General features: G+C 50.5%; 57 protein-coding genes (2 of these 57 cut by a window edge). 21 read left to right on the plus strand and 36 right to left on the minus strand.

Annotated features, from left to right (window positions below; genetic code table 11):
- Positions 1-41: the final stretch of a nickel/cobalt transporter gene (locus AC3QL0_RS15400; RefSeq protein ID WP_493009259.1), read on the plus strand. The gene continues 940 nt to the left of window position 1, outside the view; the window shows 41 of its 981 coding nt (coding positions 941-981); the start codon falls outside the window, past its left edge; the stop codon is at positions 39-41.
- A gap of 27 nt (positions 42-68) precedes the next feature.
- Here AC3QL0_RS15400 and AC3QL0_RS15405 read toward each other — a convergent pair whose 3' ends face one another.
- The 6 genes from AC3QL0_RS15405 to AC3QL0_RS15430 form a co-directional block, all read right to left on the minus strand.
- Positions 69-386, minus strand: a complete 318-nt coding sequence (locus tag AC3QL0_RS15405) for a DUF1007 family protein (protein WP_493009260.1) — start codon at positions 384-386, stop codon at positions 69-71.
- Positions 361-618 carry a DUF1007 family protein gene (locus AC3QL0_RS15410; protein ID WP_493009261.1) on the minus strand — a complete coding sequence of 86 codons (258 nt, stop codon included), beginning with the start codon at positions 616-618 and terminating at the stop codon, positions 361-363. Before AC3QL0_RS15410 ends, AC3QL0_RS15405 begins: the two co-directional genes overlap by 26 nt.
- Before the next feature lie 55 nt (positions 619-673).
- Positions 674-1,423: a class I SAM-dependent methyltransferase gene (locus AC3QL0_RS15415; RefSeq protein ID WP_493009262.1), complete on the minus strand. Its 750-nt coding sequence runs from the start codon at positions 1,421-1,423 to the stop codon at positions 674-676.
- A 252-nt stretch (positions 1,424-1,675) separates the two neighbouring features.
- Positions 1,676-1,912 (minus strand): YbdD/YjiX family protein, encoded by a 237-nt coding sequence (locus AC3QL0_RS15420; RefSeq protein WP_430221183.1) that lies wholly within the window; start codon positions 1,910-1,912, stop codon positions 1,676-1,678.
- A 2-nt stretch (positions 1,913-1,914) separates the two neighbouring features.
- Positions 1,915-4,005, minus strand: a complete 2,091-nt coding sequence (locus AC3QL0_RS15425) for a carbon starvation CstA family protein (RefSeq protein WP_493009263.1) — start codon at positions 4,003-4,005, stop codon at positions 1,915-1,917.
- A 355-nt stretch (positions 4,006-4,360) separates the two neighbouring features.
- Complete coding sequence (locus AC3QL0_RS15430) at positions 4,361-5,029, minus strand: hypothetical protein (RefSeq protein ID WP_493009264.1); 669 nt, start codon at positions 5,027-5,029, stop codon at positions 4,361-4,363.
- 301 nt (positions 5,030-5,330) lie between these two features.
- On the opposite strand from AC3QL0_RS15430, the gene AC3QL0_RS15435 reads away from it, so the two are divergent.
- From AC3QL0_RS15435 to cuyB, 5 genes are read left to right on the plus strand one after another with little or no spacing between them, the layout of a single operon-like run.
- Positions 5,331-6,368 (plus strand): taurine ABC transporter substrate-binding protein, encoded by a 1,038-nt coding sequence (locus AC3QL0_RS15435; protein WP_493009265.1) that lies wholly within the window; start codon positions 5,331-5,333, stop codon positions 6,366-6,368.
- Entirely contained in the window at positions 6,369-7,181 is an 813-nt protein-coding gene (locus AC3QL0_RS15440) for an ABC transporter permease (protein WP_493009266.1), read from the plus strand.
- Complete coding sequence (locus tag AC3QL0_RS15445; protein WP_493009267.1) at positions 7,181-7,978, plus strand: ABC transporter ATP-binding protein; 798 nt, start codon at positions 7,181-7,183, stop codon at positions 7,976-7,978. The genes AC3QL0_RS15440 and AC3QL0_RS15445 overlap by 1 nt, the downstream gene beginning before the upstream one ends.
- Entirely contained in the window at positions 7,975-8,994 is a 1,020-nt protein-coding gene (gene cuyA / locus AC3QL0_RS15450) for a D-cysteate sulfo-lyase (RefSeq protein ID WP_493009268.1), read from the plus strand. The genes AC3QL0_RS15445 and cuyA overlap by 4 nt, the downstream gene beginning before the upstream one ends.
- Positions 8,984-9,718, plus strand: a complete 735-nt coding sequence (gene cuyB, locus AC3QL0_RS15455; protein WP_493009269.1) for a cysteate racemase — start codon at positions 8,984-8,986, stop codon at positions 9,716-9,718. The genes cuyA and cuyB overlap by 11 nt, the downstream gene beginning before the upstream one ends.
- A 73-nt stretch (positions 9,719-9,791) precedes the next feature.
- On the opposite strand, the gene AC3QL0_RS15460 is transcribed toward cuyB, so the two are convergent.
- From AC3QL0_RS15460 to AC3QL0_RS15530, 15 genes are all read right to left on the minus strand, one after another.
- Positions 9,792-11,078 (minus strand): TRAP transporter large permease, encoded by a 1,287-nt coding sequence (locus tag AC3QL0_RS15460; RefSeq protein WP_493009270.1) that lies wholly within the window; start codon positions 11,076-11,078, stop codon positions 9,792-9,794.
- An 18-nt stretch (positions 11,079-11,096) separates the two neighbouring features.
- Positions 11,097-11,627, minus strand: coding sequence for a TRAP transporter small permease (locus AC3QL0_RS15465; protein WP_493009271.1), 531 nt, complete (start codon positions 11,625-11,627; stop codon positions 11,097-11,099).
- Between the two features lie 54 nt (positions 11,628-11,681).
- Positions 11,682-12,659, minus strand: coding sequence for a TRAP transporter substrate-binding protein (locus AC3QL0_RS15470; protein ID WP_493009272.1), 978 nt, complete (start codon positions 12,657-12,659; stop codon positions 11,682-11,684).
- A 37-nt stretch (positions 12,660-12,696) separates the two neighbouring features.
- Complete coding sequence (locus AC3QL0_RS15475) at positions 12,697-13,233, minus strand: type II 3-dehydroquinate dehydratase (RefSeq protein WP_493009273.1); 537 nt, start codon at positions 13,231-13,233, stop codon at positions 12,697-12,699.
- Positions 13,234-13,256: 23 nt separating this feature from the next.
- Positions 13,257-14,012, minus strand: coding sequence for an SDR family NAD(P)-dependent oxidoreductase (locus AC3QL0_RS15480; protein WP_493009274.1), 756 nt, complete (start codon positions 14,010-14,012; stop codon positions 13,257-13,259).
- Between the two features lie 24 nt (positions 14,013-14,036).
- The gene (locus AC3QL0_RS15485; protein ID WP_493009275.1) at positions 14,037-14,792 is read right to left on the minus strand and encodes an SDR family NAD(P)-dependent oxidoreductase; all 756 of its coding nucleotides are present in this window, start codon (positions 14,790-14,792) and stop codon (positions 14,037-14,039) included.
- Positions 14,793-14,800: 8 nt separating this feature from the next.
- Positions 14,801-15,634 (minus strand): alpha/beta fold hydrolase, encoded by an 834-nt coding sequence (locus tag AC3QL0_RS15490; RefSeq protein WP_493009276.1) that lies wholly within the window; start codon positions 15,632-15,634, stop codon positions 14,801-14,803.
- Positions 15,631-16,857, minus strand: a complete 1,227-nt coding sequence (locus AC3QL0_RS15495) for a CaiB/BaiF CoA transferase family protein (RefSeq protein WP_493009277.1) — start codon at positions 16,855-16,857, stop codon at positions 15,631-15,633. Before AC3QL0_RS15495 ends, AC3QL0_RS15490 begins: the two co-directional genes overlap by 4 nt.
- Entirely contained in the window at positions 16,854-17,660 is an 807-nt protein-coding gene (locus AC3QL0_RS15500; RefSeq protein WP_493009278.1) for an IclR family transcriptional regulator, read from the minus strand. The genes AC3QL0_RS15495 and AC3QL0_RS15500 overlap by 4 nt, the downstream gene beginning before the upstream one ends.
- Positions 17,657-18,802, minus strand: a complete 1,146-nt coding sequence (locus AC3QL0_RS15505) for a thiolase family protein (protein ID WP_493009279.1) — start codon at positions 18,800-18,802, stop codon at positions 17,657-17,659. The genes AC3QL0_RS15500 and AC3QL0_RS15505 overlap by 4 nt, the downstream gene beginning before the upstream one ends.
- Position 18,803: 1 nt before the next feature.
- Positions 18,804-19,241 (minus strand): Zn-ribbon domain-containing OB-fold protein, encoded by a 438-nt coding sequence (locus AC3QL0_RS15510; RefSeq protein ID WP_493009280.1) that lies wholly within the window; start codon positions 19,239-19,241, stop codon positions 18,804-18,806.
- Between the two features lie 18 nt (positions 19,242-19,259).
- The gene (locus tag AC3QL0_RS15515; RefSeq protein WP_493009281.1) at positions 19,260-20,090 is read right to left on the minus strand and encodes an alpha/beta fold hydrolase; all 831 of its coding nucleotides are present in this window, start codon (positions 20,088-20,090) and stop codon (positions 19,260-19,262) included.
- 254 nt (positions 20,091-20,344) lie between these two features.
- Positions 20,345-21,112, minus strand: a complete 768-nt coding sequence (locus AC3QL0_RS15520) for a class I SAM-dependent methyltransferase (RefSeq protein WP_493009282.1) — start codon at positions 21,110-21,112, stop codon at positions 20,345-20,347.
- 2 nt (positions 21,113-21,114) lie between these two features.
- A complete protein-coding gene (locus tag AC3QL0_RS15525) occupies positions 21,115-23,208 on the minus strand; it encodes a TonB-dependent receptor domain-containing protein (protein ID WP_493009283.1) in 2,094 nt (697 codons plus the stop codon).
- A 197-nt stretch (positions 23,209-23,405) separates the two neighbouring features.
- Positions 23,406-24,110 carry an SDR family oxidoreductase gene (locus AC3QL0_RS15530; protein WP_493009284.1) on the minus strand — a complete coding sequence of 235 codons (705 nt, stop codon included), beginning with the start codon at positions 24,108-24,110 and terminating at the stop codon, positions 23,406-23,408.
- A gap of 104 nt (positions 24,111-24,214) precedes the next feature.
- On the opposite strand from AC3QL0_RS15530, the gene AC3QL0_RS15535 reads away from it, so the two are divergent.
- Positions 24,215-25,087: a LysR substrate-binding domain-containing protein gene (locus tag AC3QL0_RS15535; protein WP_493009285.1), complete on the plus strand. Its 873-nt coding sequence runs from the start codon at positions 24,215-24,217 to the stop codon at positions 25,085-25,087.
- A gap of 156 nt (positions 25,088-25,243) precedes the next feature.
- The gene (locus tag AC3QL0_RS15540) at positions 25,244-26,134 is read left to right on the plus strand and encodes an AAA family ATPase (RefSeq protein ID WP_493009286.1); all 891 of its coding nucleotides are present in this window, start codon (positions 25,244-25,246) and stop codon (positions 26,132-26,134) included.
- 15 nt (positions 26,135-26,149) lie between these two features.
- Here AC3QL0_RS15540 and AC3QL0_RS15545 read toward each other — a convergent pair whose 3' ends face one another.
- On the minus strand, positions 26,150-26,863 hold the full coding sequence (locus tag AC3QL0_RS15545; RefSeq protein ID WP_493009287.1) for a FadR/GntR family transcriptional regulator: 714 nt from the start codon (positions 26,861-26,863) through the stop codon (positions 26,150-26,152).
- 74 nt (positions 26,864-26,937) lie between these two features.
- Positions 26,938-27,675 (minus strand): SDR family NAD(P)-dependent oxidoreductase, encoded by a 738-nt coding sequence (locus AC3QL0_RS15550; RefSeq protein ID WP_493009288.1) that lies wholly within the window; start codon positions 27,673-27,675, stop codon positions 26,938-26,940.
- A 269-nt stretch (positions 27,676-27,944) separates the two neighbouring features.
- Here AC3QL0_RS15550 and AC3QL0_RS15555 point away from each other — a divergent pair, with 269 nt between their 5' ends.
- The 9 genes from AC3QL0_RS15555 to lpdA all read left to right on the plus strand — a co-directional run bounded on the left by AC3QL0_RS15555 (position 27,945) and on the right by lpdA (position 38,434).
- Positions 27,945-29,186 carry a branched-chain amino acid ABC transporter substrate-binding protein gene (locus AC3QL0_RS15555; protein WP_493009289.1) on the plus strand — a complete coding sequence of 414 codons (1,242 nt, stop codon included), beginning with the start codon at positions 27,945-27,947 and terminating at the stop codon, positions 29,184-29,186.
- A gap of 132 nt (positions 29,187-29,318) precedes the next feature.
- On the plus strand, positions 29,319-30,260 hold the full coding sequence (locus tag AC3QL0_RS15560; RefSeq protein ID WP_430221198.1) for a branched-chain amino acid ABC transporter permease: 942 nt from the start codon (positions 29,319-29,321) through the stop codon (positions 30,258-30,260).
- Between the two features lie 4 nt (positions 30,261-30,264).
- The gene (locus AC3QL0_RS15565; protein ID WP_493009290.1) at positions 30,265-31,482 is read left to right on the plus strand and encodes a branched-chain amino acid ABC transporter permease; all 1,218 of its coding nucleotides are present in this window, start codon (positions 30,265-30,267) and stop codon (positions 31,480-31,482) included.
- A 2-nt stretch (positions 31,483-31,484) separates the two neighbouring features.
- Positions 31,485-32,252, plus strand: coding sequence for an ABC transporter ATP-binding protein (locus AC3QL0_RS15570; protein WP_493009291.1), 768 nt, complete (start codon positions 31,485-31,487; stop codon positions 32,250-32,252).
- A complete protein-coding gene (locus tag AC3QL0_RS15575) occupies positions 32,249-32,971 on the plus strand; it encodes an ABC transporter ATP-binding protein (protein WP_135863298.1) in 723 nt (240 codons plus the stop codon). Before AC3QL0_RS15570 ends, AC3QL0_RS15575 begins: the two co-directional genes overlap by 4 nt.
- Before the next feature lie 91 nt (positions 32,972-33,062).
- The gene (locus AC3QL0_RS15580) at positions 33,063-35,252 is read left to right on the plus strand and encodes an alpha-ketoacid dehydrogenase subunit alpha/beta (RefSeq protein WP_493009292.1); all 2,190 of its coding nucleotides are present in this window, start codon (positions 33,063-33,065) and stop codon (positions 35,250-35,252) included.
- 9 nt (positions 35,253-35,261) lie between these two features.
- Complete coding sequence (locus tag AC3QL0_RS15585; protein WP_493009293.1) at positions 35,262-35,747, plus strand: VOC family protein; 486 nt, start codon at positions 35,262-35,264, stop codon at positions 35,745-35,747.
- 3 nt (positions 35,748-35,750) lie between these two features.
- On the plus strand, positions 35,751-37,016 hold the full coding sequence (locus tag AC3QL0_RS15590) for a pyruvate dehydrogenase complex dihydrolipoamide acetyltransferase (RefSeq protein ID WP_493009294.1): 1,266 nt from the start codon (positions 35,751-35,753) through the stop codon (positions 37,014-37,016).
- 8 nt (positions 37,017-37,024) lie between these two features.
- Positions 37,025-38,434 (plus strand): dihydrolipoyl dehydrogenase, encoded by a 1,410-nt coding sequence (gene lpdA / locus AC3QL0_RS15595; RefSeq protein ID WP_493009295.1) that lies wholly within the window; start codon positions 37,025-37,027, stop codon positions 38,432-38,434.
- Here the strand turns inward: lpdA and AC3QL0_RS15600 are convergent.
- A complete protein-coding gene (locus tag AC3QL0_RS15600; protein WP_493009296.1) occupies positions 38,431-40,149 on the minus strand; it encodes an FUSC family protein in 1,719 nt (572 codons plus the stop codon). The two genes, lpdA and AC3QL0_RS15600, sit on opposite strands and share 4 nt — an antisense overlap.
- Positions 40,146-40,610 carry a MarR family winged helix-turn-helix transcriptional regulator gene (locus tag AC3QL0_RS15605; RefSeq protein ID WP_493009297.1) on the minus strand — a complete coding sequence of 155 codons (465 nt, stop codon included), beginning with the start codon at positions 40,608-40,610 and terminating at the stop codon, positions 40,146-40,148. The genes AC3QL0_RS15600 and AC3QL0_RS15605 overlap by 4 nt, the downstream gene beginning before the upstream one ends.
- Positions 40,611-40,733: 123 nt before the next feature.
- Here AC3QL0_RS15605 and AC3QL0_RS15610 point away from each other — a divergent pair, with 123 nt between their 5' ends.
- Positions 40,734-41,078 (plus strand): DMT family protein, encoded by a 345-nt coding sequence (locus tag AC3QL0_RS15610; RefSeq protein WP_493009298.1) that lies wholly within the window; start codon positions 40,734-40,736, stop codon positions 41,076-41,078.
- A gap of 6 nt (positions 41,079-41,084) precedes the next feature.
- Here the strand turns inward: AC3QL0_RS15610 and AC3QL0_RS15615 are convergent, their stop codons facing one another.
- From AC3QL0_RS15615 to AC3QL0_RS15635, 5 genes are all read right to left on the minus strand, one after another.
- On the minus strand, positions 41,085-41,615 hold the full coding sequence (locus AC3QL0_RS15615; RefSeq protein WP_493009299.1) for a chromate transporter: 531 nt from the start codon (positions 41,613-41,615) through the stop codon (positions 41,085-41,087).
- 2 nt (positions 41,616-41,617) lie between these two features.
- Positions 41,618-42,184: a chromate transporter gene (locus AC3QL0_RS15620; RefSeq protein ID WP_493009300.1), complete on the minus strand. Its 567-nt coding sequence runs from the start codon at positions 42,182-42,184 to the stop codon at positions 41,618-41,620.
- Positions 42,168-43,397, minus strand: coding sequence for an MFS transporter (locus tag AC3QL0_RS15625; protein WP_493009301.1), 1,230 nt, complete (start codon positions 43,395-43,397; stop codon positions 42,168-42,170). Before AC3QL0_RS15625 ends, AC3QL0_RS15620 begins: the two co-directional genes overlap by 17 nt.
- Positions 43,398-43,422: 25 nt before the next feature.
- Positions 43,423-44,649, minus strand: a complete 1,227-nt coding sequence (locus AC3QL0_RS15630) for a TIGR03862 family flavoprotein (RefSeq protein ID WP_493009302.1) — start codon at positions 44,647-44,649, stop codon at positions 43,423-43,425.
- Between the two features lie 83 nt (positions 44,650-44,732).
- The gene (locus AC3QL0_RS15635; RefSeq protein WP_493009303.1) at positions 44,733-45,809 is read right to left on the minus strand and encodes a saccharopine dehydrogenase family protein; all 1,077 of its coding nucleotides are present in this window, start codon (positions 45,807-45,809) and stop codon (positions 44,733-44,735) included.
- Between the two features lie 129 nt (positions 45,810-45,938).
- Between AC3QL0_RS15635 and AC3QL0_RS15640 the strand changes: the two genes are divergently transcribed.
- Positions 45,939-46,403: an Lrp/AsnC family transcriptional regulator gene (locus AC3QL0_RS15640; RefSeq protein ID WP_493009304.1), complete on the plus strand. Its 465-nt coding sequence runs from the start codon at positions 45,939-45,941 to the stop codon at positions 46,401-46,403.
- A gap of 3 nt (positions 46,404-46,406) precedes the next feature.
- Here the strand turns inward: AC3QL0_RS15640 and AC3QL0_RS15645 are convergent, their stop codons facing one another.
- The 5 genes from AC3QL0_RS15645 to pap form a co-directional block, all read right to left on the minus strand.
- On the minus strand, positions 46,407-48,602 hold the full coding sequence (locus tag AC3QL0_RS15645; protein ID WP_493009305.1) for a 3'-5' exonuclease: 2,196 nt from the start codon (positions 48,600-48,602) through the stop codon (positions 46,407-46,409).
- A gap of 5 nt (positions 48,603-48,607) precedes the next feature.
- Entirely contained in the window at positions 48,608-49,333 is a 726-nt protein-coding gene (locus AC3QL0_RS15650; RefSeq protein ID WP_493009306.1) for a SapC family protein, read from the minus strand.
- A gap of 134 nt (positions 49,334-49,467) precedes the next feature.
- Positions 49,468-50,724, minus strand: a complete 1,257-nt coding sequence (locus tag AC3QL0_RS15655; RefSeq protein WP_493009307.1) for a Wzz/FepE/Etk N-terminal domain-containing protein — start codon at positions 50,722-50,724, stop codon at positions 49,468-49,470.
- Between the two features lie 345 nt (positions 50,725-51,069).
- A complete protein-coding gene (locus tag AC3QL0_RS15660) occupies positions 51,070-52,347 on the minus strand; it encodes a Wzz/FepE/Etk N-terminal domain-containing protein (RefSeq protein ID WP_493009308.1) in 1,278 nt (425 codons plus the stop codon).
- Positions 52,348-52,455: 108 nt separating this feature from the next.
- Positions 52,456-53,979: a polyphosphate:AMP phosphotransferase gene (pap, locus tag AC3QL0_RS15665; RefSeq protein ID WP_493009309.1), complete on the minus strand. Its 1,524-nt coding sequence runs from the start codon at positions 53,977-53,979 to the stop codon at positions 52,456-52,458.
- A 62-nt stretch (positions 53,980-54,041) separates the two neighbouring features.
- Here pap and epsC point away from each other — a divergent pair, with 62 nt between their 5' ends.
- Positions 54,042-54,971 (plus strand): serine O-acetyltransferase EpsC, encoded by a 930-nt coding sequence (gene epsC, locus AC3QL0_RS15670; RefSeq protein WP_493009310.1) that lies wholly within the window; start codon positions 54,042-54,044, stop codon positions 54,969-54,971.
- A 226-nt stretch (positions 54,972-55,197) separates the two neighbouring features.
- Positions 55,198-56,364 carry a 5-demethoxyubiquinol-8 5-hydroxylase UbiM gene (gene ubiM, locus AC3QL0_RS15675; RefSeq protein ID WP_493009311.1) on the plus strand — a complete coding sequence of 389 codons (1,167 nt, stop codon included), beginning with the start codon at positions 55,198-55,200 and terminating at the stop codon, positions 56,362-56,364.
- Positions 56,365-56,471: 107 nt separating this feature from the next.
- Here the strand turns inward: ubiM and AC3QL0_RS15680 are convergent, their stop codons facing one another.
- A protein-coding gene (locus AC3QL0_RS15680) for a nucleobase:cation symporter-2 family protein (RefSeq protein WP_493009312.1) crosses the window boundary here: on the minus strand, positions 56,472-57,671 show its 3' portion. 174 nt of this gene lie beyond the right edge of the window; only the last 1,200 of its 1,374 coding nucleotides appear in the window; the start codon falls outside the window, past its right edge; its stop codon occupies positions 56,472-56,474.

Genomic DNA, 57,671 nt, shown 5'->3' on the forward strand with positions numbered 1-57,671 from the left:
TGCAGCAAGGGCTACGTAGCACCCCAAACCCGCTGTTCTAGAACACGGCACCTACGGCCACTGTTTCGTTATTTGCAGTGTACGTGAACGGTCTCGGCAAACAGTGCACCAAATTGTGGGCCTACCTCTAGCCCACTATCAATAGCAGCCGCTTTTAAGAAGTCTTCAGTAGTGGGTTCTGGGTATTGCAGCCGCACCTCACACTCAAGCGCCGAGTCGCCCTGCATACGTGGAGGCGTTTCTGGGTGCTGCAGTATTTCAATATAAAAAGACGGGTCAAAAACCGCTAACTCAAGGTCTGAATCAGCCATTTTAATAGGCTGCTGTAACAGCACCGTGAAGCGTAAGTGCAGCTCATCATCACGAAGATCGCCCGAAAACTGCACCACATCCCCTAAGGCTAAAGCTAAAGTTGTCGTAATTCCAGTGCTGCTCTATCCCAGTGACATACCCATCAGCAAACATCAAAAACGAGGTTTCTACGTAAATCCACGCATGCGGGTGTGACTGTACGGTGAAAGGCAACATACTCAATACGACGCACATCAGCCCTTTCCTACATAGGCAGGCGCTCAGCCTCTTGCCCCAGTTCTGTACCCTCTGCAAAACACCCTGCATTACTCTACATACCCCTGTGTTCTTACCTATGCACCATGGTGGCGGATGTGATCAACTATACGCTTTCAAACACAGACTCTATCTCACCATCCGCAAAAATCAGCGTGACCATATGTGAGGTGTTGTCGGCGTCTTGTATGTGTAGCTCTAGGCTATCGCCCTGTAATAGCGCACAGCTCAGTGTTACCTGATGATCACCTATCCATGCCGTACCGGTGACCTCTTGGAATGTTTGTTGCAATTCCACGTAATAGGTCTTGCCGTCTAAACCTTCCCACTCCCATGCCCCCTCTACCTGAGCAGGCACTATCCACTTGTAGATGCTAATGCCACTAAGCTCTAGCTCTTCGTCTGCCTTCCAATCCCCCATGCTGAACGCATGAGAAATAATGCGTGCACCAGGACGTAATTCGCTGAGCAAACGAGGCCGTAAATCCAAGTTAACAGACTCTAGCAGGTATAAGGTCACCACCGTGGCATCACTGATGTCAGCCGTAAAAATGCTCTCTTCCAGGAAATCCACCAGATGTTCTACTCGGGCATGCGCTGCATTTTCCATGGCATCAGCAACACGCAATGGATCCATTTCTATGCCTATGCCCTGCGTGCCATAAGCTCTAGCAGCGGCAATCACAATACGACCATCGCCACAACCTAAGTCGTACAGCACATCTTTGGCATTGACCCGTGCCAGGCCCAGCATTTTCTTGATGACGCTGTCATCAGTAGGCACGAATGGCACATCTAGCAGAATTTCTGGTCCTGCAGACATGTCATCCAAATCATCAATCAAGTCTCTAAACACGGGCAACCCCCTATAACAGTGAGGCTCTTAAGACAAAAAGCATACGTACATACTAACCCCATTCGCCAAAGACACTATGCATCGTGCTATCGCGCAACGCCTATACCTATAGTATGACCGCTTTACACCAAACCCGTCTGCGCCTATCCATATAGTATGTCTTCATCAAAAAAGCACCCCGCGGCTAGAAACTAGCCTAGGAGTGCTTTTATGACTTCAAACGCCACAACGCATTGGTTATGGCGCTATGCATTAGCAGCACATAATTCTGCCCTTACCGCCGTAACGTGCTGCCTGCCTTTCTTTAAAAAAAGTAGCGTAGTCCATAGGCTCCTGATCTGGATGTGTAGTTTGCATATGCTTCACATACACATCGTAATCCGGCACCCCTACCATCAGGCGTAACGTACGCCCTAGGTAACGACCTGTTTGAGCGCCCGTTTGTGTGGCTGAACGGGCAAAGCTGCTGAATAATCCAGTGGTTTTCATGGTTACTCTGCTCCTGCCAAGGCCTGTGGAGGCAATGGCTCAAAAGGTGTTTCAGCCGTTGTATTCTGTGGGTTACGACGAGCTTTCTGGATAGCTCGTATACCAAAGAACACCATGCTAATCACCACGAAGATAAACAATGCGCACAGTATGGAGTTTACGTAGTCATTGATGATGACCTGACGCATTTGTTCCAAGGATTTAGCCGGTGCCATGATGGTACCTTCCGCCAAACCAGCACTATAGATTTCAGCGTGAGACAAGAAGCCAATTTTTGGATTTGGGTGGAATATTTTCTGGAAACCTGCCGTTAGTGTGCAGATCAACAGCCACACCGTAGGTGCTGCTGTCACCCACGCGTAGCGGTCTTTTTTCATTTTGAACAGCACCACTGTACCCAAGGTTAGCGCTACCGCCGCCAGCATCTGGTTAGCAATACCGAACAATGGCCACAAGGTGTTGATGCCACCCAATGGATCCACAACCCCCTGATACAAGAAATAACCCCATGCACCCACACATAACAACGTCGCCGTAAGGTTGGCCACCAGCGAATCAGTTGCACGCATGCTGGGAGCAAATGTCCCCAACAAGTCTTGCAGCATAAAACGACCTGCTCGCGTACCCGCATCCACCGCCGTCAGAATGAACAGAGCTTCAAACAAGATGGCGAAGTGATACCAGAAAGCCATCATGCTAGGCCCACCAAACATATAGTGCAGAATGTAGGCCATACCCACCGCTAAGGTAGGAGCGCCGCCCGCACGCGAGATGATTGTGTTCTCGCCTACCGCTGCAGCCATGGAGGTCAGTTGCTCAGGCTGAATCACAAAACCCCAGCTAGACACCACCTGCGCCACTTGCTCTGGTGTGGTTCCTATCAGTGCAGCCGGACTGTTCATGGCGTAGTAAATACCCGGCTCGATCACGCATGCAGCGATCAACGCCATGATGGCCACAAAGGATTCCATCAACATCGCGCCATAACCGATGTAACGCGCTTGGGTTTCGTTTTCGATCATCTTAGGTGTAGTGCCCGACGAAATCAGTGCATGGAACCCCGATACCGCGCCACACGCAATGGTGATGAACAAGAAGGGGAACAAACCACCCGCCCACACTGGCCCCGTACCATCAATAAACTGCGTGACTGCAGGCATTTTCAATGGCGGTGCTACAAAGATAATACCTATGGCCAAGCCAACGATCGTGCCGATTTTTAGGAAAGTAGACAGGTAATCACGCGGTGCCAACAGCAACCACACAGGCAATACGGCAGCGATAAAACCGTAGATAATCAACGCCCATGTCAGTTCTTCGCCATCCAAATTGAAGAACTCACCCCAGTAAGGGTGTTGTGCCACATCCTGACCGTAAATGATGGACGCCAACAGCAATACCAAACCAATGACAGATACCTCACCGATTTTGCCTGGACGCAGATAGCGCAGGTAAATCCCCATGAAGATCGCTAAAGGAATGGTGGCTGCAACAGTAAAGGTGCCCCACGGAGATCCAATCAGCGCTTTCACCACAATCAAGGCCAACACCGCCAGAATGATGACCATGATCATGAAGGCCCCAAACAGCGCAATCACGCCTGCCACTGGCCCTAATTCTGCCTTGATCAAATCACCCAGCGAACGCCCATCACGGCGACTAGAAATAAACAGTACTGTGAAATCTTGCACGGCACCGGCAAACACCACACCCGCCAGAATCCATAACATGCCGGGCAAATACCCCATTTGCGCTGCCAACACAGGCCCAACCAACGGCCCTGCCCCCGCAATCGCTGCAAAGTGGTGTCCAAATAAAATGTGTTTATTGGTAGGAACGTAGTCCAAACCATCGTTGTGTTTCCAAGCTGGAGTCATGCGATTCGCATTCAGCTCAAACACTTTATTAGCAATAAATTTGCTGTAGTAACGGTATGCGATTAAATACACGCACACTGCCGCGATGACTACCCACAGGGCGCTCACGGTTTCTCCACGAGTCAGGGCTACCGTTCCCAATGCGAAAGCACCTAGTAAGGCGACCGCTATCCATATCACTATGGATAAACCTTTATTCTTTTCTGCTACATGCATAGACGTGTTCTCCAAAATAGTTTTTTAAAGTTAACCACCTCTCTACCACGACGCATTAAAGCATGAATGCTCCAAACTACTCCTTATATAAATCGCAACAAAAAAATTAAAAAATTCAATCACTTATAATTTTATGAAATATAGAATTGATGTTTTAAGTCTTTCGCAAGATGCCATTATGTTCAATACAAAAAAACCCTACTTCACTAGTAAAAAGCACTCTTTCGGCACTTATATCACTAGAAAGTAGGGTTTTAGGCAAATCGCTAGGAGGGTAGCAACAGTAATGTGTCTGATCTACAAAACACAGCTACAGTTTGATGCTAACCTGAGATCACATATACACCGTGTAGCCTTAACGGTTATAGGGGCCACTTAAGGTAAAGGTATCACTGTAATAGCTATGATCAATGAGCAGCCAACCATCGAAGTAGCTCAGGGGTGTTAACTTAAACCCTCCACCAAATCGAGTAGAGAGCTCAGAGGACAAAAATTCAAATGTGGCGGTAGTGTTATCTTCATAAAAGAGTTTCACATTAAACGCCGAAACCGGCTTGGTTCGTAGCACTAAGCTAGTTCTATCATTGTTGCTCATCGCCATATGCGGCGACTGAAACGCAATGCCCGTAATCTTCCCTCGATAAGCATATTTATATCCAATCACAGGCTTATATTCGATGTTATAGCGGGCATAGTCTTTTTCTGAATTTAAACCCAACTGATACAGATGCGTGCTATAGCCCGCCATGAAAAAGGTCTCATCTTCCACCCTCGCCACCAACCTTATACCGCGCGTTTCCTTGGTAGGCGGATTATCCATAATCTGATCAAACTCTTCTTGCGTGGCAGGCTCTTCTGTCTTGGCAGTGTAGTCTTTCTCGTACTTAATGCCGTAAATATCATTGGCAACGTCTTCCACGAGCTCGGACGAAGGCGCGGGATGGCTCCATCTAACGTTAGCACAGCCTGAGACTACCGAAACACACAATAAAACCAACAACCATCTTAAGAAGATGTGACTCATACCAGTCTCTTTATAGGTAGAAATAGAATTTTTAACGTATCAAACGCCGCATCAGATCTCAGAGGCTTCCAGCAAGCGTAGTAACGTCCCTTGACTCGCTTATGGCTGTATTACAGTACAGTGGTAGGGACTACCCCTCTAAGAACACCAAAGTCTCCATTTTATTCTTGGTAATACCTTAATTACTCATTGCGACATGTAAACATTCATCACTCGCTTATAAAGAAAGATGAATTGTGTATTTTTGCAAAGCAAATGGTCTTCCTAAACTGTGTTTTATCACTCTATCAGGAAGACTGTCATGTCCATCTTAAAAAAACTCATTGTTACTTTGCTGCTCACTGTCAGCGTGGTACCTACCAGCTCAGCACTTGCCCAAGAGTCCCTTGATGAAGTGCGGTTTGCTTGGGCTGGAGGCCCGCGCACATGGGTATTAGGACAAATAGACAGGTCTTTCGACCACGCATTTAACGTACCAGTGAAATGGGTCGCCTTTAACTCGGGTGCTGATGTACTAGCACTTTTTGCCGCTAAAGAAATCGATATTGCCCGTTTTGGCTCCAGCCCTGCCGCCGCTGGTATTGCTCGCGGCCTACCTATTGAAGTCATTGGGGTACAAGAGATCATCGCTACCAGTGAACGCTTGATTGCTAAACCGGGCATCAACTCTCTCAAAGACTTAGAAGGCAAACGAGTTGCCTATCCCGCTAACTCCACTGCACAGTTTGCTTTTGAACAAGCTATACAGTTGGCCAGTGATGGTGCCGATCGTTCCAAAATACGCACAGTCGCCTTGAAACCAGCAGAAATCGTCTCGGCATGGCAACGTGGTGATATTGATGCTGCTTACGTCTGGGGACCCTTTAGCCAACAACTGGAGGCCGAGCAAGGCAAAGAGCTTTTTGCGACTCAAGATTTGGCAAAATATGGTGTGCTAGTTTTCAACAATTACGTTGTACGCAAAGAGTTTGCAGATCAACACCCAGAGTTAATCGTGAAATTTCTGGAAGTTGCACAGGAAAAAGCCAACGAATACTTAGCTGACCCTGACGCTGCATCACAAAAAATAGCCCAGCACCTGAACATCCCCGTGGAAAACGTAAGTGCCACGCTGGCCGGCCTAACATACCCTTCGATCACCGAGCAACTGACCGTGGACTATATAGGCGACAGTAACAGCAAAACAGACTCCCGCATCACCCGCTCCTACAAAAGCGCAGCTGATTTCTTGGCCAATATTGGTGAGTTACGCCAATCCGATGTACCTGCCAGCTACGCTGGAGCGATTAACACACGTTATTTGGAGCAGGCCGCCCACAACGCCGCCGCCAAGCCATAAATGTCAGCTCCTGCTTCACGATCCGCTGCAACTACGGGTGCAGCACCCTGGAAATATGCGTTCATCAGCGTGATGGCCGTTTTGGTGTTTTTACTACTGTGGCAATTATCAGGTACCTTTGGATGGGTAAACCCATTATTACTGCCGTCTCTGGGCGAGGTTTTTAACACTGCACTAGATTTAGCAGAAAACGGTTATCGTCAGTCGTCTCTCTGGCAACACATCAGTATCAGCGTAGCACGTGCCGGTTTTGCCTTTCTAATGGCTATTGTCATTGGAGTCCCAGTAGGACTGCTGATGGGGCGTTCCAAATGGCTATCCGCCTTGCTGGACCCCTTTGTACAGTTCTTGCGCCCTCTGCCTAAAATCGCCCTGATTCCATTGGTGATTTTATGGTTCGGTATTGATGAAGGCGCGAAATTTTTTCTGATCTTCATTTCTACGCTACTCAGCATCTTGGTAGGTTCTGCCGCCGCTGTATTAAATGTCAGCCAAAACCGCTTGCGCGCAGCCGCTACCTTAGGAGCTAACCGTCGCCAGATTTTCTGGCATGTCATCCTACCCAATGCACTACCTGAAATTTTTACCACTATCAGGCTTGCGATAGGCATAGGCTGGACATCATTGATTGCTGCTGAAATGGTAGCTGCTGACTCTGGCTTAGGTTGGATGGTGATCAACGCAGGCACCTACTTGCGTACCGATATAGTCATGCTAGGTATTTTCTTACTCGGCTTACTAGGCTATCTGTTTGATGCTGTGCTGGTTATTTTGCAGCGCAAACTGGTGCCGTGGGCAGGAAAGGAGGCGTAATGAGCTCTGCCAAACTTCAACTACACGCCGTCAGCAAAACGTTCTCGCACGGTACACAACCACCACACATCGTACTAGATAATATTCATCTGGATGTGCACCAAGGTGAGTTTCTCTGCTTATTAGGCCCTTCTGGCTGCGGTAAATCCACCTTGCTAAACCTATTGGCAGGCTTTGACCACCCTGACCAAGGGCACCTCTTACTGGATGGCCAACCCATCACTGCCCCAGATCCCAGCCGTGGTATGGTGTTTCAGCAGCCCAACCTCTTTCCGTGGCTCACCGTGCTAGACAACATCACGTTCGGCCCACGCATGAAAGGCCTACCCGAGCATCGTTACCTGCCCCAAGCACGGCATTATTTACGTCAGATTGGCTTAGAGCGCTATGCAGACCATTACCCATGGCAGCTTTCAGGCGGCATGCGCCAACGTGTTGCACTTGCCCGCGCCTGGTTGCCAGGGCCTGAAGTTCTGCTGATGGATGAGCCTTTTGGCGCCTTAGATGCCCAGACCCGACTCATCATGCAAGAGCTACTAAATCGCATTTGGTCAGACACCGGCACCACCATTGTTTTTGTGACACATGATGTAGACGAAGCGCTATTTCTAGCCGACCGAATCGTTATGCTCGCCGCTCACCCCGGCAAAGTTAGGGAAATCATTACAGTCCCTTTCGCTAGGCCACGCACACCTGATGCCCTGCTCCTGAACCCCGACTACTCCATCGCGAAACGTCAGATTTTGCAGATTTTGCGCGAAGAGAGCACCCACTTATTTGACGAGACACCATCGTGAAACTATCCCATTTTCCCCGCGTAGTACTGACGCAAGCCCCTACCCCTTTACAGCACCTACCTCGCCTAAGCCGTTTGCTGGGAGGCCCAGATATTTATATCAAACGCGATGACAATACAGGCTTGGCCTTAGGTGGCAATAAAACCCGCAAGCTAGAGTTCCTGTTAGGCGATGCCTTAGCAAAAGGCGCTACTCACATCGTGACACAAGGTGCGCGACAATCTAACCATGTACGCCAAACCGTTGCAGCGGCTTCAGCACTAGGACTACGCACCACCGTACTTCTGGAAGAACGTATCCCCAACACAGATGAGGACTACGACCATAACGGCAACGTATTGTTGGACCGTATTTTTGGTGCTGTCATAGAGGCACGACCCAGTGGCCTAGACATGAACCACGAATTGGTAGCGATTGGAGAACGCCTACAAGCTGCTGGTGAAGTCCCCTACCTGATCCCAGGTGGTGGTTCTAATGCCATTGGTGCCTTAGGTTATGTGGAGTCTGCCCAAGAGTTACTACAGCAAATCAATGATCAACAACTGGATGTACACCACGTCGTACATGCCACTGGCAGCACGGGTACACAAGCGGGACTAGTCGTCGGCCTACAAGGTAACAACAGTCATATTCCTGTGCTTGGCATTAGTGTGAGAGCACCACGCGAACGTCAAATTGAAAATGTCACCAAGCTCGCCCGTCAAACATGGGAGTTGCTGAAAATACGTGGCGAATTTCCTGCTGACACCATAGAGGTCAACGCGGATTACGTAGGTGAAGGCTATGGTATCCCTACACCTGCCACACTAGAAGCGCTATTCCTACTTGCTCGTACAGAAGGTATTTTGTTAGACCCTGTGTATAGCGCCAAGGGCTTTGCTGGTTTGTTGGATTACATACGCAAAGGCATCTTCAAAGCGGGTCAAAACATTGTGTTTATCCACACAGGTGGCGCAGCTGCTTTGCCTGGATACCGTAATATCTTAGAACGTTATGCTGCTGTGTATGAAAACTGATGCTCAGCCCTTTTTGCTGGGTGTACTGGGCGGTATGGGGCCATTAGCAACCGTGGATTTTCTACACAAATTGGTTGCCGCCACACCGGCTCAACGCGATCAAGAGCACGTCCCCACTGTAGTGTGGAACGTGCCACAAATTCCTGATCGTCAACAGGCTATAGCCGGTACAGGCCCATCACCTTTGCCTCAACTATTAGAGGCAGTGGAACAGCTAAATCGTGCTGGTGCCACATTACTGGTCATGCCCTGCAATACTGCCCATCACTGGATAGACCAGCTACAACCCGCCAGCCATGCGCCTTTTCTGAATATAGTAACTGCAACACTGGAAGCTTTACAGCATACGAGTCGCCCTACACCACTCAAGCGTGTAGGGTTAGTAGCTACTCGTGGTGCGCTACGTACTTGCCTCTACCAAGACACATTGCAGCAATATGGATTAGAAGTGCTAGAAAACACCGAAGCCGAACTAGACACTCTATTCATGCGAGGTTGCTATGCCATCAAACGCCATGCACTGGATGAAGGCTCTCCCATGATTGAGGCTGCTGCTCAAGCATTAATAGATAGAGGAGCCCAACACCTTATCTTGGCTTGCACTGAAGTTCCCTTGGCATTAGCTCACGCACGCTCTCATTTATTGCACCACAGTACAGACCCGAATCAAGCTCTGGCTGAGGCGGTGGTGCAAAGATGGTTAGCAGTGAGAGGAAACGAATAACGCTAAAACAAAATAGCCTCTCAGACCGAAGTTGGTCTGAGAGGCTACCGTATATAAACTAGATGAGTAGTCTCTAAGAGCCTGCCACCAAATTAGGTAGCCACACAGACACTTGTGGGAACAGCGTCAAAATAGTGAGTACAACCAGCGCAGTAATGAGGAATGGTGCAATGCCTACCACACCGCGCTCTAGCGAAATACGTGCCAACAATGACGAAATATTCAAACACAAACCAGCCGGTGGTGTGATCAACCCAATACACAGGTTCACTACAGCGACCACTGTGAAGTGCGTAGGATCAATACCCAGCTTCATGGCGATGGGGTATAGCACAGGAATCAGCATCACTAAGGCTGCATTGGTTTCCAAGAACATCCCTACTATCAGCAGCAAGATATTCACGAACAACAAGAACAACAATGGGTTGCTGATGTTCTCCAATACAAATGCTGCAATGGCTTCTGGAATACTCACGTAGGCCAACAGCCAACTAAATACCCTAGCTGCTGCCACAATAATCATAATTACCGCTGTCGTGTGAGCAGCACTGACCAAGCTCTCTACAAAGATCTTCCATGTGATTTGGCGGTAGATGACCGTACCCACAATCAGGGCATAAATCACGGCCATGATGGCTGCTTCGGTAATGTTAAAAATACCGCTGCGAATCCCACCCAAAATAAACACTGGCAGCAGTAAGGCAAACGACGACTTTTTAAAGGTATCCCAGATTTCTCTGCCTGACGCTTTACCTTGTGTAGGAAAGTTATTGCGACGGCTAATCCACCAGCTCATCACCAACATAGACAACATGTACAACACACCTGGCACTACACCTGCCAAGAACAGAGTGGTAATGGACTGCCCCGTTAGCACGGCAACCACGATGAACGGGATAGACGGAGGAATAATAGGTGCTACCACGTTCGCTGCCGCAATCACGCCACCCGCAAAACCAGGGGGATAACCAGAGCGAATCATGGCTGGAATCATAATACGGCCCAAGGCACTGGTATCCGCCACAGCCGAGCCAGAAATACCGGCAAACATACCTGACGCCAGTACACCACTCATGGCCAAACCACCTTTGAAGCGGCCCAACAACGCATTGGCGAAGTCTAACAAACGACTGGTTAAACCGCCTGATGTCATCAAGCTACCAGCCAATACAAAGAAAGGAATAGCCAACAACGAAAAGCTGTCTAATCCGCTGAATAATTGCTGGGGAACCGCCATCAGGCTGATACCACCCAGAGCCACCAACGCGGCCAATACGCCTGCTGTGATAGCAAAGCCAATGGGCATGCCTATCAGCATCAACACAAGCGTCAGAAGGGTAATTAAGGTTACGGTGATCATAAAGGGTATTTTCCGTACTTAGGGGTGTTCATCGGTACTGCTAGCTGTCCAGTCAGGGGTCGTGCCCAAACGGATTAACAGCAACACCACTACGCATAACCCCATCCCTAGCCACAATGAGGCATACACCCATGACATGGGGATATCCATCGCGGCCGATAGCTGGACTGCGTTGATTTGTGCAAATTCCCAACCGTAATAGGTGATGCTCACCAAGGTAGCCAGCATTAACAGATCGCGAATAATTAAGACGCGCTGTTTAAGTTTGGTGGAAATGTGATCCAACAAAATGGTGACGGTCACATGACCACCACGACGTAATACTGCCGCACTACCTAATAGTGAAATCCACACCATCAAGAAGCGAGCAACCTCCTCACTCCACGACGACATATCTTTCAGCACATAGCGCGAGAAAATTTGCCATGCAATAACCGCACACATTACAAACATCATGCTGCCGATAATCCAGTCCAGCGTTTTCTCAATCACAGACGCGGTTTTATCTGCCCAGTTTTCTGTTTTGGTAGGTACGTTGTTAGTTGTCATAACTTTTACCAGTGGGGTCGGAGCATGACCGTAGTTCATGCCCCGACTTTTTCATTATTGAACGGCGCGGATTTTATCCAACCACACCTGCAGCTCAGGGAACTCGGCATCCATGGCTTGAATTTTGGTCGCAAAGGCCTCACGGTCTACCGTATTGAACTCCATGCCTTTTTCGATCAAGAACTGCTTCATGTTTTGCTCTTCCACAATCATGCGATCAGTAGCATCACTCATGACGCGCTCACCCTCTTCTTGCAGAATTTGTCGTGTTTCTTCTGGCAAATTCTGGAAAAAAGGATCTGAGTAAATCAGGGTCATCGCGCCGATGGTGTGCTGAGTTTCAGCAACATTTTTCTGCACCTCAAACAAGTTCACGTTTTTGATCACTTCCAAGGGGTTCTCTTGACCATCAATCATGCCGTGCTGCAGTGACGTGAAGAGCTCAGCCATACCCATAGGCACAGGGCTTGCACCCAATGTCGTCCACGTACTGCGGTACATACGCAGTGGCGGCACGCGCATTTTCAAACCGTGCAAGTCGTCTGGGTTTTGGATCAATCGATTGGAGGTCAGGTAGCGTGCGCCACGGTAAGCTGCACCCACCAGTTTGAAGCCGCTTTCCTTAGCGATTTGGTCGTACAGCTCTTGACCAACGGGGCCGTTATACACAGCACGGTAGTGATCCATATCGCGAATCAAGTAAGGGTAGGCTTCTACACCTGCAGACTTGGCGTAGCGATCTAACGCACCCACACTTTGCAGCACGATGTGGTTAGTACCCATGCGCAAACCTTCGATGGATTGCGGCCAATCACCGGTTAAACCGTTTGCATCAATGTTGATTTTGATTTTGCCGTCAGAGCGTTTTTCAACCGCTTCTTTAAAGCGCTCTGCTGTTTGCCCCCAATGGTCTTGAGTAGCATAGATGTGTGCCAATTTCAGCGTAACAGGCTTAACTTCAGCCTGAACAACCGCGCTGCTGAACAGGCCAACGGCGGCAAATACTGTAGTGAGTAGTGAAAACTTTTTCATGTCTTCCTCCGTATTAATCGTTATATAAGAAGAGGGATTACTGTTGGTCCGAAGGGCCACCAAGGAAACTCTGATCATCCAGCGCCAAGGTCAATGCCGTGAGCGCAGCCAAGTAGCTGTAATGACGCATACCCATGCAAATACCCGTCGCGGTATGTGTGAAGCTGGACTGAATACTGCCGCCACCCAACCCACGCGAGGAACCTGCACTCGCTGCGATATTTGAGAAGTGCACTTCCATCACTGGTAGCTCGGTATCTTCCAGTGCGTGACGTACGCCTTCACCAATGGTGGTTAAGCCAGCGGGATTGATGATGTACGCATCGACCCTGTGTGCAGACTCATGTATGTATTCCAAAATATCGCCCATGTGATTGGACGAGAAATTTTCTACTTCTACACCCAACTGTGCACCAAAGCCGCGTACACATTCTTTAAGCTCATCCAACGATTGGATATTTCCATAGACTTTTTTGCTGCGCTTACCCAGGCTCGACATATTCGGGCCATCAATAACTGCGATCAGGTGTTTACGATTTGAAGAGCGGGTGACGGTAAAGTTATGTGCACTCATGCTTGGAGGCCCTCAGTATTGGATTAGTTGAAACGCAGACCAGCATCCACGTTTAGTGTTTGGCCAGTGATGTATTTGCTGTCGTCAGACGCCAGGAACATGGTGGCACCGATCATGTCGCTCACATCGCCTTTGCGTTTCAGCGTTTGTGCAGCAATGATGGCATCCCATTGTTCTGGACGAATGGTGTCGCGTGGCACTTCAGTCACGATGCCGTGTGGGCTAATCGCATTCACGTTGATGCAGTACTCACCCAACTCCGTCGCCAAGGCACGAGTCAGCGCTACCACAGCACCCTTAGATGCCACGTAGTGTGCGTAGTTAGCACGACCTGTTACCACCACGCTGGAAGAAATGTTGATGATCTTGCCGCTTTGCTGTTTTTTCATAGTGGGTGATACCGCTTTAACGCAGTTAAATACCCCACGAGCATTAACGCCCATCACGAAATCCCACTCTGCGGCGTCGATTTCTTCAAACGGCTTCATTTTCAATGTAGAGAAAACCGCTGCATTGTTGATCAGCACATCGACTGAGCCAAATGCTTTTACGGCTTCTGCCACCATATCTGCAGCACTTTTTTCGTCGGAAACATCCACTTTCACAGCCAGCGCTTTACCGCTTTCAGCCTGAATTTCAGCCGCTACAGCTTGTGCTTTTTCAATGTTCAAATCAGCAATCACAACAGCAGCACCCGCTTTGGCAAACTCATGCGCATACGCACGACCAATACCTTGACCAGCACCAGTAATAATTACGGTTTTATTTTCAAATCTCACGATAGTTCCTTGTTTGTATGAGTATTAATGTGTTGAGTGAGGCATACGTAACGTAGCCATGCCGCCATCAATATTGATGATGGTGCCGGTGTAGGAGTGAGCTTCAGGGTTCGCGACGTGCGCAACCAAACGGGCAACCTCTTCTGGCTGCACCATTTGCCCTGTAGGCTGGCGTCTATGGAATTCATTGCGCTTAGCAGCAGGGTCGCTTGTGCGATTCGCCAACTCGGTCATGAATGGGGTATCTACCGTTGCTGGTGCAATACCCACTACGCGTATATGTTCAGCAATCAAATCTGCCGACATCGCCAGCGTCATAGACTGAATGGCCCCTTTGCTGGCTGAATACAAAGCACGTTCTGGCAAACCATTAATTGCCGTGCATGACGACATATTCACGATCACCGCACTTTGCGACTTGCGCAGATATGGCAGACACGCACGCGTGCTGCGCATGTAGCCCAAAACATTGATATTGAAAATACGTAGCCAATCTTCTTCGCTACCATCTTCAATAGTGCCCACAAAACTCACTCCGGCATTGTTAATCAACACATCAATACGACCATGAGTGTTGGCAAAGCTGGCAACTGCCTGATTCAAGGATTCTTGATCGGTCACATCCGCAATAAGCGGTGTTACCCCGTGAGGGATGCCGTCGGATTGGCGATCAACACCACCCACAATGGCACCCAGCGCTATCAGATGCTGGCATACAGCTTGGCCTATGCCTGCTGCTGCACCCGTCACGATAGCGATTCGACCTGTAAAGTCTGACATAGCGATTCCTAGCGAAAGTTTGTGGCTCCAGACCCTTTGAAATGCGACATCAAAAGATGAATCAAAGTGTCCGATGGGGTGAGTGGCAACATGTGACCTCCCCCTTCAATAATTTGTAGTTGTGTTTGTGTCTTGCCTGCGTGATGCAGTGCCTCCACGATGGGTTGCATCGCAGCAGCAGGTGTAGAAAGGTCCCGGTTTCCGGTGATAAGTAATGTGGCAGGTAGTTGCTCCCCTAAGGTGCTATACCCAGAAAACTGAGCCAGACTTTGCCAGCTGCTAACTAGCGCACCTACGGGAATAACGCTCAACTGTTGCTGTGCATACTGCATAGCGTCAGAAAGAGCGGGTGTTACGTCCAAACCGCCAAACCATCGTTGTATCGTCGTTTCTACGATGCTTTGGCTGCTTTCGTTTTGCATAGCCTGAGCACGCTCGGCAAATACAGCCAATCCTGTCGGTGGGCTAGCGATAATGCTCAGACTTTGTATGTGATGTGTTGCACTCTTTGCCAACTTCGCCGCGGCCAACGCTGCAATCACACCGCCTATGGAGTGCCCTACTAAATGGACTTTCCTAAAGCGGCATGACTCCACAACCTTGACGGCATCTTCTACCAATACGCTCAGGTCAAACTGCTGCAATGCGGCAGCTGTACCGTGGCCGCGTAAATCGTAGCTAAGGCACGGATACTCAGCGCCTAGATGACTAAACAACGCAGAAAAAGACTGCGCATCTACGCCTATAGAGTGCAGGGCGATCACGCACTCATCCGCAGTAGTGCCGTTATCTACAGTGAATAACGAGCCTTGATAGTGAAGGGTGGCGAGTGGCGCTGTCATGCTTGGCTACACGTACTATTCAATAAGATGCCTTTACTCTGTAAAGACGTCACTACATCGGCGGGCAGACTTAACCAGTCATTGAGCACGCGTACATCATCAGCCCCTTTTTTAGGCGGGAAGCTAGAAGACACAGGCTCTGCACCCACAAATTTGATGGGATTACCTACAACTTCTATGCTGTGATCTTCATTCTGTAAGGCAAGAATCATGCTACGTTCTGACTCACGCGCATGCATTAAGGCCTCGGGAACAGAATGGATCAACGCTACCGGCACGCTGTTCTCTTCTAGCAAAGGAACCCAATGTGCAGCGGGCTGTTCTGCAAAAGCGTTCTCCAATTGCTCCCACAACACCTGTTTGTTTTCCAGGCGACTAGAACCATTTTGGAAACGCTCGTCATGAATAAGATGCTCCAAACCCAACACGCGGCATAACCCCTGCCACATTCTGTCGGTATTGGCCGTTACCACTAGTTCACGGCCATCGCCTCCGCGGAAGGATCGGTAAGTAGGAATGGAGTCATGTTTAGCGCCCTGCGGAGCGGGTGTGACATCCGCAATCAAGGCATATGCACTTTGATAGGACAACATGGCTAACTGGCAATCCAGCATCGCTACATCAATGATGCGACCTTTACCAGTACGCTCTCTATCAGCTAACGCCGCATTAATCGCAATCGTGGCATACAGACCAGCAACCGTGTCGCCAGCAGGAATACCTAACCGTACGGCGGGTCTGCCTTCCTCACCAGTCAAGCTCATTACGCCCGACAACGCCTGCACAATCATGTCATACGCAGGCTTGTCTTTATCTGGGCCTGTTTGCCCAAAACCGCTGATAGATGCCCACACTAAGCCTGGCCGTTCTTCGCACAACTGCTGTGGGTCCAACCCCAAACGCGCAGCTACACCGGGTCTATAGTTTTCCACAACCACATCCGCTTTCAAGATGAGTTGTCTTACTAAATCCAGCCCCTCAGCTGTTTTTAAGTTCACCGCCAAACTGCTTTTGTTGCGATTAATGCTGAGGTAGTAAGCACTGTCTTCGCCCACAAAGTGCGGTGGGATACTGCGACTAGAGTCACCTTCTGGTGCCTCAATTTTGACCACTTCAGCACCCAAATCCCCAAGCACTTGTGTGCAAAAAGGACCAGACAAAAACGTGGTGAGGTCTATGACCTTGTAGCCTGCCAACGGCTGAGCGGTAGCGGTATTACTCATAATTTGGTTTTTCTATGTCGGTATCCGAACATCTCGGAAAGTTTTTCGGCATGATGAATAACGGCTTCGGTGATTGCACTCAAACCAGCACTGGGTACACGGGTAGTAGGCATGGTCAAACAAATGCAGCCCACAATGCCGTGGTTATCAAATACAGGCGCAGCAACCCCACGTGCATCGGGTAGTTTTTCGCTCATGCTGTGTGCGTAGCCGTTTTGACGTACTTCAGCCAATTCCGCCAACAACACATCCAATTTGGGCAACGGCGCATCATGGGCAGGTGAGGTTTCAGCCTTGGCATACAGACGCTCTATAGTGTCGTTATCCAAGTACGCCAGAATGGCTTTGCCTGATGCTCCCCACACCAATGACATGGGCTTATGTAAATCGATTTGGTATTGCAGCTTGTGTTCGCCTCTGGCGATGGCCGCAAAACTCATTGCCGACTCGCTAGCGGCATACATACCAAACAGCACCGTTTCATTGAACTCAGAAGCGATTTCATCCAACGATTTTTGTGCCAACGCTGGTCTGGACTCGGCACTCATCACCTGCGCCGCAACGCGATAAAATTCAGGCCCAATGCTGTACAAACCACTTCCACCACTCGCCACAGACACAAAATCTTCTTTACGCAGTAAATTCAGCAACCGGTGCGCTGTTGATGGTGCCAACCCCATTTGTTCAGACACCTGTTTCACTGTTACTGGGCCATTTGACTCGGCCAACACAGCCAAAAGCTGCAAAGCACGGCTCACGGTTCCAGTAGAACTATTGGGGGTAGAAGTGTTTTGTGTGGTCATACCTGGGCTTCAAAAATATGGATTGCACATGCACCATGATCAAGCGCTGCAATACCACCACCCGTGACGTGCGTCATGGCGTAGCGTGCATTAGGCACCTGACGTTCTCCGGCTTGATGTGTAAGTTGCCAGTACATTTCCACGGCTTGGGCTACACCACTGGCTCCTACTGGGTGACCTTTTGCCAGCAAACCACCACTTGGGTTCACCACCACGTCACCGCCGTACGTACTACGGCCATCCAATAAGAACTGAGCAGACTGCCCTACTTCACACAAACCTAGTGCTTCGTAATAAACAAGTTCGGCGATTGTAAACGCGTCGTGCAACTCTACTGCATCCAAATCCTGCGCTGTGATGCCTGCCATCTTGTACGCATCACGAGCAGACTCAAATGAAATCTCTGGTCTAGTCATATCGCGAAAACCGCTGGTAGCCTGACCTGAATGCAGCACAGAAGCGGCCACTCGCATGGCTGGTTTCTGTAACCGTTTCAGTGCGCGCTCGGACACCATGATCAATGCCGCAGCACCATCCCCTGTAGGGCAGCACTGTAGTAATGTCAGCGGATCACAAATTGGGCGCGATGCTAATACTTGCTCTACCGTTAGTGGATCGCGAAACTGTGCATAAGGGTTGTGCTTACTGTGGGTACGCGCCTTAATGCTCACTTGTGCCAAAACCTCTGGCCCCAAGTTACGTTCATGCAAATAGCGCTTGGCACGCATGCCATATACCGCTGGCATGACCAACCCTTGTTGCACTTCAGGGTCTTCTTGCACCAATGGCAACGTACCGCCACCAAACTGGGTCAACTTATCCACACCAATCACCAACACGATGTCGTGTTTACCGGCTTGAATATCTTTCCATGCCAAGTGAATGGCCGTAGCGCCACCAGAGCATGCGTTGTCGCAATTGACGACTGGAACAGTACCTATCCCAATTTCTTTTACCAAACGCTGACCCGTCAGCATGCCGCCAAACGCATGACCGCACACTACTGCATCAATGTCATCAGCCTGCACACCTGCACTGGCCATCGCATTCAAAATCGCTGGTAAGGCCAATCCGGTATAACTGGATTCTTTATGACGTGCCATAGGGATCATGGCCGCGCCAACTACATATGCTTCACTCACGTTATTTCTCCGCCGAGGTAGGAGTTACAAACCAGTCAGTGCCATCGGTTGCTGTGCTGACAGGCATATCGCAATACAAGGCACTCACATCGTCACAACGCACATGAGCAAGCACACGTACTCCATTGGGGAAATCCACATACCCCAAGGTGTATGGAGTGGCTCGTGAGGCGGAAACATGAATAGTAGAAAAACTGTACAACGTCCCTACTGGGCCGAAAAACATCTCTTCCATGTCGCGTGCTCCGGTTTCCATACACACCTCACGTACCGGAAAAGCCTTGCTACCACTGGAGCGACTCTCGCTACCACGCAACAACACTGCACCATCTTTCACCACAAATTGACTGGGCTGGTCAGACGCAATATCCAATATAGGCTGTGCATTCTTGCCGAAGGACATCGCTGTCGGCAGCACAATAGCTTCATTAGCTTGCATGAATTAATCCTTGCATCATTAATTAACTTGATTCCAAAAACGCTCAATCTGGCGTGCGAACTCAACAGGTGCTTCTACGGGAGGGGTATGACCTGACTGCTCAAACACGCTATGTGTGCTGTTTGGAAGATGCTTCTGCATGTGTTCCATATCAGCTGGTTTTTTTGCTCTATCCAATGCGCCACTGATCAACAGATGGGGAATAGTGTTCGTGGCCAAGTGCTGCTGGTAGTCAGGACGGGAAAACACACCGTTCACTGAGTTCGCAATGCTGGTTGGCAACTGTGTAAAGTAGTCACGCCATGCCTCACGCTGCGCTACCGCCGTCGCTTCTGTGCTATTCAAAAATGCATCGCCAAACATGGTTTGCAGCAAAGTCGACACATACGGTGCACCGCCATCTAGGCGCAATTGCGCTTCCAGTTGATCGAAACGTTGTTTTTGCTGTTCAGCTTGAGAGGTACAGCAGGACAATACGGTTGAACGTACGAGTTGCGGAGCACATTGCATCAGTTCTTGGGCTACATACCCGCCCATCGAACTACCCACTACGTGTAGCGAGGGGAGCTGCAATGTTTGGGCCAGAAACACATAATCCTCTGCCAACTGACGCATCGTTGCTGGTTTTTGACCAGCGGTACTAAAACCTTGATTGCGATGATCCGTACAAATGATGTGCCACTCGTCTTGCAATGACTCAATCACTGGCGCAAACATAGCGCCATTGAAAAATAACGAGTGCAACATCAACACGGAAGGACGTGACGCACACGGCTGCCCAATTTCTACGTAATGTAGTTCGGCTCCATCAGGAAGCAGCAGGTGCTGTGTAGTGTCTCGTTCCATCATTTTCGTACCTATATTCCGCTAAACGGAATGATGTTCTAATATATGGAATAATGATAAAAGCGATGAGACAGACATGCCTATCAGTAAGAACCCTAATACGCACAAAAACGACTACACACATTCGGAGCGAACACACGACAATCAGGCCTTAAAAAAGGCCTGGCTAAAACTGAGTAAGGGGAGATGCGGTACGCCAACCACAGTGAGAAACACCTGCTGCATAGCAGCAGGGTGTTGTTATAGGCGCAAAGCCACTAGCATGTCGTGGCCTGAATCACATAATCAAAACCATGCCGTAACCCGCCCTCTTGCGCCACGTAGTTAAGGGCTCGTTGGCGTAGGTCGGCGATGTGTTCGTTCATGGCTAAGGCTAGGCCTCGGTCTTTGAATCGCCGGGTACGTGCAGCGCACATATCCAACTGCCCATTCACGAAGTTCGCCCCATAGCGTATGGCAAACTGCTGTACCTCTACGGGTTTGAAATTGGCATGGCGCAACTGACGCAACACCCATTCCAACGGGTATTCGCGGTAAGGTCGTTCATCTGCCAGCAATAAGCAGGCATCACGTAAACGCCCTATTTCGGTGACCAGCTTTCCTGCATCGTGATCGGCGTCATACGGCACATAAGGGCTTAGGCCGATGACGTACAAGTTGCCTCTGGCTAGTTGTCGCAAACGTGGAAATAGCTGATCTTGCCAGTAGGGTGCAAAGCCCTCAATCGCCCCCAGCAAGTAGTCTGCCAATACCGTGTCAAACTGCTCGTTGGCCAGTAGTTCTGCATTCATCCAGTTATCCACCACTAAGCGATCCTGCTCTCTGGCGTGGAAAATGGGTGACTGCCGAATCTGACGTGCCATGCCTTCGGCACCGGTAATGGCAGTCCAACTGCTGCTGTCTATGGACTGCAACCACCGCATAGAACCTAGCCCTGTGCCAGCATCCAGCACGTTTCCCCATGGGGTTTGTGCCTGCAGTTCGGTGACTTTTTTGTAGAGTAAACCAATACTGGGGGTAGTCATGCTTAGAACTCCATCCGTACGCCAGCGATCACGTTACGCCCCGCCAAAGGCGCTGCTCTGGAGATGAAGGAGGTGTGGTTGTAGCCAAGTCTGTTGAACAAGTTAGTACCTTTTACGTAGAACTCGTAGGTGTTGCCCGCCAGTTTGGTTTTGTAGTTCACACCCGCGCCGAACATCGCATAGCCAGCCGTACGGCTTTCATAGTCGGCAATACGATTCTGGCTGAAATGTTGAGTGTAGTTCAAATAAGCCTGCCAGTTATTCCACGTAAAGTCAGTACGTACACCTACCCTCGCCGCAGGAATACGCGCTAACGAACCACCATTGTGACGCAGGCTACCACGCACATAATCCCCATATAAGGTTGCCTTCACAATAGGATTGAACTGGTAGGAAGCCTCTGCCTCTAGCCCCGTGAAACGCGCATCATTTTGAGTGTACTGAATCAGTCGGAAGTCTTCATATTGATCCAGGGTTTTAGCGTAGATATAGTTTTTAATATCGCTGTGGAAAAGGTTGATGGCAAACTGTGCTGCGCCTTCTGTTTTGCGTAATCCCAAATCAATGCTGTGACTGGTTTCCTTTTTAAGGTCCTGATTACCCAGCTCGTAGGTCAACGTCGCAAAGTGTACCCCTCTTGCATAGAGCTCTTGAGCATTAGGCATACGTTGTGAACGCGAGAGCGACAATGACGCCACATAGTCTGGAGCAAAAGCCCATGACACACCCGCCGAGAATGACGCTGCCTGATCGCTATAGCGATTCAGCGGGCGACTGACTGACTGTGTCTCTGGCTTAATCGTCTGCCACTCATAGCGCCCGCCCAACTCAAACCGCAGCGCATCCCATTCATAGCTTTCCACCATGAACAACCCCGTGCTGTGGGTTTTGCTAGGAGGAATAAAGTTCTCGCTGCCCCCTACTGATTTGAAATTCGACTTGGATGCCTGTACACCCATTACGCCCGTTAACCCCATCCACGGCTTATGCTGCAATTCTAGACGGCCATCGTAGCCACGGTTAGTAAAACGTGTGCCTGTTACACCGTCATCGCGTTCGTCATGTCGGTAATCGGTATAACCCGCTCTGAATCGCACACTTTGAAACCCTGGTAAGGGGTTATCTAACTCGCCGCGCAGATCAAAACGATCACTGCGCAATACCGCATTAGTTTGATGATCGTGCTCATGGTCGTGACCGTGATCGTGTCCGCCGTGGTCATGATCATGCCCGTGATCATGCCCGTGCCCCCCGCAATGTAGCGATGAACCATGTGGGTGGCAATCTTCGTACTCATGCGTGTGACCCGGCAAACCATACTTGTCGTAGCGATAAGAATACGCTGCACCGATATAGCCCCTATCACCAATGAATGACACCCCTACACTCATGTTGTCGCGTAAGGTGTTGGAGTTTTCAACGCGCCTGTCTTTCCAGTGCGGTACACGGTAGTCTTTGCCCTCACTGTGATTGGCATTCAACTGCACCACCACAGAACCCGTACTGCCGGTTAGCGAGATAGCTTCAGCATTACCTTTGTCGACAGTGCTGCCTTGCAGTTGAATACGCCCAGAAAAGGCTTTTTCGGGAATGGCTGTGGGGATCTTGTTATCCACAATATTCACCACGCCACCAATCGCCCCTCCACCGTATAACAAGGCAGATGGCCCACGCAGTACCTCTATACGTTCTGCAGAAAAAATATCAGCGGGAATCGCATGGTCTGGCGATACCGCTGACGCATCCATGAACTCCACCCCATCACTCAATACTTTCACACGCGGTGCTGTTTGACCGCGGATTACAGGGCGGCCCGCTCCAGCACCAAAGGTATCGCTGTGAATACCCGGTGATTGCGCCAACACATCACCTAACGTATCGGCCGCATTCACCGACAACAAATCATGGGTTTCTACGACGGTAACTGCACCAACTGCCTGATTGAGTTCGGTGTTCAAGGGCAACGCAGAAATGCGTATGGCGCTTAGCGTAGGGACGCTTGCATGCGCCACGTCGCCATCATGAGCCAAGGCCAACTGGGCACTGCCCACACTCAGCACTAAGCTGAGGCTAAGAGGTTTGAGAGGGAATTTCATAAGCCACATGTAAAGGTAAGGTCTGAAATGAAGTGTTATGTTATAACATAACAAACAATAACAATTACTATTCCAATACAAGCCGTACTGATTTGTGGGTGGCCGCACACCTCTAGCACCCTCTTCCTCCTACTGCGTAAGGCGCTAAAAACAAACAAGGCACCATGTGGTGCCTTGTTTGTTCATGCTGTCATGACTCAAATAGATCGGGTGATTCCGCCGTCTACCCTAATATTTTGGCCAGTGATGTAGCCTGCATCATCCGATAACAAGAACGAAATAGTGCCTGCAATTTCTTCTGCTTTGCCATAACGCTGCATGGGTACGCTGTCACGTCTAGCATCGGTAGCAGGCAAGCTGTCTATCCATCCTGGCAACACGTTATTCATGCGTATATTTTGCGCCGCATAGGTATCGGTAAAGATTTTGGTAAAACTGGCCAGGCCTGCACGCATCACCGCAGAGGTAGGGAACATGTCCGAGGGTTCAAAGGCCCAGGCAGTAGAAATATTCACAATCGCCCCTTTACCCTGCTTTTGCATGATAGGCACAACTAAACGCGTAGCGCGCACGGCATTCAGAAAATACACTTCCATGCCTTTATGCCAATCTTCGTCGCTCAGATCCAAAATGGGAGCACGCGGACCATGACCTGCGGAGTTCACCAACGCATCAATACGCCCCCAACGCTGCATGGCCACGTCCACCAAACGGTGTAAATCATCCTGCGACTGGTTAGAACCCGTTACCCCGATGCCGCCTAATTCTTTGGCTAGCGCCTCACCTTTTCCCGAAGAAGACAAAATCGCTACGGCATACCCATCGCTTGCTAAACGCCTAGCAGTGGCTGCGCCCATACCTGAACCACCGGCGGTAATCAGTGCTACTTTTTCTATCGACATGATCTACTCCTAAAGACAGTGTATGGAGTTATTATCAATTGGTAGCGACTAATGTTCTAACGATAAATACACGCACTATCCTGCAGAAAAACTACTGCCTTATCATGTCTACCAACCGACGTAAACTCCCCCCACTAAATGCACTACGCGCGTTTGAAGTTGCAGGCCGACGTCTAAACTTTAGAGCGGCCGCTGATGAGTTGGGTGTGACACAAGGCGCAGTCGCGCAACAAGTGCGTGCCTTAGAAGCTCATGTAGGCGCAAGCCTGTTTCAACGCTTGCCGCGAGGCTTAGCATTAACCTCAGCAGGCGCCAACTATTTAAGCGACATTAGTCATGCTTTTGACACGCTCGCGCAAGCCACGGAAAAGCTCACCCATCGCCCAGACAGAGTCACTATCAGCGTGACCCCCACCATTGCGGCCAAACTATTGATCCCCCGCCTGGCACATCTTTATACGGCTTTGCCGCAGGTAGAGCTACACACCATTGCCACCGATGCGCTCTCGGATTTTGATAGAGACCAAGTGGACATTGCCATACGCTTAACGCCACGGGCTATTCCCGCCGCGCTTGAAGCAGAACTGTTATTTCATCAAGAGCTGATTGCCGTTGCTAGCCCTCAGTTAGCTCTGCCGCAACCACCACCCTTATCTGCCGAACAATTGGCTAGTCTGCCTTTATTGCATGACGCACATGATCGCTGGCCTACCTTTCTGAACATGAGCAGCCGCCTACCAGGCACTGTCTTCAACCAAACCGCGTTAGCCATCGACGCTGCGCTAGGAGCTCAAGGTGTGACCCTCACCAGTAAAGCTTTTGTCGCTGACGATTTGAAAATAGGCCGTTTAATCCCCTTAAGCGAACACCGCATTACCCTGCCTGCCTCGTACTACTTATTGCGCAAACGGTCATCAGCACGCCCTAAAGCAGTAGAAGCGGTGTGGAACTGGTGCCTACAACAATTTCAGCAATAAATCCTTTGCATATGTGAGTTCATGTAGCAACGTGAAAACCTCTTTGCACAACCTTCTGAAGCTTCTTATACTGGATTTCATGACAATGACTGCCCGCCAGCTAGGCGGGTTTTTTTATCCCTACAAGGATTGGATTTTCATCAAGGAAACAGCACTATGACTTCTGCTAAAAAATCATCCGCCCCCTCCCGCGCGATGCTGCATTTCATTTGCGGAAAAATCGGCTCTGGTAAGTCTACGCTTGCTACCCAGCTAGCTGCTGCTCCTCACTCTATTTTGCTGAACGAAGATCAATGGCTCTCAACGCTCTACCCCAACAGCATCAAAACCATTACTGACTATGCTCGCTGTGCAGGGTTATTGCGTACCGCGATCACACCACACATTCAGCAACTGCTTGCAGCAGGCATTTCCATTGTGCTGGATTTTCCTGCCAACACCTTGGCGAGCCGCGCCTGGATGAAGTCGCTGTGTGACACCACCTCTGCTCCACACATACTGCACTTTTTGGATCTACCCGACGACATCTGTAAAGCACGACTACATCAACGTAATGTCTCTGGCACGCACCCGTACCAAACCTCGGACGCTGAGTTTGATGCCATCAGCAGCTATTTCGTGGCCCCTACCGAGGAAGAAGGGTTTTCAGTACAGCACTACAACGCCAACAGCGGAACTGGCTTCCCACATGTACACCGCGTAATCGCTAACCATCACAGCAAATTCCCTGACCCTATCTCGTTTACCAAAGGCACGGCTCTCACAGTAGGGGCAAAGTACGCTGGCCCTGAGGGGTGGGATAACTGGTTTTTCTGCACACTGCCTACTCACTGTGGTGGTTGGGTACCGAGTCAGATTATTGACAGAAAAGAGAACTCCCCCTCTGAAGGCGTCGCGCTAGAAGACTACACATCCCAAGAGCTAAACGTCAAAATCGGGGAAATTGTCACGGTGCTCAAAGAGCTGAATGGTTGGATGTGGTGCAAAAGCATGCACAGTCAGCAAAGCGGCTGGGTGCCCGCCTCTTCGCTTGCCGCCATTATGTAATGGTGCACAAAGGCGTTACGCCTTGATGTAAGTACGTAACCGCTCTGCCGCATTGCGTAGGTGACGCTCTGCAGCGGCAGCGGCAGCGTCTGGATCTCGCTGCTCTATGGCCTGAATGATGGCCTGATGTTCAGCCTGCACATCTTCGATCAAATCTTGATGGTATTGCGCTGTGTGGCTACGCGCTTGACGTATTAATCGTCGCACATGCTGCTCTAAATACTCATTGAGCGTGATGAAATGCGGATTATGCGTAGCATCCACAATAGCTTGGTGAAACGCGTAGTCTTCCTCGTCCCCCAACTGATCGCACGCAATGGCATATTCCATGCCTATTAATGCTTTGCGTATCTTTTTTAGGTCAGCTGCGGTATGCCGCTCAGCCGCATGTTTGGCAGCTGCCACCTCAATCGCTACCAACAGCTCTATCACGTGATCCAAGCTAGTGATATTACCCAGCGTGGCACCAGACATGTCCAAACTGAACATGCGACGTTCACCACGCGCATTCACAAACACACCCTTACCTTGTTGCGAATGCACTAAGCCTTCCGACTTTAGCTGTGACAATGCCTCACGCACGACGGAACGACTTACCCCGAAGCGCTCTTGCAACTGCGCTTCACTGGGTAATTTTTGATCGGCAACAAAATGGCCAGCTTCTATTTCCTGCCGTATCCACGTCACGATTGGCGTGGAATATGCAATGCTTTGTTTATGCCCTGCCATAGTGGTCAAACAATCCTGATCTGTGTAGGTAATGTATGAAACTCCGCCAGTATAACGAGACTGGCGGCCCAGCGTTACACCATGTACAACCCACCGTTCACATGAATGGTTTCACCCGTCACAAACGACGCCAAGTCAGAACACAAAAACAGAATGACATCGGCCACTTCTTGCGCTGTACCAAAGCGTTTCAAGGGCGTAGAAGCCAACAAGGCTTGACCTTTCTCTTGCAGCAAATCACGCGTCATGGCGGTTTCAATAATACCGGGAGCGACACAATTCACACGTGTGCGTGGTGCCAACTCTAAGGCTAAGCTTTTACTGAAGCTGGTTACAGCGCCTTTAGAGGCTGAGTAATGCGCGTGTGCATAGCTACCACGATGACCCGCCATAGAAGACAAGTTCACAATATTGCTGTGCTCTGACAAGTACGGCATCACGGCCTGACACATATAAAAGGTGCCATCCAGATTAATCTGCATCAATTGACGCCATTGTTCTGCACTCATCTCGGCGACTTTAGATTCGGGATAAATACCCGCTGAATGCACCAAGGAATCAATACGGCCAAATTGCGCCGCCACAGCTTTCGCTAACTCCTGGCAAGACTGCTGCGAACTCACATCTGCCGCATAACGTGCTGCCACACCACCTTGTTCGCGTATTTCTTGCTCTAGTTTCTCCAGTGCAGATGCATCGCGATCACATAGCGCAACCTGTGCGCCAGCTTGTGCCAAACGCAAGGCTAAGGCACGGCCAATTCCCCCTGCAGCACCGGTAATTAACACCGCTTTTTTCTCTAGTCCCAGCATAGATCCTCCTCGTATTCGGGTTTATACCTATAAGAGCAACATATTGATTTAAAAAGAACTAATCAGGATTACTACGTTTCGTGATCAATGCTCGTTGACACTCTTTTTGTTGCTGATATAGTATTTTTCAATCGTCTGACAAGCATATCAAACTTATCAGACAAGTTACATAAAAATTATCCTTTGTGACGGATATTCCTAAACCAATATCTTTCCCACACGAAGGCCGCGCCACATGCGAATTCTTTTCGGAGAATGGAGAGCAAACGATGAAACTGAAACACCTGACACTAACGCTGGCTGTAACTGGTTTGAGTAGCTTGGCTTCTGCACAAGCCGCACCACTCAAAATTGCTTTAGTGGAAACACTGTCCGGCCCTCAAGCGTCTACCGGTCTGCTGTACCGTACCGCGGTGAAATACGAGTTGGACAAAATCAACCAAGCGGGTGGCTGGAACGGTGAAGCCATCGAGATCATGGAATACGACAACCAAGGCGGTCCTGCTGGTGCGTCGGACAAAGTGAAAGCAGCGATTGCTGATGGCGCTGACATCATCATCCAAGGCTCTTCCTCTGCCGTTTCCGGTCAAATCACCGAAGACATCCGCAAACACAACATCCGTAACCGCGGCAAAGAAGTGCTGTACCTGAACATGGGCGGCGAAGCGCTAGAGCTAACAGCCGACAAATGTCACTTCTACCACTTCCGCTTCACTACCAACGCCCCTATCCGTGTGAAAACACTGGTTAACGCTATGCAAGAAGACGGCGTTCTGGGCACCAAAGTGTATGCCATGAACCAAAACTACTCTTGGGGTAGTGACATGGAATACGCAACGGAACAGCAAGCAGCCGCCAACAACTACACAGTCGTAGAAAAAACGCTGCATGATGTAAACCGCATTCAAGACTTCGCCCCCTACGCTAACCGCATCAAAAATAGCGGCGCTGAGACTGTGATTACCGGCAACTGGTCTAACGACTTGTTGCTGCTGATGAAAGCCACACGTGATGCTGGCCTGAAAGTGCGTTTCGGCACGGTGTTCTTGGATCAGCCAGGTAACATCGCCAACGCGGGTGATTTGGCTCTGGGCCACTATATCTCCCACGCATTCAACATCGAAGCCAATGATGCAGCTAAAACATTTGCTGAGGACTACAAAGCAGTAACGGGTCACTATCCTACATACGTAGAGCCACAAACCGTATTTGGCATCCAAATGTTGGGCGAAGCACTGCGTAACACCTCTGCGAATGCTGACGGCAAAATGGACGCCACGCAACTGGCTCTGAACTTGGAAAACGTCACACTGGCAGGCCCATTGGGTGAAATCGCTATCCGTGCTGACGATCACCAAGTCATGTTGCCTATCGTGGTATCTCAAGTATCGCGTGACGCCGAATACAAAGTAGACGGCACCGACATGGGCTTTAGTGTGGTCAAACTCTTTACGGGTGCAGAAGCGGTTAACCCCGTAGAACAAACCTGCTCCATGAAGCGTCCTTCCTAATCGCTGTTCCTATACGCCAGCCATACGTTAAGGGCTGGCGTCTTCACCTCTATAGTCTCTAGCCCCTGAATAGCTCTACCTATTGCGCTTGGCAGAGCCTATACATATAACCTAGGCAAAAAAGGCATACGCATGGAGTTTTTTGTTGTGTCCCTGCTGAACGGTAGCATCTACGGATTGCTATTGTTCATGGTCTCCGCCGGCCTGACCCTTATTTTCGGCATGATGGGCGTTCTGAACTTCGCCCATACCTCTTTCTACATGGTTGGTGCCTACTTGGCCTACACCTTGCAGAAATACATAGGCTACTGGCCTGCAATCGTGATTGCCCCCATTCTGGTTGGGCTAATTGGTGCGTTTGTTGAGCGCTATATGCTGCGTCGCGTGCACCAATACGGGCATGGTCACCAGTTGCTGCTGACTTTTGGTGTGTCATTCATCATTACCGAAGTCATCAAACTGTTTTACGGTAACTACCCGGTAGATTACCGCGTACCTGAAGCGTTGAACTTCTCTGCGTTCAGCATTTTCGGTACGAACTACCCCTTCTACCGCTTGCTGATTGGTGCGACATCCTTGCTGATGTTTGCTCTGATCTATCTGCTATTGACCCGCACCCGCGTTGGGATTGTGGTGCGTTCCGCCATCTACAAACCACGCATGGGCGAGGCTTTGGGCCACAACGTGCCTATGGTGTTCATGGGCGTATTCGCCGTGGGTGCTGGTTTGGCTGGTCTGGCTGGTGCCGTGGCTGGTGCGTTCTACACTACGAACCCAAACATGGCGCTAGAACTAGGCGTACTGGTGTTTGTGGTGGTGGTTGTAGGGGGGTTGGGTTCTCTAGGCGGCGCCATGCTGTCTTCCCTCATCATCGGTTTGGTGTCCTCTTTTGCCGTGGGCATAGATTGGAGCCTGGCCGACCTATTTAACCTGGTTGGTCTGGGTGAATGGGCTCGTGCTACCGGTGGCCTACTCACACTGAAAGTTTCTTCCATGGCAGCCACGATTCCCTTCTTGCTCATGCTACTGGTGTTATTGATCCGTCCGTCGGGTCTGATGGGAAATAGGGAGTAATACGGTGAAACGCGTTTTTCTGTTTTTAGTGCTGATCGTCGCGCTTGCGCTAGCACCTTCTTACCTAACTCCTGCCCTGTTAAATGCTGCCATTCAAATGCTGATCGCTGTGTTGTTTGCGACGGCCTTTAACGTGTTGGCAGGCCAAGGCGGCATGCTGTCATTTGGTCACGCTGCCTACTTCGCTATCGGTACTTTCGCCACCATTCACGCCATGAATGCGGTAGATGGTATGGGCTTGCTGCCCACCCCGTTGCTTCCATTACTGGGCGCACTAGCAGGCTGTTTGCTTGGCATTGTGGCGGGTTGGTTCTCTACCCAGCGTAGTGGTGTGTACTTCTCTATGATCACGCTGGCGCTGGCTGAACTGCTGCATGCCCTTGCTCCCCATCTTAAAGGCGTATTTGGTGGTGAGGGTGGTGTATCCGCTATGCGTATGCCTGCTTGGGGCTTTGACTTTGGTACCTCTACCGAGGTGTATTACCTCACCCTGATCTGGGCGCTGATTGCTATCGCTCTGCTGTTCTACTTCACTCGCACACCATTAGGGCGCTTGTGTAACGGCTTGCGCGAAAACACCAATCGTCTGCGCTTCTTGGGCTACAACGTGCACCGTCTGCGTGTGATGGTATTCACCATCTCTGCCACCTTTGCTGGTCTGGCTGGTGGGTTGCAAGCCATGCACAACGAAGCAGCCAACTACGTGCTGTTCGACATGACACTGTCCACCCAAGCCGTACTGTTCTCGTACATCGGTGGTATTGCCAGTTTCTTTGGCCCAGCCCTAGGCGCTGCCGTCATGAGCTTCTTCGGTTATGCCGTCTCTGACCTGACTCGTTCATGGTTGCTGTACCAAGGCATCATCTTCGTATTGGTCATGATGTTCTTGCCTGCAGGTTTGTTTAGCATCCTGCAATGGTGGCAACGCAGCAGCCTGCGTCACAACATATTCGTACTCATCGGTGCGTTACTGGTGTGGACACTAGGTGTAGTCGCTGGTGGTGCCGGTATTGTGCTCATCGTTGAGCTACTAGGCCGCATTCTCAGTCCTGACTACCACGTCGCTGCCAATATGGACTGGCCCGCTATCCAGTTGTTTGGACAAGCGTGGGTACCTAATGCCGTCATGACATGGGTATGGCCTGTATTGCTGGTCATCCTTGGCGTCATCATCACCACGACCATGACACGTAAATGGCAAGCCATGAACGAGGAACAATAGCCATGACGTCTACTGCCCATTCCCCTATTCTGACGATCAAGGATTTGCATAAATCCTTTGGCGAGTCACACATCATGCGCGGCGTTAACCTGACGCTGGAAAAAGGCGAACGCCACGCGATTATTGGTCCTAACGGTGCGGGTAAGTCCACACTGTTTCACCTGATCTCGGGGTTGTTGCGCCCTAGTAGCGGCACCATACATTTGGACTCCCGCCCTATTCAAGGCATGGACCCACAACGTATTAACCGCTTGGGGTTAGCACGCTCTTTTCAGATCACTAACGTGTTTCCGGGCCTCAGCGTGTTTGAAAACCTACGTTTAGGTGTGATGCGCCGTCACAAGTTGGACTACAACTTCTGGCGTCCAGCCTCACGTGCTAAAGCGGTGACGGCTGAAGTCGATGTACTGCTTGAAAACGTGCGCCTAAGCGCCCACCGCGACACACTGGCTGGCGAGCTGAGCTATTCCGAACAACGTTCGTTGGAAATCGGTATTGCTCTAACGTCTGACCCTAGCGTGCTGCTGTTGGATGAGCCTATGGCCGGTATGTCCCGCGAGGAAACCGACTACACCACAGGCCTCATTAAAGAGCTTAGCCAAGGTCGTAGCCTCATGATCGTAGAACACGACATGGATGTGGTGTTCTCATTAAGCGACCGCATCAGTGTGCTGGTGTACGGGCAAATTATTGCCACCGGCACGCCCGAAGAAATACGCAACAACAAACTCGTACAAGAAGCCTATCTGGGTACGGAGGTACAGGCATGAGTACAGCCCAATCCCCTCTATTGCGTGTGCAAGACTTGCACGCCCACTACGGCAAAAGCCACATCCTTCATGGCGTGAGCTTTGAAGTGCAACAAGGTGAAGTGCTTAGCCTGCTAGGCCGTAACGGTACAGGTCGTTCCACCACACTCAAAGCCATCATGGGCATGTTGACGCCCACTTCTGGCAACGTGGTGTTGGATGGCCAAGAACTGGCAGGCAAGCCTGCTTACCAAATCGCCCGCGCAGGTATCGCTTATGTACCTGAAGAACGCGACATTTTTGCCAACCTGACCGTAGACGAAAACCTACTGATGGGCATACAGCCCAAGCGCGCCAACGCACCGGTGTGGAATGTAGAGCAAATGTTTGACTACTTTCCTCGTCTTAAAGAGCGTCGCAACACACTGGCCGGCAACTTGTCTGGCGGTGAACAGCAAATGCTCACTATTTGTAGATCGTTGTTGGGTAACCCTCGCCTGATCTTGGTGGATGAACCCACCGAAGGCTTAGCACCCAAGATCGTAGAAGTAGTGGGCGAAGCGCTTGCCGACATTAACAAACGTGGCGTCTCCATTATTTTGGTAGAGCAAAAGCTCACCATCGCAATGAAGATTTCATCCAGCGTCTGCGTATTGGGTCACGGTGCCGTGGTGTTCCGTGGCACACCAGACGCCTTGCTAGGCGATGCCCAGCTCTTGAAAAACTGGTTGGCCGTATGAGCGATCTACAGGCCATCCGTTGTAACGCATTCACTTCCCAGCCTGTGCTGGACGCCAGTGTAGAACCTAATTTTCCCATGTGAGTTTCACTATGCCAGACATTACCCCTTTGCAGTCCCAGGCTCCCTGGGTTGAATTCCAGATTACCGACAGTGATTGGAAAAACGCAGACCCAGCGGTACTGGGTACGCTGCTCACGCATGTACACCTGATTCGTGCTTTTGAAGAAACCGTTGTTGGCCTTGCCATGGAAGGCTTGGTACACGGCCCAGCACACTCCAGCGTAGGTCAGGAAGGCGGCGCGGCAGGTTCATTGGCATTCCTGCGCACGACTGACCAAATCAACGGCTCACACCGTGGTCACCACCAGTTCCTGAGCAAAGCACTGGCTCACATCCACCCTAACGGCATGTCTCCTACCGCCGAGTTGGGCGCTAATACCACTGCACTGTTGCAACGTACATTGGCGGAAATTTTGGGCTTATCACAAGGTTTCTGCCAAGGCCGTGGCGGCTCCATGCACTTGCGCTGGGACGAAGCTGGCGTACTGGGTACTAACGCGATTGTGGGCGGTGGTATTCCGTTGGCAGCCGGCGCTGCATGGGCACACAAGCACGCGGGTACTAGTGATGTAGCAATCACCTACTTTGGTGACGGCGCGGTGAATATTGGTTCTGCGCTAGAAACCATGAACTTGGCTGCGGCATGGAAACTACCACTGTGTTTCTTCATTGAAAACAACCGCTACGCTGTTTCTACATCCGTAGAAGAAGCCACTGCCGAGCCTCGTCTGTCTGCGCGTGGCCAAGCCTTCAACATTCCTAGCTGGAAAGTAGATGGCATGAACCCGCTGGCTGTGCACTTGGCGATGGAGCAAGCATTAGAGCACATGCGCACAGGCCGCGGCCCAACCATTATTGAAGCTGACCTATACCGCTTCTACCACCAGAACGGTGGCTTTGCCGGTAGCGCCTTTGGTTACCGCAGCAAAGAAGAAGAACAGCAATGGCGCGAACGTGATCCAGTCACTCTGATGAACACCAAAATGGTGGAACTGGGGCTGATCACTGCCGAAGACATTGAGCAATTACAAAACCGCATCCAGCAAGCCATGAAAAATGCTGCTGAAGCGCTGGTAGAGGCTGATCCTGATGGCAAAGCAGGCAAACGCCGTATCCGTCCTGAACTGTGGCCTGCTCCACACTTCCGTGACGTAGGGTTGCGTGGCGACCTGAGCGAAATGAATGGCGTCGCAACGGTAGAACAAGACAACTTCACCTCATCCCTAGAAAATCGCAAATTCATCGACGTGGTCGCTGATGTGATGGGCCGACGCATGGAAACCGACCCCGGCGTGGTCATCATGGGTGAAGACGTACACCGTCTGAAAGGAGGTACTAACGGTGCGACTCGTGGTTTGTCTGATCGTTTCCCTGATCGCGTTTTGGGCACCCCTATTAGCGAAAACGCCTTCGCTGGTTTGGGTGGTGGTCTGGCAATGGATGGCCGCTACAGACCTGTAGTGGAATTCATGTACCCCGACTTTATGTGGGTAGCTGCTGACCAAATCTTCAACCAGATTGGCAAGGTACGTCACATGTTTGGTGGCGATATCAATGTGCCGCTGGTACTGCGCAGCAAAGTGGCAATGGGTAGCGGCTATGGTTCGCAGCACTCTATGGACCCTGCCGGTATTTTTGCGACTAGCCCAGGTTGGCGCATTGTGGCTCCATCTACGCCTTTCGACTATGTAGGCTTGATGAACACCGCGCTGAAACTGAACGACCCCGTTCTAGTGATCGAACACATTGACCTGTACGCGTCCAGCGGTTTGGCACCCACCGACGACTTGGATTACTGCTTGCCAGTAGGTAAAGCCGCCGTACGTCGTGAAGGTAAAGCCGTCACTATCCTGACCTACTTGTCCATGGTTCAGCACAGCTTGGAAGCCGTAGAGCAGACTGGCGTTGATGCTGAAGTGATCGATTTGCGTTGGCTGGATCAAGCTAGCTTGGATTGGGACACTATAGGTGAAAGTATCCGCAAAACGAACAACGTGCTGATCGTAGAACAAGGTGCTAGAGGCACATCCTACGGTGGCTGGTTGGCAGATGAAATCCAACGCCGTTACTTCGACTGGTTGGATCAGCCTATTCAACGCGTCACCGGTGGCGAAGCCTCCCCAAGTATTTCCAAAGTGCTGGAACGTGCTGCCCACGCCCGTACTGAAGAAGTGGTTGAAGGCTTGCAACGCGTACAGCACGGCCAAGGCCTGAACTAGGAGCGTCACATGAGCACTACGATGGTCTCCCCTTTGGAAGTAGGTATTTGCTGCCGCGACCTTCCTGCCCTGCAACGCTTCTACGAAGAAGGGCTGGGTTGCACGGCTAAGAGCCTCATTCACGTGCCTGCTGACAAAGCCATGCACGCTGCCATGTCAGCCCATGGCTACAGCGTCGTGCGACTGCAAACCACCTACGGTGAACGCATCAAGTTAATACAACCTGATGCGGCACCCGTGGATGCAGAAGCCGACCTACCCTTTTTGTTGGATCGTGCAGGCAGCTTCTACCTCACCTTTATCGTGGCAGATATTGATGCCGCAATACAGCGCTTACAACAGGCAGGCGCGCAATTCTTAACAGGCGATCGTCGCGTCGAAGTGCGTGATGGCGTCTACCTTGCCTTCTGCAAAGACCCTGAAGGCAACGTCTTGGAATTGGTCACTTACGCTGACCTGCACGCCTACCGTAATGATTTGGAAAACAGGAATTAAGCCATGGCTACCCTTATAACCATGCCCGGCGTTGCTGCCGGCAATGACACTGCTCAAATCTTGAGCTGGTTGAAAAAAGAAGGTGAAGCCGTCAACCTGAATGACGAGCTTTTGGAAGTAGAAACCGACAAAGCGGTTGTTGAAGTAGCATCCGAAGCCTCGGGCACCTTGGCACGTATTTTGGTGCCTGCGGGTCAGTCTGCGGAGGTGGGTGCGCCCATCGCCGTTATCTTGGCCGCTGGTGAGGGCGATGCTGAACTGCAAACTGCCTTGGCAGATATTCCGCAAGCTGCGGCGGCTGCCCCCGCTGTAGTCGAGCCTACCGCTACCGCCACAGCCACTGCGACGCCTGCCGCTGCACCCGTCGCCCCCGCGAGCAATGTCGCTGCTGCAGCCCATACAGGTCGCATCTTTGCTAGCCCCTTGGCTCGCAGACTGGCGCTAGAAGCCGGCCTGAATTTGGCCACTATCAACGGCAGTGGCCCACATGGTCGCATCATTAAAAATGATGTACTGAAAGCACAAGCTCAACCAGCACCTGCTGTGGCTAGCCCAGTCGCTGCTGCACCAGTTGCTGCCGCCAGCAATGCGGCCTACACCGCGCAACCACACAGCGCAATGCGCCGTACTATTGCTAGACGCCTAACAGAAAGCAAATCCACCGTACCGCACTTCTACTTGCAAGCAGAGTGCCGTGTGGATGCCCTACTGGCTCTACGTGCGCAAATCAACCAAACGGCTAGCCAGAAAGTTTCGGTCAATGACCTGATCGTCAAAGCCGTCGCCGTCAGCTTGCAAGCCATGCCAGAGATGAACGTCAGTTGGACAGACGAGGCATTACTGCAGTATCACGATGTGGATATCTCAGTGGCTGTGTCTACCGATTCTGGCTTGATTACCCCGGTGGTACGTAACGCCAACAATCTGTCGTTGTCCGCATTAAGCCAAAACGTACGTCAACTGGCAGAACGTGCTCGCGATGGCAAATTGCAACCACACGAATACCAAGGCGGCAGCTTCACCATCAGCAACTTGGGCATGTACGGGGTACAAAACTTTGCTGCCATCATCAACCCACCACAAGCCGCCATTCTGGCAGTGGGTGCTGCAGAGCGCCGCGTGATTGCCGAAGGTGATGATATGGTGATTGCACAAATGCTAAGCATGACGCTGTCGGTAGACCACCGCGCGATTGATGGTGCCTTAGCTGCACGGTGGTTGGCCCGCTTCAAAGAAACATTGGAAGCACCACTTTCCATTCTGATTTAAGGCCAGCCATGACTACCTCAACATTTGATGTCACCATCATTGGTGGTGGCCCTGGCGGTTACGTGGCTGCCATTCGTGCTGCGCAATTAGGTTTACGCACTGCCTTGGTAGAAAAAGAACACCTAGGCGGCATCTGCTTAAACTGGGGTTGTATCCCCACAAAAGCCTTGTTGCGCTCTGCCGATGTGCTGCGTTTGATTCGTGACTCTGCCAGCTTTGGCATTCAGTGTGCTGCACCTACCGTAGACTTGGCGGCCATCGTCAAACGCTCGCGCGGCATTTCAGCGCAATTGCAGCGCGGTGTAAAACACCTGATGCAGAAAAATGGCGTACAAGTTTTTAACGGCCACGGCAAATTGGGCGCCCCCGCCGCATCGGGGCTAAACATTGTGGTGGAACAAACCGACGGCAGCACCCAGTCGCTGCACACTAAAGACCTCATCCTAGCAACGGGTGCTCGTGCTCGCACGTTACCCATGTTCCCTGTAGACGGCCAATCGGTGTGGAGCTACAAAGAGGCCCTAGTGCCTACGTCGGTACCTAAATCACTCACTATCATTGGTGCAGGTGTTATTGGTATTGAGTTTGCTAGTTTCTACCGCGCACTAGGTTCTGAAGTACACGTCGTAGAAATGAGCGATCGCATTCTGGCTTCTGAAGATAGCGAAGTATCCCAACACGTAGCTAAAGCCTTACAACGTGATGGCATACAACTGCACTTAGGTTGCCGTATCAAAGACGCCAAAAAGCAAGGCCAAGGCTGGACACTACAATTAGAAGGCGTTGCTGGTGCAAAAACCTTGCAAGCCGATGTAGTGTTAGTCGCCGCAGGTATTGTGGGTAATACCGAAAACCTGGGCTTAGAAAGCTATGCCGTGAAAGTGGAAAACACCCACATCATTACGCAAGATTTCAGTGCCACTGGCCACCCCCATATCTACGCCATTGGTGACGTAGCCGGTGCACCGTGGTTGGCTCACAAAGCCTCACACGAGGCCGTTATTTGTGTGGAACACATTGCGGGGCTAAAACCGCACCCCTTAAATGCAGACCGCATTCCTGCCTGCATTTACAGCCACCCACAAGTCGCCCACGTTGGCCTAACAGAAGAGCAAGCTAAAGCCAGTGGTCGTACACTGCGCATCGGTAAGTTCCCTCTAGCCGCCAACGGTAAAGCCCTAGCAATGGGCTCGTCTGACGGTTTCATCAAAGTAATTTTTGATGACCAAAGCGGTGAACTACTGGGTGCCCACATGGTGGGTGATGAAGTGACCGAACTCATCCAAGGCTATGGCATTGCTATGCAGTTGGAAACCACTGAAGCAGAACTGATGCAAACCGTGTTTGCACACCCTACTTTGTCGGAATCCATGCATGAAGCGGTGCTAGACGCTTACCAACGCGCGTTGCACCACTAACGCGCAGTAGGTGCAGCCAGCACCGCTAACGCTTGTTCCACTTTAGCGTTATCCAGTGCTGCGCTGCCCTGCCAATTGGCTTGCAACTGCTGCAACGCCGTTGTCAGTACAACAGAGTTGGCCTTGCCCGATAGCAATAACGAGCGCACCGCCATCGCACTACTATGCTGCTCTGATGTAGCAGATGTCTCCTGCAGCAATAGCGTCAAATGCTGCTGCAATAACCCTAACGCTTTCACACTGTACCCCCACGCCAAAGCATGGCCGGAAGGCGTTGCTGTTTCCACAGTCTGATAACGCGCCAACTTCAATACACCCAAACTCAGTTGGGCATACCACTCAGCTTTATGCACCTCGTTTAAGGGTTCAGCCGCTTGCTTTAACAAGGTACGGCGTACTTTGGTACGCAAGGTAGCAATCTGCGTTGTGCTGTTAGCGGGGAAAATCAGCCAAAATGCCACCATCGCCATGACTGGCCCCAGCACCACCGCAATACCGGCCTGCCACGCATGTGTCCAATCACCTACTAATGGCCAACCCGGTTGCACCAACAGCAAAAGCACCATATTGAAGTCGAAGCCCCTAGGCCCTGCCCCAACGCGGTGACCAAAGAACAATCCACCTATCAAAATAAACGGCATCAAACTCAGGATTTGCGTGACCTCGCTGCCCATATACGGCCAGACCAACCACCGGCATACCCATGCCGCCCCTACCCCTAGCGCCTGCCCTATCACTACTTGTTTCAACAACGGCAACGGCTGCGCCACAGTGGAAAACACAGACACCATAATGGCTGTTCCCACCAGCATGAAAGCACCCATTTCTATACCGCTGAGTAACCAGGCAGCACTGGCTAACGCCATCATCAAAAATGATCGAAACGCCGATCTACATGCCTCACGTGTGTCGTAATAGGCGGCCACTTCACGCGGCATAAACTGGCTATTAATACGCGATGCATCACTACTCAGTAACGCTTGCACCAGCGCGACTATTTGCCCACGCCAACGGCGTACACGTAGTCGTAGGCTCCACGACCCCGCCACCTGCGTTTCTAGGCTTTCTTCCATTAGTGCCAGTTGGCGCAAAATATGCCGTTTCTTTTCTTCCAGCTCAGGCATGGTTTGGCCTGCAGCCTGCTCGGCCCGCAACACCTGTTCGGTTTCTCTCACCAAGCCTTTAAAGCGTTTGGGGATACTCACGGCGTTAGCCAACGGTGCAAACCACCAGCCCACCAACAGCGCAATTAACACCCCTAGCGATACGGTGAAGATACGGTCTATACCAATGGCAAAAATCGACGAAAAATGCGTGCTTTTTAGTAGTGTCACCATGACAGCGGTATAGCCTGACAGCATAGCGCCATACGAGATAAAGCCGCGTATGCGATTGCCAGCCCATGTGCATAACCCTATCCATACGGCTAAACCAAAGGTCAGCCACACTAGGTTGCCATCAGTCAGCAATAACAGCAGCATGCCAAACACACCACCCACTAAGGTACCTAGCAATCGGAATACACTTTTTTCCGCCAACTGACCGCGCCACGGTTGTGATCCCGCCCATACTGTCATGCCTGACCATTGCGGGTGCTCTAACCCCAACAACCACGCAATCACCACCGCCGCACACGCTGCCAACGCTGTGCGCCCCGCAAAGGCCATACGTGGTTCGTCAAAACCCCATTTACTTAAGCCACGCGTCCAACTCATACCGTATCTGCCTTGCCTTCTTGCAAGGTACGTATGTTGGCGTCTATATGTTCCAGCATGGCGCTGAACTTTTCTATCTGCTCGTCACTCAAGCCAGCCAGCATCTCGTTTTCGGCGACAAATAAGCGCTTTTGCAAGGGGGCTAATGCCGTTTTACCCTGTTCGGTGAGGTACAGCAGCTTGCTACGTCTATCGGTTTCATCGGCACGTCGCTCTACCAGTGACTTGCTCACCAACACATCAATCAAACGCACCAAGGTAGACGCATCCAGATCTAATCTGGCCGCTAAGTCTTTCTGCGAAATGCCGCCACCACTGCGCTCAATGTGCACCAACGGACGCCATGTTGCATCTGTTAGACCAGCTTGCGCCAAGCTGCTGTCTACGCCTGCTCGCCACCGACGAGAAACGCCTACAAACATCATGCCGAAACGTTCTCTGGCGCTAGATTTCGTACTCATAAATTAGATGATATTAAAATGATTTGAATACCAAGTATATACAACCATCTGTAAACAACGCTAGCCCACATCGCCTATACAGTTCGTGTATGCTGCCTTTTCTTCTACTATTTCTTAAACGCCATGATGCAGAAATTCCTGCCCGTACTGTTACTGGTTTGTTCTAACGTGTTCATGACCATCGCGTGGTATGGGCATTTAAAATTCCCCCACAGCCCTATCGTGAAGGTGATTCTGATCAGTTGGGCGATTGCCTTAGTAGAGTATTGTTTAGCCGTGCCTGCCAACCGTTTAGGGCATACGGTGTATTCCGCCGCTGAGCTTAAAACCATGCAAGAGGTTATTACCTTGGTAGTGTTTGCAGTGTTTTCTGTGCTGTACCTAAAAGAAAGCCTGACCATCAATCATGCTGTAGGCTTTGCCCTTATTTGCGCCGGTGCATTTTTTGTTTTCAAAGGTCCGCTGTAAGCACTGTCACAACAACGGTACAACAACAGCGAACACCAACCCACCTGCACCTAGCAAGACAAACGGGTTCACTCGTCCAGACAGCAGCAACACAGTACTGCCTAACGCTACCGCCCACGCTAACTCTTTATGAGTGCTAGCATCCAAAATAGTACCGACGGCGGCAAACACCATGCCCGCCGCAATGGGCACTAAGCCTTTTTCTAATGCACGTACCCATCGTTTGTCCGCATGACGTTGCCATACCCGCACAATGGCATACATTAATAATGCCGAAGGCAAAAAGATCGCTATCCCAGCTACCCATGCCCCCCAAAAACCACCAACTTCCCAACCTATTACAGCAACTAACAAGCTTTTGGGGCCAGGTGCTAAACGTGACAATGCAAAAGCGTCTAAGAACTCTTGATCCGTTAACCAACCTTGCTGAGTGACCACTTGTTCGTGAATGGCCGGAATAACGCTTTGCCCCCCTCCGATAGTCAACAGTGACAGAGGAAGAAACACCCGTAACAACGCTAGCAGCAATAACCACATAGTCAGTCCTCTAGCGTGTAATAGGCATACCAAACAGATAATGGTGAGGCGATAAGAATCACTAACACCAAGTTGATTTGCCACACGTAAATAGCGGTAAATACGGCAAGCATTAACAGCAAACCAACTTTATCTGGCATGACACGCTTGGCAGCATGTACACCCATTTCCAATGACAACCCTGTGGCCGCAGCCGCAATTCCCGCCATTACTACAGGCACCCAGCTAATGGCTTTCATTGTGCCGTATAGCTGCGCCAATACCAAAATCAGCAGCAAAGCAGGCACCACCATGCCTACGGCGCTCCAGAAAGCACCTGCCCCACCACGTAATCGGTAGCCCACCCAAATGGCGAGATTCACCACATTTAAACCGGGTAGAGCTTGCGATAATGCTAGCCCGCTCAAGAACTCATCACGCGTTAACCATGCACGTTTTAGTACAAAATCACGCATCATCCAGCCGCTAACGCCGCCCCCAAAACTGGTTAACGATATGCGGGTAAAGATCCAGAACAATAGCCATAATGAAGGGCGATCAGGGGCATTATCGTTAGGCCGCAGCGGCATCCGCAGCCCTCCGACGTTGCCAGGCTTTCTCTTGACGCCAAGCAAGCCACAACACAATCAGGCCACTGAACGACAGTGCTGCTCCCGCCCATGCGGTAGATTGCAACCCAAAGCCCGCATCAATCACCACACCACCTAACCACGCACCCAACGCATTAGCGAAATTAAAGGCAGAATGATTCAGGGATGCGGCTAGAGTTTGCGCATTCGCCGCCACATCCATCAAGCGCACTTGCAGTATCGTGCCCAGTGCACCAATGGTGCCAACGGTAAAAATACCGATAAACAACGTCACGTTATGACGCATCATCAGCGGGAACATCAGTAATAAGCACAGCCCCCATAACAAGATGGCACCTGCACCTCGGAATAACCAACGGTCAGCCGCCCAACCGCCTATGTAATTCGCCACAATCATGCCCGCACCAAACACCGATAGTGCTAAAGGCACAACCTGGGTGGGCAAACCAGCTCCCTCGGTCACAATGGGGGCGATATAGCTCATCACCGCAAACATACCGCCACACCCAATGCCACCTATGGCCAGCGTCATCCACACACGCGGATTACGTAACGCGCTGAGTTCTTGGCGTGCAGAGCTGTGTATTTCAGGTAAATCACGGGGTACAAAACGGCAAATTAAATAAATAGTTAGCACGGCAATTGCGCCCACCAAGGCGAACGGCCATCGCCAGCCTGCCCACTGGCCTAACCAAATTGCAATGGGATTCCCCACCAACGCCGCGACGGTTAACCCCATCATCACCCGCCCCACGGCATAGCCGCGTCGGTAGGGCTCCACCATAGACGCTGCAATCAATGCCGCCACACCAAAGTAGGCACCATGCGGTAAGCCGCTCAAGAACCTGAACAGCATTAACCAGTTAAATGTGGGAGCCAACGCGCTGGCAAAGTTCGTGATGGCATACATCACCATCAAGCTGATGGCTAACCAGATACGAGGCAGTCTAGCTCCCCAGACCGACAATATGGGTGCACCTATCACCACCCCTAACGCGTAGGCGCTGATTAACCTACCGGCCTGCGGCTCGGTCATCTGGTGGTATTGCGCCACCTCGGGCAAGATGCCCATGATGGCAAATTCACCCGTACCAATACCAAAGCCACCTGCGGCCAAGGCGATTAACGCCAGCCACAGCGTAACCCCCGTAACGGGTCTGTACTGTACGGTTTCTAAAGGTTTTGCTGACATAAAACTTGTACTCCTGCGTTGTTGTTTACGCTGACGGCGACACCAACCAACGCATTACACCTTCTGCTGCCACTTTGCCGCTGGCAAAACTGGCGGTGAGTAAATAGCCACCTGTGGGAGCATCCCAATCCAACATTTCACCGGCACAAAATACACCGGGCAGATGACGCAACATCAAGTTGTCGTCCAGATTGGTAGCTGCTACGCCACCAGCGGTACTAATGGCTTCGTCCATCGCTTGCAGCCCTGTTGCTCGCAACGGCAAACTTTTGATGGTACGCGCCAAACGCTGCGGGTTCTCAAACTCGTCCCTGGGTAGCACTTCATACAACAAGCCCAGCTTCACGCCTTTTAGCCCCAACTGACGTTGTAAGAAGGTAGACCACGAACGACCTGAGCGCGTAGCGCTCACAGCTTTTTCCACCGCAGACAACTCACGATCTGGGGTTAAATCCACCGCAAAATCCACATAACCTTGGTTGCGCAATAAGGTACGTAGGTTTGCCGATAAGGCATACACCAAGCCGCCCTCAACGCCAGTCTCGGTAATCATGATTTCGCCACGTCGCCAGCTTGATTGCCCCGCTGTCTGCATAGCAACAGTTTTCACCGCCTGCCCTGCAAAACGTTCAGCAAAATGGTTGCTCCACGGTACGACAATGCCGCCGTTAGACGGCTCTAATGCCGTCATCTGCACACCCCGATCACCTAACCACTGCATCCATGCTGCATCACTGCCCAAGCGCGACCAACTGCCGCCACCTAAGGCCAGAATCACAGCTGGCGCGTGTAATGTCACCTCACCTTTAGGGGTGTCAAAACACAGTTGCCCATCATCATTCCACCCTGTGCAGCGATGACGGGTATGCAATTGCAAGCCTTGGCTACGCAAGCGATGCAACCAAGCACGCAACAGCGGAGCAGCTTTCATTTCCTTGGGGAACACACGACCAGACGATCCCACAAAAGTTTCAGCCCCCAACACGTCCGCCCACTGCCGTAACGCTGTCGCATCTAAGCGTTCCAGCCACGGTGCTACCTGGGCGGCAGACTCACCATATCGAGAAAGGAAAAGGGGAGCGGCTTCGCTGTGTGTCAGATTCAACCCGCCCTTACCCGCCAGTAGAAACTTGCGCCCCACCGACGGCATGGCGTCATATAACGAAACCTGTACACCTGCTTGAAGCAAGGTTTCAGCTGCCATCAGACCGGCTGGGCCTGCTCCAATGATGCTGACCGAATGCGTGACCATACTTGCACTACATAAAAAATGCCGCGACCTGCGACTACATCGCATTATATCGCGGCACGTGGTCTCGCTGTGGCGTGAGTCGTTTACTGTTGGTAAGGACGCGCAAAGTCGTTAGCGAGGAAATCCTTCAGTGCAATGGCCTCTTGGCCCACAAAACCAGACTGTGGCAACTTACCCTGACGGAATAAATCCACTGCCACACATAGGCCAGAAGTGGTGGTTTGCTGAATCGCACTTTCATACCCAAACGAGGTTTGTGCCGAATGCACACAACGCATCAGCTTCTGTTCTTGCAATACACCGTGCTTACGCCCGGATGCCGACACAACCACCAACACCATATCATCATAGGTACGTGGAATGGCCTTCATCAACAACGCTTTCAGCTCATCAGGTTGCGTGCGCAGTTGCAAGTCATCGAGCAAGAACTGCATATAGTTGTGATGCCCTGGGTAGCGTATGGATTTGTAATCCAGATTCTGGGCTTTACCTTTCAGCGTACTGCATAACGTACCCAATCCGCCTGAAGTATTAAAAGCCTCATACAACACGCCATCGGCATGCAAATTTTCCAACCCTTCCATAGGCATCACAGATACCGGCTCACCATCACGTAACGCCTCACACGGGTGGCGGTATTCGTTAATCAGCCCATCAATGCTCCACGTCAGGTTGTACATCAGCTTATTGTCTGGATTACGCGGCAATGCTCCCACACGTAGTTTCAAATGATGCACCTCATCAAACTCAGCCGCTAACGAGTGAGCTGCCACCCCAACGAAACCGGGCGCCAAACCGCACTGCGGCATCAGCACCGTACGCGCACTCTTGCCCAAGGCCATCATGTGCTGCGTCGCCTGTACGTCTTCGGTTAAATCAAAATAATGGCGGCCATGTTTCACTGCTGCTGCAGATACCTGTTTAGCCATGTGAAAAGGTAGAGCGTTAATCACCGTCTGCGCATCGGTGTCGCGTAACAGCGCATCCAACGCTTGCGCATCACCCAGATTCACAACTTGCGTTGCTATCCCTTGCTTGGCGACCTGCTGTAAGGCCTCTGCCTGCTGATCCACTACCGTTAATTGATAGTACCCAGAATGCGAGAGGTGATGAGCAATAGATTGGCCAATATGGCCGGCACCCAGCAACACTATTTTCATACACTGCCTCCTATGTGAATAGAAACAGTCTACGAATTTTGCTCTGCTATCCCAAGATCACTTTTATCGTCTTTTTGACCTGATTACGTCATAATGACGAAAAAACTCGTCATTATGACCAAAACTCTCATGAACGATTTTCGCTATTCCGAATTAGACAGTTTAGATAGACAACTGATCGCCGCCCTACAAATCAATGCGCGTGAGTCTGTCGCCAGTTTGGCGCGTACATTAGGGGTAGCGCGCACCACCATTTTGTCGCGTATTCAGCGTCTGGAAAAACAAGGCGTGATCCACGGCTATACCGTGCAATTAGCCGCTCCCTTCCATGAGCAAGGTTTACAAGCCTATGCCGGTATTATCGTGAAACCCAAGTTGGGGAATCAGGTACTACGACAGCTCAGCCAAATTCCTGAGGTGGAGTCCGCCGCTACCGTGAGTGGTGAGTTTGATTTGATGATCTGGCTACGCGCCCGCAGCACCGAAGAGCTAGACCTCTTGCTAGATACCATCGGTGCATTAGAAGGTGTGGTGCGTACCCACAGCGCTATTGTGCTGGCACGCAAGTTCGACCGCCGTCACCAGCATCGCTAAGTATTAGTTAGGCAACCAGCGCACAAACAAGCGGTGATCTTTACCTGCTGGCACATACCAAACTTTGCCTGCTGGGTCCCACATGGCTCCCAAGGCTTTAGCCTCATCTTTCTCGGCATAGGGCACCGCCAAGACCAAACGGCCATCTTTAGTAGGCTGTGGCTCTCTAAAGCTAGGCGCTGCTTGGCGAGTCACCGCTTGATAGGGGCGTGCTTGTTGGCGTTGCTGGTTCTGGCGCAGGGCCTCGTTAGCTCGCTGATCTACCTGTGTTAAACCTAGTCTGGCGACAAACGGACTTTGACTGGCCACCTCTTTCGGCACAATCAAACTCAACTGTTGTTGTGTTCGTGTGATGGCCACATAAAATAGGTTTTCCTCTTCCTGCGTCACTGCACCCTCAGCCGGAAACTCGCCCTGCTCCAACCACGGCAACAACACATGCGGGTATTCTTTACCTTTGGATTGCGCCACGCATTCCAACACCACCGCCTGGTCACCGCGTCGCTCAGGGGCAGAACCCGCCGTCCCTAACCAATCGTATAAAGCCTTTAATGACCAGTTGTGCTGTTCAGCAATAGCAATCAAGCCCTGTATAGATTTTTGTATCACACGGGCTTGTTCTTCATGCACAAACAACCGTCTAGCTACCATCTGCAAATCTAAGGCTTCGCACACCTGGTGCAATACGCTGGCTGCATTGGCTTCAGCCCCTTCCTTCGCTAGCAGCTCTATCGCCATACGCATGCGCTGCGCCGACATTTCAGGTGCAGTACGCTCAATCTGCCCATGGAAAAACGAATGCAGTAGTTCGGGGTACTCGGCGATCTCGGCTTGTGCTTGTTCTAGCGTGTGGTCATCCATGCTCAGCTCAGCAAAAAATGCCAGAGCCGCAACAATGTCGCCTCGTCTAGTGGTGTTTGGCACCGTTTCCAATGCGCCAATTGATAAGGCCAACAGCCCTTGAATGAACAGTATTTCTCGACGCTGCAAGTACGAGGTAAAACCTTGAATACGATACGGCACACCGGCTTGTAGCAAGGCGTTTTCCAGCACTACCGATTGGTGCGTGTCGCGCAATAAGATGGCACAGCTATTTAGCCCATGCCCCAACCCTACCCATTTACGCACTGCCCGTAGTGTTGCTTGTGCGGCAGCCTGCGGCTCATGGTGGTTGTACAAGCTTAGCTCTACGCCTGTGTGCTCAGACAGTGCCGAGCTCACTACTTTGTTTTTGAAATGCTCTACCGCAAAGGCCAGATGCGGGCCATGGCGGTACGTTTGCGTCAACGGCAGCGAACGTGTTGTCGGGTATCTATCCCTAAACCGTTCCAATAAGAAAGCCTCATCTGCACCCGCTGCACGGTGAATCACCTGGTCTTTATCACCTGCCCCCACGAAGAACACATCGCCCTTATCCAAGAGTGCACACAGCACCTGAAACGCCGACTCGTTCATGTCGTGCAATTCATCGGCAACGATTAGTCTGCATGTAGGTAGATAATCGTGCCAGAACTCCTCTTCTTGCAAATTCTTAGCCAGATCATAGGTAGCATCTTGCACACTGCGGAACATCACACCGTCGTAGCGACTATTGCGCAGTGCTTCAAACTCATGCGCACACAAATAATCGGTCAACGTAGTTTGTGCGTGTATTGCTCTGTCTTCCGCATCCAAACTTGCATCATCGCTTTCCAGTAGCATGCTGGCTTTTAAGCGTTGCTGACATTCCAAAAACTGACTTACCGCCACATGGTGCGTACGTATATCCAGATACTCATAACGCTGCGCGTATCTATTGCTCACCTGTTCCAGCGCTTGCAACACATAAGGGCGCAACGCAGCAGCATCCTCAATACGTGGCACCGATACCTGCTCACCTTTGAGCAAGATTTGCTCGGAAAACTGCTCAAAGGTTTGTACGGGAATCTGTCTGGCACGAGCAGGCGCCACACCTATTTCAAGTAAGCGCTGTCGCAACACTTGGCGCGCTTCTTCAGTAAACACCAACGCCAACAAACTAGAGGGAGCAGCCCCCCACGCCAACGCTTCTGCCAACCGTAACGCCAATGTTGTGGTTTTGGCAGCACCCGCATTCGCATGCACCAAGCACACCCTCCACCGCGCCGCCTGAATAGCACGCTGCTCGGCGGTAGGCTCAATACTGAGCGGATGAAAACGTGGGCTGCCCTCTGTGCGCATAATGTTTAATGCTGCAAACGTCGTTCTGCTCGACGCGCCAACGTTTGTATACGGTTCAACGACAGCTTGTGCTGTTCAATCAAACGCAAGAACCCATTGTGGAACATCTCAACAATGCGTTGGTCATCCAAATCGTTATAACCTTTGTCATCGACCACCCAGAAACCACCCAAGGTCTTATCTGGGCCCAACTCATCGCTTACCGTAATTTGTTGTGGTATCAGTAAACCCAACTGATGCAGTCGGTTTACAAACTGTTGAGTCGCGGCCATTTCGTTTTGATAAGCACGCAAGAAGCTCATGACTTGCTGCAGGTACTCAGTAGCTTCACCATCCTCAAAACACGCTACGCCTTCGGCATGACGTAACCCAGCGTAATCAGCATCCACCTGCACAGCCAACGCTTGGTCGTCCTCTGACGTGCCCAACATAAAGGGGTAACGGCGTACAAATGCCGGTACATAGGTTTCTGCTTCCCAGCGACCAGCGTTATCCACAAACAAGTTGCTATCAGGCTCCAAACCCGTCAATGCCATGGCATAAAACAGTTGATCAGCGCCTTGCACAAACACAATAGGATAATGCCCCGCCGCTGCACCAAACTCACTAATGCTCAACGGCATCACGTGCATGGAGCGCGCAAAAGCAAAATGGTCGTCTAGGGTTTTGATCTTCAGATCGGGGTGCTGATCTACATTCAAGGTCAGCAAATTGGAATATAAAGCGCTCATTCAGTCGTCTCTGGCAAACCCTGCTTACCGCAAAGCTATCACTAATCGTTAAACCTCTAGTGTAGCGATTTTTGGCGCATAAAAAACCCCGGAGCCACATCATACGGTTCCGGGGTTTTTATCATTTACTACGCTTACGTTTTTTGGGTAGAGAGCACCAAACTACGTACTAGCGCTACCATCACACCTAGAATCAAGCCGCCTATCAAAGCTAACAACACGATCAATGCGCGTTGTGGTTTCACTGGTTTCAGCGGCTCTACTGCAGACTGATCCAACCTTACCAAACGTATATCACTCAAATCCACACGTAAGCTTTCTAGGCCTGCAATTTCAGAGCGTATCTCAGCTTGTGCTTTCAAGAACACTTGCTCGTTCTCACGAGACTCCAGCATTTCAATATGGCGGTTGTTCTTCAGCAGCTCTAACTCTTTAAATATCTCAGCAATACGTGGTGCTTCAAAGTCGTCAGTCTCACGAGCCAACAGCGTTTCACGCTCCGCACGTAATGCGCGGGTACCCAAGAAATACAGCGGCTCTTCTTGTCCGGCTACACCTGTACTGATAACACTCGTTGCAGCACGTGACGGCGACATAATCTGCGACATGCCTAATAAAGTGGTCGGATTTTCTATGCCCAGTTTCTGTGCAATCTCAATGGCTTCGTTTAACGCCGCCAAACGGTTTTGACGTTGTATTTTCAGCTCTAGACGCAACGCTACCAACTCGTCTTCCAACTGCTGACGTTTCAGCATATCCAGTTCTTTCAAGTTTTCAATCTGCGACTCAATGGATGCATCATAGGCCACTTTTGCAGCACGCAGCTTACGCTGTAACTGCTCTATGCGGTTGGTGATCAGCACATCAATGTTTTGTTTGACGCGATCTTGCCCTTTTTGCAGCACGAAACGCACTAATTCGTTCAGAATTTTTGCACCTTCCAAACCTGACGGGTACGTCATTTCCAACCCTACGAACACATTGGTTTGTGTTGCGCCCTTAGGCGGAATAGGTGGCCACAACACCTTGAAGGCTTCATCGTTGAATTGTGCAAAGGCCTGTTCGGCTGTTAGACCGCCCTGCTTCAGCTTCGCGAAAAGATCAGGGTGCTCCTCAAAGAACTCTTGGCGCAGACTATACGACTCAAGCTCTTGACCCACCATTTCTAGGGCCGCGGCACCATCCAACTCCATCAACCCCAATGAGTTCAACCGATCCAAGTCTTTGAGCTGAGCAATTCGCAGAACACTCTTCACTTGATACTGTGGAGTTACGAGAAAGGCATACAATGCTGCACACACTGTCACAGCGAGAGTTATTACCAAGATTAATAAGCGCTGTTTCCATATCGCGCTAAATAATCCCAGCAAATCAATTTCATCTGTAGCCATACCGTTATTCGGCTGCTTTGTGTTGTGCTCACTCACTGTGCGTGTATACCTGAAACTTGTTATATGGGATGTAACCTACCGCATTGTTCTTTTTATAGTACATTGCGAAAGTATAAACGAATATATTTAACAAGGTTACGAATCATCTCGTTACCTTATAGACAATCATATTTTATGAACTGTAACGAACATCGCAATTTTAAATGGCTAATCAACGGACAAAACCATCCCTTCTTTATTTTTTACAATTGCAAATAATAACCATTCTCATATTTTCCGCTATAAAAAACCCTCTACCTCAAAGAGGTAAAGGGCTACCTAGCGAACCGCTGTAAACTAATATACTTACCGCTGTCGCAGTAGGCTACGCCCTAGTGCAACGCTCACGCCAAGTATCCCACCCAGTACCACGCTCAACAATAAAATCAGAAGGCGTTTAGGACGTACAGGTGCTACAGGTTCTACGGCCAACTGGTCGAAACGTACCAAACGCAAATTACCCAAGTCAGCTTTTAGTTCTTGCAACCTCGCAATATCTGAACGAATTTGAGAATTAGATTCTAAGAAAAGTTTTTCGTTATCACGTGCCAATAACATTTCCACTCTTCTATTATTTTTCAATAACTCTAATTCTTTATATATTTGCGCAATACGTGGTTCCATAAAATCATCAGACTCACGCACACTTAATATTTCTTTTTCAGCCAATAATGCTCTAGTTCCCATAAAATATAATGGATCTTTATTTTGAGCATTAATTTCTGTACGAATAACATTAGTGTTTAATCGCTGCTGTTGTTCTTGAGAAAGACTTGCTAACGTAGTTGGATTTTTAATTCCCAATTCTGTAGCAATATAAATGGCTTCGTTGAGTTTTTCTAGTCTATTCAAGCGCTGATTTTTTAACTCTAGTCGCAGTGCACTCAGCTCATCCTCGAGTTCATTTTGCTTGAGTATGTCTTGTTCACGCAGTTGTGCGACCTCCATCTCTACTGCTGCCTGGTAGCCCACCAAGGCAGTATTCAGTTGTCGCTCAAGACGTTCAATACGGTTATCTGCCAGCGCTGAGACATCGGACTTCACACGCTCTTGCTCTTGCGTATGCACATAAGACACTAAATTATTAAGGATTACTGGCCCATCCAGCCCTTCCGAGTACTCCATCACAATCTCTACGTAGCGGCTACGCTGCTGCCCATCTTTCAGTTGCTGCTCAGAACGTGTGACTTTGAAGGCATCCTCGTTGAACACATCAAATGACTGTTCTAACGAGCGAATAGGACTTTCCAGAGCTTTAAACAGCTCAGGGTTCTCACGGAAGAAGTCTAGTCGTGTGCTGTAAGACTCTAACTCGTTTCCTATCTGCTGTAATGCTACTTCCCTATCTAAAGAATACAGATCCAACAAATTTAAACGGTCTAAATCTCGTAGCTCAGCTACGCGTAGCACACTTTTTGCTTGGTATACCGGAGTCGCAACACTCACATATACCACTGCCAAGGAAAATACCACTGCCATAATCCCAGCAATCAATTTCCACTGCTGTCCCAAAGACCGAATTAATTCTGATAAGTCTATTTCTGTGGTGTTCTCTTTTTGATTTAAATAATTTTTAGTATTCACAACACTCTAGTCATTCAGGAAAAATGGGTAAAAAGTAAATTATACCTATTTATCTTGATTCATTCTGTAAGGCCATCGAAATCTTTACACTAATTTCTTACTAATTCCTTACAGGATCTCACTACTTTGTTGTGGAACCGGCGGCTCACTATAAAAAACCTCTTGTTTATCCAAGCCTTCCAGCATTAATACAATGTGTTTTAGCACCTCTACACGCGCGTAACGTTTGTCGTCTGCAGGAACCACATACCACGGTGCCAACATGGTATTGGTGTGTGTCAGCATGTCTTCAGTAGCTGTATGGTAGGCCGACCACTTCTTGCGATTGCGCCAGTCTTCCTCGGTAATCTTATATTGCTTAAAAGGAGAATCTTCTCGCTCTTGGAAGCGGCGCAACTGCTCCCCTTTGGATACTGCCAGCCAGAACTTAATCACTACCGTGCCATTGGCCACCATTTGTGACTCAAAGCTATTAATCTCGTCGTATGCCTGACGCCAGCGTGTAGGACTGATTAACTTCTCTACCCGCTCTACCAATACCCGCCCATACCAAGAACGGTCAAAAATGGCTACATGCCCATGACGAGGCAACGAGCGCCAGAATCGCCATAGATACGGACGAGCCAACTCTTCAGTGGAGGGTGCTGCAATAGGGTGTACTGCATAAGTACGCACATCTAAGGCTTCCGTGACACGACGTATCGCGCCCCCTTTACCAGCAGCATCCTGCCCCTCAAAGGCCAACACTAAGGAGCGATCTTTAAAACTATCGCTACGTACCACTTGGGCTAAACGCCCTTGCCAATGACTTAATTGCTCAGCATAGTTATCTTTTTTCAGTTGTGTGCGGTAATTCACCCCACTCAATGTGGCTTTGTGCGCTGCCATCGGCAAAGCAGGTGCCTCATCCAAATGAATGGCTTGCCCCAGCGGCTGTTGCAATGCATGCAACACGACTTCAGCGGTGCGCACAGCACGTAAGTTGTCATCCGCGCTGGGCACAATTACCCACGGTGCGTAGCTACGCGTGGTGAGCTCTAACGTGGTTTGTGCAGCATGGCGTAACCGCTCGAACTTCTTCTGCACTTTCAGATCAGCTTTGGTCACCCGCCAGGCGGTGGCAGGGTCAGCTAATAAACGTTGAGTACGCTCATACTGCGCTTGTTTGGACAAGTGGTACCACAGCTTCACCACCTGTACATTTTCTGCTGCCAACATGGCTTCAAAACGGTTGATCAATGTGGAGTACAACATGATTTTGTCGTGATCTGGGCGCTTACGTACGGCCTCACTCAGCAACGAGGCATACCATGAGCCAAACACCAACCCTATACTGCCCTTGGCAGGTAAATCACGCCAATACCGCCACATCGCCGGACGCATGGCCTCACCGGAAGTCAACTTACCGTAGGCTAAGGTATGCACATATCGAGGATCCAACCATGTGTTTAACTGGTTGATGGCACTCCCCTTACCGGCACCATCTATACCGGCCACCACGATCAGCAAGCTTTGTTTTTGTTCATGCAGACGACGATACTGCTGATGCTGCAAGGCGGTACGTAGTTCAGCAATGCGCTGTTGCGCCTCTTCTTTGCTTAAACAAGGGTCGGTTTCTGCATCTTCGAACATGGGGGGCTTCCTGAATGAGTGCACAAGACACATAATATACACATGTCATTTTAGGTATGTATATGAACTCCAGATCCAACCCCGCTCAGCGTGCCAGCCTTGCCCACTCTCATTGGGGAGTTGAGAACATTGTGGCGGCATTGCGTGAGTCTCGTGAAGTTACCCATAAAATTCGCTACTTGGGCCGTGTGCGTGAGTTACCTTCTCGTGAAGCCGTACAAGGCATCATCAAAGGCTTATCTGCAGCAATGTTTCCTACACACTACGGTCACGCCGATCTTACGGCTGAAACCATTGATTATTACGTAGGCACTACCCTCAGTTCCACACTGGCCATTTTGGTAGAGCAAGTTCGACGTGCACTCTGTTTTGTGCCAGGTCGTGAGAGCTGTGATGACGACAGCATAGAACAAGAAGCCATTGCCATTACGCGCGAATTCGCTGCCGAGCTGCCTGCGGTACGTGCATTGTTAGTCAGCGACATACGTGCCGCCTACCAAGGTGACCCTGCTGCAGGCAGCACCTCCGAAGTTCTACTGTGCTACCCCGGTGTGACCGCCACCATTGCTCATCGCATAGCGCACCCCTTGTACAAACGCGGCGTGCCTTTGTTGGCGCGTTTAATTACTGAGATTGCCCATTCACAAACCGGTATAGACATACATCCTGGTGCACACATTGGCGAAAGCTTCTTTATTGACCACGGTACAGGTGTAGTCATTGGTGAAACCGCCATTATTGGCCGTAATGTACGTCTGTATCAGCAGGTCACACTGGGTGCTAAACGCTTCCCTGTGTCAGACGACGGCTCCTTAGTCAAAGGTAATCCACGTCACCCTATAGTAGAAGACGACGTAGTAATTTACGCCGGCGCCACCATTCTGGGCCGCGTCACCATCGGTCGCGGTTCTGTCATTGGCGGTAACGTCTGGCTAACACGCGACGTACCACCAGAAAGCCAGGTTTCACAGGTGCAGTGCGCACAGGTATAAACGGGCTAGCTTCTCTACTCACGTAGATCCGCACTAGGCGTTATACAAGGGCAACCTTGATAACGCCTGTGCTTTATCTATCATCTGCAGTCACCAACACGACATTGCCGCAGTACTCCCTGCCGCTCCTTCCCCGTTCCACATCTCTTAGCGCAGATCAAAGCCACGACACGCCCTACCCCCTAGAATGGCTGAGACTGACTTCACACTATAAAGGTATGGTGACATGAATGTAGACGTAACCATTGTCGGGGCAGGGCCGACAGGATTGTGCTTGGCCTACACACTGGCTCGCGCAGGCATGGACGTGGCAGTACTGGAACGACAACCACGCGCAGCACTGGCGGAACCCGCATTTGACGGACGTGAAATTGCGCTGACCCACGAATCTCAACGCTTGTTGCAAGACTGGGGGCTATGGGAGCATTTTCCTGCTGAAGAGGTATCCGACTTACGTCACGCAAAAGTCTTGGATGGCCATGCACTCAAAGGCATGAACATTCGTTCTGACCTAAGCAAACAATCACAGTTGGGCTGGCTTATCCCCAACCACCTGATCCGTCAGGCTGCATTCAAACAATGTGCTACACAAGAGCATGTGCACATTCTGGATAGCATACAAATACGTCATACACGCACTCATTCACATGGTGCGGAAGTAGAACTAGAGGATGGCCGTACGATTAGTAGCCGTTTGCTCGTGGCTGCGGATAGCCGTTTTTCTGAAACCCGTAGAGCTCAAGGCATTCCCGCTCAAATGCATGACTACGGTAAGAGCATGATGGTGTTCAGGGTCAAACATGAAATCCCCCACGATCATGTGGCTTGGGAGTGGTTTGGCTATGGTCAAACGCGCGCGTTGCTGCCATTAAACGGCCAGCAAGCTTCTGTGGTACTAACCTTGCCCCACCATGCCATGCAGGCATTACAGCGTCTAGATGATGAGGCCTTTGATCAAGACATTAGCCAACGCTATGAGTATCAGTTGGGCTCTATGCAACGCATCAGTGAACGCAATGTATACCCACTAGTAGGTGCTTATGCCTTCCGTTTCCATAACCCACGTTTTGCCCTGATTGGTGATGCTGCCGTTGGCATGCACCCTGTTACCGCTCACGGCTTCAACCTAGGCGCACTCAGCGTCAAACATCTAAGCGAACGCGTAATCACTGCCTTCCAACAAGGTAAAGACATTGCCTCTGCTGAGCTGCTGCAAAGCTATACACATGCCCACAGACGCAGCAGCTTACCTTTGTACGCCGCCACAAACATGGTGATTGCGTTGTACACCAATGATTTAGCACCAGCTCGTTTCTTACGCAAAACAGTACTTAAAGCCGCTGATGCGCTGCAACCATTTAAGCGATTGGTTGCCTCTCAACTAACGGGCTAATCAGCATCACACGACCATTCTGACTAGCACATATAAAAACACCCCAAACACATCATCGCGTTTGGGGTATTTTTATCACTAACTACCGTTATAGCTACGCTATAGATTTACGCCTCTTTCTGAGTGCGATCAGGCAAGAACCAGTTCATCAATAGTGCACAAATACCGCCAGTGGCCACACCAGAACCCAGTACATTACGTACGCCTTCTGGCACATTTGCCAACAGCTCAGGTACTTCAGACACACCCAAGCCCAAGCCTAGGGATACCGCAATAATCAACAGAGAACGACGATCCAATGTGGTACCAGCCAAAATGTTGATCCCTGATGCGGCTACCGCACCAAACATCACCATTACTGCGCCACCCAACACTGGTTCAGGTACGGCTTGCAGTACGCCAGACACGACGGGGAACAAGCCCAGAATCACCAACATACCAGCAATCCAAATACCTACGTGACGGCTGGCCACGCCAGTTAGCTGAATCACGCCGTTATTCTGTGCAAACACAGAGCTTGGGAATGTGTTGAAAATACCGGCCAACAGCGAGTTCACACCGTTTACCAACACGCCACCCTTAATGCGCTGCATCCATACTGGACCCTCTACAGGCTCTTGGGAAATCTTACTGGTTGCCGTCACATCACCAATAGCTTCTAACGAAGTCACCAGATAAATCACAATCATAGGGATGAACAACCCCCACGAGAAATCCAAACCGAAGTGCAGTGGCACAGGGACTTGAAACGTAGCCGCTTTTTCTAAGCCACTAAAATCCAAACGCCCCAAGTAGGCCGCCATGGCATAGCCCACAGCCAATGCAATCACAATGGCTGCACTGCGCACCCACACCACTGGAATACGGTTCAACACAATGATGATAACCAGCACCGAGCACGACAGTAGCAAGTTTTCACCACTCGCAAAGCTGCCATTACCCATCGCACTATAACCGCCACCCATGCTGATAATGCCCACTTTAATTAGCGTCAAACCAATCAGCAGCACTACCGTACCCGTTACCAATGGGGTAATGAGCTTACGAATCACCGGCAAGATGCGCGATACACCAATCTCAATAAACGAGCCAGCAATCACTACACCAAAGATAGTCGCCATCACGGTTTCCACAGGTGTACCCTGCTTCACCATCAATGCACCACCTGCAATTAACGGGCCAACAAAATTGAAACTTGTACCCTGCACGATCAGCAAACCCGCACCAAATGGTCCGAAACGTTTGCTTTGTACATAGGTCGCAATCCCGGAGATCACCAAGGACATGGACAAGATCAAGTTCGTATC

Source organism: Paenalcaligenes sp. GW821-LYS-B07-1, from assembly GCF_058803365.1.

What these genes read in the sequence shown, in the direction of transcription:
- AC3QL0_RS15410 (WP_493009261.1), bottom strand. Translation starts at nt 618, where the DNA reads ATGCAGGGTGTTTTGCAGAGGGTACAGAACTGGGGCAAGAGGCTGAGC.
- AC3QL0_RS15420 (WP_430221183.1), bottom strand. Translation starts at nt 1,912, where the DNA reads ATGAAAACCACTGGATTATTCAGCAGCTTTGCCCGTTCAGCCACACAA.
- AC3QL0_RS15425 (WP_493009263.1), bottom strand. Translation starts at nt 4,005, where the DNA reads ATGCATGTAGCAGAAAAGAATAAAGGTTTATCCATAGTGATATGGATA.
- AC3QL0_RS15430 (WP_493009264.1), bottom strand. Translation starts at nt 5,029, where the DNA reads ATGAGTCACATCTTCTTAAGATGGTTGTTGGTTTTATTGTGTGTTTCG.
- AC3QL0_RS15435 (WP_493009265.1), top strand. Translation starts at nt 5,331, where the DNA reads ATGTCCATCTTAAAAAAACTCATTGTTACTTTGCTGCTCACTGTCAGC.
- AC3QL0_RS15440 (WP_493009266.1), top strand. Translation starts at nt 6,369, where the DNA reads ATGTCAGCTCCTGCTTCACGATCCGCTGCAACTACGGGTGCAGCACCC.
- AC3QL0_RS15445 (WP_493009267.1), top strand. Translation starts at nt 7,181, where the DNA reads ATGAGCTCTGCCAAACTTCAACTACACGCCGTCAGCAAAACGTTCTCG.
- cuyB (WP_493009269.1), top strand. Translation starts at nt 8,984, where the DNA reads ATGAAAACTGATGCTCAGCCCTTTTTGCTGGGTGTACTGGGCGGTATG.
- AC3QL0_RS15460 (WP_493009270.1), bottom strand. Translation starts at nt 11,078, where the DNA reads ATGATCACCGTAACCTTAATTACCCTTCTGACGCTTGTGTTGATGCTG.
- AC3QL0_RS15465 (WP_493009271.1), bottom strand. Translation starts at nt 11,627, where the DNA reads ATGACAACTAACAACGTACCTACCAAAACAGAAAACTGGGCAGATAAA.
- AC3QL0_RS15470 (WP_493009272.1), bottom strand. Translation starts at nt 12,659, where the DNA reads ATGAAAAAGTTTTCACTACTCACTACAGTATTTGCCGCCGTTGGCCTG.
- AC3QL0_RS15475 (WP_493009273.1), bottom strand. Translation starts at nt 13,233, where the DNA reads ATGAGTGCACATAACTTTACCGTCACCCGCTCTTCAAATCGTAAACAC.
- AC3QL0_RS15485 (WP_493009275.1), bottom strand. Translation starts at nt 14,792, where the DNA reads ATGTCAGACTTTACAGGTCGAATCGCTATCGTGACGGGTGCAGCAGCA.
- AC3QL0_RS15490 (WP_493009276.1), bottom strand. Translation starts at nt 15,634, where the DNA reads ATGACAGCGCCACTCGCCACCCTTCACTATCAAGGCTCGTTATTCACT.
- AC3QL0_RS15495 (WP_493009277.1), bottom strand. Translation starts at nt 16,857, where the DNA reads ATGAGTAATACCGCTACCGCTCAGCCGTTGGCAGGCTACAAGGTCATA.
- AC3QL0_RS15500 (WP_493009278.1), bottom strand. Translation starts at nt 17,660, where the DNA reads ATGACCACACAAAACACTTCTACCCCCAATAGTTCTACTGGAACCGTG.
- AC3QL0_RS15510 (WP_493009280.1), bottom strand. Translation starts at nt 19,241, where the DNA reads ATGCAAGCTAATGAAGCTATTGTGCTGCCGACAGCGATGTCCTTCGGC.
- AC3QL0_RS15515 (WP_493009281.1), bottom strand. Translation starts at nt 20,090, where the DNA reads ATGATGGAACGAGACACTACACAGCACCTGCTGCTTCCTGATGGAGCC.
- AC3QL0_RS15520 (WP_493009282.1), bottom strand. Translation starts at nt 21,112, where the DNA reads ATGACTACCCCCAGTATTGGTTTACTCTACAAAAAAGTCACCGAACTG.
- AC3QL0_RS15525 (WP_493009283.1), bottom strand. Translation starts at nt 23,208, where the DNA reads ATGAAATTCCCTCTCAAACCTCTTAGCCTCAGCTTAGTGCTGAGTGTG.
- AC3QL0_RS15530 (WP_493009284.1), bottom strand. Translation starts at nt 24,110, where the DNA reads ATGTCGATAGAAAAAGTAGCACTGATTACCGCCGGTGGTTCAGGTATG.
- AC3QL0_RS15535 (WP_493009285.1), top strand. Translation starts at nt 24,215, where the DNA reads ATGTCTACCAACCGACGTAAACTCCCCCCACTAAATGCACTACGCGCG.
- AC3QL0_RS15540 (WP_493009286.1), top strand. Translation starts at nt 25,244, where the DNA reads ATGACTTCTGCTAAAAAATCATCCGCCCCCTCCCGCGCGATGCTGCAT.
- AC3QL0_RS15545 (WP_493009287.1), bottom strand. Translation starts at nt 26,863, where the DNA reads ATGGCAGGGCATAAACAAAGCATTGCATATTCCACGCCAATCGTGACG.
- AC3QL0_RS15550 (WP_493009288.1), bottom strand. Translation starts at nt 27,675, where the DNA reads ATGCTGGGACTAGAGAAAAAAGCGGTGTTAATTACCGGTGCTGCAGGG.
- AC3QL0_RS15555 (WP_493009289.1), top strand. Translation starts at nt 27,945, where the DNA reads ATGAAACTGAAACACCTGACACTAACGCTGGCTGTAACTGGTTTGAGT.
- AC3QL0_RS15560 (WP_430221198.1), top strand. Translation starts at nt 29,319, where the DNA reads ATGGAGTTTTTTGTTGTGTCCCTGCTGAACGGTAGCATCTACGGATTG.
- AC3QL0_RS15570 (WP_493009291.1), top strand. Translation starts at nt 31,485, where the DNA reads ATGACGTCTACTGCCCATTCCCCTATTCTGACGATCAAGGATTTGCAT.
- AC3QL0_RS15575 (WP_135863298.1), top strand. Translation starts at nt 32,249, where the DNA reads ATGAGTACAGCCCAATCCCCTCTATTGCGTGTGCAAGACTTGCACGCC.
- AC3QL0_RS15580 (WP_493009292.1), top strand. Translation starts at nt 33,063, where the DNA reads ATGCCAGACATTACCCCTTTGCAGTCCCAGGCTCCCTGGGTTGAATTC.
- AC3QL0_RS15585 (WP_493009293.1), top strand. Translation starts at nt 35,262, where the DNA reads ATGAGCACTACGATGGTCTCCCCTTTGGAAGTAGGTATTTGCTGCCGC.
- AC3QL0_RS15590 (WP_493009294.1), top strand. Translation starts at nt 35,751, where the DNA reads ATGGCTACCCTTATAACCATGCCCGGCGTTGCTGCCGGCAATGACACT.
- lpdA (WP_493009295.1), top strand. Translation starts at nt 37,025, where the DNA reads ATGACTACCTCAACATTTGATGTCACCATCATTGGTGGTGGCCCTGGC.
- AC3QL0_RS15600 (WP_493009296.1), bottom strand. Translation starts at nt 40,149, where the DNA reads ATGAGTTGGACGCGTGGCTTAAGTAAATGGGGTTTTGACGAACCACGT.
- AC3QL0_RS15605 (WP_493009297.1), bottom strand. Translation starts at nt 40,610, where the DNA reads ATGAGTACGAAATCTAGCGCCAGAGAACGTTTCGGCATGATGTTTGTA.
- AC3QL0_RS15610 (WP_493009298.1), top strand. Translation starts at nt 40,734, where the DNA reads ATGATGCAGAAATTCCTGCCCGTACTGTTACTGGTTTGTTCTAACGTG.
- AC3QL0_RS15615 (WP_493009299.1), bottom strand. Translation starts at nt 41,615, where the DNA reads ATGTGGTTATTGCTGCTAGCGTTGTTACGGGTGTTTCTTCCTCTGTCA.
- AC3QL0_RS15620 (WP_493009300.1), bottom strand. Translation starts at nt 42,184, where the DNA reads ATGCCGCTGCGGCCTAACGATAATGCCCCTGATCGCCCTTCATTATGG.
- AC3QL0_RS15625 (WP_493009301.1), bottom strand. Translation starts at nt 43,397, where the DNA reads ATGTCAGCAAAACCTTTAGAAACCGTACAGTACAGACCCGTTACGGGG.
- AC3QL0_RS15630 (WP_493009302.1), bottom strand. Translation starts at nt 44,649, where the DNA reads ATGGTCACGCATTCGGTCAGCATCATTGGAGCAGGCCCAGCCGGTCTG.
- AC3QL0_RS15635 (WP_493009303.1), bottom strand. Translation starts at nt 45,809, where the DNA reads ATGAAAATAGTGTTGCTGGGTGCCGGCCATATTGGCCAATCTATTGCT.
- AC3QL0_RS15640 (WP_493009304.1), top strand. Translation starts at nt 45,939, where the DNA reads ATGAACGATTTTCGCTATTCCGAATTAGACAGTTTAGATAGACAACTG.
- AC3QL0_RS15645 (WP_493009305.1), bottom strand. Translation starts at nt 48,602, where the DNA reads ATGCGCACAGAGGGCAGCCCACGTTTTCATCCGCTCAGTATTGAGCCT.
- AC3QL0_RS15650 (WP_493009306.1), bottom strand. Translation starts at nt 49,333, where the DNA reads ATGAGCGCTTTATATTCCAATTTGCTGACCTTGAATGTAGATCAGCAC.
- AC3QL0_RS15655 (WP_493009307.1), bottom strand. Translation starts at nt 50,724, where the DNA reads ATGGCTACAGATGAAATTGATTTGCTGGGATTATTTAGCGCGATATGG.
- pap (WP_493009309.1), bottom strand. Translation starts at nt 53,979, where the DNA reads ATGTTCGAAGATGCAGAAACCGACCCTTGTTTAAGCAAAGAAGAGGCG.
- epsC (WP_493009310.1), top strand. Translation starts at nt 54,042, where the DNA reads ATGAACTCCAGATCCAACCCCGCTCAGCGTGCCAGCCTTGCCCACTCT.
- ubiM (WP_493009311.1), top strand. Translation starts at nt 55,198, where the DNA reads ATGAATGTAGACGTAACCATTGTCGGGGCAGGGCCGACAGGATTGTGC.